Source organism: Paenibacillus sp. J22P51 (genome assembly GCF_059692215.1).
The window spans coordinates 173,015-230,685 of the sequence record NZ_JCAUAZ010000004.1 but is presented as its reverse complement, the minus strand read 5'-3'; the positions used below and the strand labels follow the sequence as shown (position 1 = coordinate 230,685).

Annotated in this window: 53 protein-coding genes, 1 pseudogene and 1 riboswitch (2 of these 55 running past the window's edge); of the genes and pseudogenes, 12 read left to right on the top strand and 42 right to left on the bottom strand. The window is 43.6% G+C overall.

The features are described from left to right. The 5 genes from AC58QC_RS11955 to AC58QC_RS11935 form a co-directional block, all read right to left on the bottom strand. Positions 1–230 carry the 5' end (the start) of an ABC transporter substrate-binding protein gene (locus tag AC58QC_RS11955; protein ID WP_497415365.1) on the bottom strand. Its footprint begins 937 nt before the window's first position, so only the first 230 of its 1,167 coding nucleotides appear in the window; its start codon is at positions 228–230; its stop codon lies beyond the left edge, outside the window. 62 nt (positions 231–292) lie between these two features. Beyond that, positions 293–997 carry an ABC transporter ATP-binding protein gene (locus AC58QC_RS11950; RefSeq protein WP_497415364.1) on the bottom strand — a complete coding sequence of 235 codons (705 nt, stop codon included), beginning with the start codon at positions 995–997 and terminating at the stop codon, positions 293–295. 7 nt (positions 998–1,004) lie between these two features. Beyond that, positions 1,005–1,781 carry an ABC transporter ATP-binding protein gene (locus AC58QC_RS11945; protein ID WP_497415363.1) on the bottom strand — a complete coding sequence of 259 codons (777 nt, stop codon included), beginning with the start codon at positions 1,779–1,781 and terminating at the stop codon, positions 1,005–1,007. After that, positions 1,768–2,721, bottom strand: a complete 954-nt coding sequence (locus AC58QC_RS11940; protein WP_497415362.1) for a branched-chain amino acid ABC transporter permease — start codon at positions 2,719–2,721, stop codon at positions 1,768–1,770. The genes AC58QC_RS11945 and AC58QC_RS11940 overlap by 14 nt, the downstream gene beginning before the upstream one ends. 13 nt (positions 2,722–2,734) lie before the next feature. Beyond that, a complete protein-coding gene (locus AC58QC_RS11935; RefSeq protein WP_497415361.1) occupies positions 2,735–3,634 on the bottom strand; it encodes a branched-chain amino acid ABC transporter permease in 900 nt (299 codons plus the stop codon). A 463-nt stretch (positions 3,635–4,097) separates the two neighbouring features. On the opposite strand from AC58QC_RS11935, the gene AC58QC_RS11930 reads away from it, so the two are divergent. From AC58QC_RS11930 to AC58QC_RS11920, 3 genes are all read left to right on the top strand, one after another. Further along, complete coding sequence (locus AC58QC_RS11930) at positions 4,098–7,115, top strand: hypothetical protein (RefSeq protein ID WP_497415360.1); 3,018 nt, start codon at positions 4,098–4,100, stop codon at positions 7,113–7,115. A gap of 269 nt (positions 7,116–7,384) precedes the next feature. Further along, the gene (gene spoVB / locus AC58QC_RS11925) at positions 7,385–8,935 is read left to right on the top strand and encodes a stage V sporulation protein B (RefSeq protein WP_497415359.1); all 1,551 of its coding nucleotides are present in this window, start codon (positions 7,385–7,387) and stop codon (positions 8,933–8,935) included. 347 nt (positions 8,936–9,282) lie between these two features. After that, positions 9,283–10,380 carry a glycoside hydrolase family 88/105 protein gene (locus AC58QC_RS11920; RefSeq protein ID WP_497415548.1) on the top strand — a complete coding sequence of 366 codons (1,098 nt, stop codon included), beginning with the start codon at positions 9,283–9,285 and terminating at the stop codon, positions 10,378–10,380. Positions 10,381–10,573: 193 nt separating this feature from the next. On the opposite strand, the gene AC58QC_RS11915 is transcribed toward AC58QC_RS11920, so the two are convergent. Beyond that, complete coding sequence (locus AC58QC_RS11915; RefSeq protein ID WP_497415358.1) at positions 10,574–11,098, bottom strand: hypothetical protein; 525 nt, start codon at positions 11,096–11,098, stop codon at positions 10,574–10,576. Between the two features lie 233 nt (positions 11,099–11,331). Between AC58QC_RS11915 and AC58QC_RS11910 the strand changes: the two genes are divergently transcribed. Beyond that, positions 11,332–11,652: a hypothetical protein gene (locus tag AC58QC_RS11910; RefSeq protein ID WP_497415357.1), complete on the top strand. Its 321-nt coding sequence runs from the start codon at positions 11,332–11,334 to the stop codon at positions 11,650–11,652. A gap of 38 nt (positions 11,653–11,690) precedes the next feature. Then, a complete protein-coding gene (locus AC58QC_RS11905; RefSeq protein ID WP_497415356.1) occupies positions 11,691–12,173 on the top strand; it encodes a hypothetical protein in 483 nt (160 codons plus the stop codon). Positions 12,174–12,249: 76 nt separating this feature from the next. On the opposite strand, the gene AC58QC_RS11900 is transcribed toward AC58QC_RS11905, so the two are convergent. From AC58QC_RS11900 to AC58QC_RS11880, 5 genes are all read right to left on the bottom strand, one after another. Beyond that, positions 12,250–13,116: an MBL fold metallo-hydrolase gene (locus AC58QC_RS11900; protein WP_497415355.1), complete on the bottom strand. Its 867-nt coding sequence runs from the start codon at positions 13,114–13,116 to the stop codon at positions 12,250–12,252. Between the two features lie 137 nt (positions 13,117–13,253). Continuing rightward, complete coding sequence (locus AC58QC_RS11895; RefSeq protein WP_497415354.1) at positions 13,254–13,763, bottom strand: DUF421 domain-containing protein; 510 nt, start codon at positions 13,761–13,763, stop codon at positions 13,254–13,256. Positions 13,764–13,925: 162 nt separating this feature from the next. Then, positions 13,926–14,720 (bottom strand): ABC transporter permease subunit, encoded by a 795-nt coding sequence (locus AC58QC_RS11890; protein WP_497415353.1) that lies wholly within the window; start codon positions 14,718–14,720, stop codon positions 13,926–13,928. A gap of 26 nt (positions 14,721–14,746) precedes the next feature. After that, positions 14,747–15,544 (bottom strand): ABC transporter permease subunit, encoded by a 798-nt coding sequence (locus AC58QC_RS11885; RefSeq protein WP_497415352.1) that lies wholly within the window; start codon positions 15,542–15,544, stop codon positions 14,747–14,749. Positions 15,545–15,549: 5 nt separating this feature from the next. Next, entirely contained in the window at positions 15,550–16,434 is an 885-nt protein-coding gene (locus AC58QC_RS11880) for an ABC transporter ATP-binding protein (RefSeq protein ID WP_497415351.1), read from the bottom strand. A gap of 114 nt (positions 16,435–16,548) precedes the next feature. Next, positions 16,549–16,713, bottom strand: a riboswitch (cyclic di-AMP (ydaO/yuaA leader). Positions 16,714–17,000: 287 nt separating this feature from the next. Between AC58QC_RS11880 and AC58QC_RS11875 the strand changes: the two genes are divergently transcribed. After that, positions 17,001–17,330, top strand: coding sequence for an antibiotic biosynthesis monooxygenase family protein (locus AC58QC_RS11875; RefSeq protein ID WP_497415350.1), 330 nt, complete (start codon positions 17,001–17,003; stop codon positions 17,328–17,330). A 331-nt stretch (positions 17,331–17,661) separates the two neighbouring features. Here AC58QC_RS11875 and AC58QC_RS11870 read toward each other — a convergent pair whose 3' ends face one another. Beyond that, positions 17,662–17,844: a hypothetical protein gene (locus AC58QC_RS11870; RefSeq protein ID WP_497415349.1), complete on the bottom strand. Its 183-nt coding sequence runs from the start codon at positions 17,842–17,844 to the stop codon at positions 17,662–17,664. A gap of 202 nt (positions 17,845–18,046) precedes the next feature. Between AC58QC_RS11870 and AC58QC_RS11865 the strand changes: the two genes are divergently transcribed. Then, the gene (locus AC58QC_RS11865; RefSeq protein WP_497415348.1) at positions 18,047–18,217 is read left to right on the top strand and encodes a hypothetical protein; all 171 of its coding nucleotides are present in this window, start codon (positions 18,047–18,049) and stop codon (positions 18,215–18,217) included. A 69-nt stretch (positions 18,218–18,286) separates the two neighbouring features. Here the strand turns inward: AC58QC_RS11865 and AC58QC_RS11860 are convergent. The 5 genes and pseudogenes from AC58QC_RS11860 to AC58QC_RS11840 all read right to left on the bottom strand — a co-directional run. Next, positions 18,287–18,526: pseudogene (locus tag AC58QC_RS11860) on the bottom strand (alpha-L-rhamnosidase-related protein); the annotation flags it as partial. Positions 18,527–18,626: 100 nt separating this feature from the next. After that, a complete protein-coding gene (locus AC58QC_RS11855) occupies positions 18,627–19,805 on the bottom strand; it encodes an N-acetylglucosamine-6-phosphate deacetylase (RefSeq protein ID WP_497415347.1) in 1,179 nt (392 codons plus the stop codon). Beyond that, positions 19,802–20,575 (bottom strand): glucosamine-6-phosphate deaminase, encoded by a 774-nt coding sequence (locus AC58QC_RS11850; RefSeq protein WP_497415346.1) that lies wholly within the window; start codon positions 20,573–20,575, stop codon positions 19,802–19,804. The genes AC58QC_RS11855 and AC58QC_RS11850 overlap by 4 nt, the downstream gene beginning before the upstream one ends. Before the next feature lie 251 nt (positions 20,576–20,826). Beyond that, a complete protein-coding gene (locus AC58QC_RS11845; protein WP_497415345.1) occupies positions 20,827–21,480 on the bottom strand; it encodes a response regulator in 654 nt (217 codons plus the stop codon). Continuing rightward, positions 21,477–23,627, bottom strand: coding sequence for a sensor histidine kinase (locus AC58QC_RS11840; RefSeq protein ID WP_497415344.1), 2,151 nt, complete (start codon positions 23,625–23,627; stop codon positions 21,477–21,479). Before AC58QC_RS11840 ends, AC58QC_RS11845 begins: the two co-directional genes overlap by 4 nt. Positions 23,628–23,827: 200 nt before the next feature. On the opposite strand from AC58QC_RS11840, the gene AC58QC_RS11835 reads away from it, so the two are divergent. Beyond that, a complete protein-coding gene (locus AC58QC_RS11835; RefSeq protein WP_497415343.1) occupies positions 23,828–24,388 on the top strand; it encodes a hypothetical protein in 561 nt (186 codons plus the stop codon). 761 nt (positions 24,389–25,149) lie between these two features. Here the strand turns inward: AC58QC_RS11835 and AC58QC_RS11830 are convergent. The 22 genes from AC58QC_RS11830 to AC58QC_RS11725 all read right to left on the bottom strand — a co-directional run bounded on the left by AC58QC_RS11830 (position 25,150) and on the right by AC58QC_RS11725 (position 52,019). Beyond that, positions 25,150–26,937: a copper amine oxidase N-terminal domain-containing protein gene (locus AC58QC_RS11830; RefSeq protein WP_497415342.1), complete on the bottom strand. Its 1,788-nt coding sequence runs from the start codon at positions 26,935–26,937 to the stop codon at positions 25,150–25,152. A gap of 63 nt (positions 26,938–27,000) precedes the next feature. Beyond that, entirely contained in the window at positions 27,001–27,171 is a 171-nt protein-coding gene (locus AC58QC_RS11825; RefSeq protein WP_497415341.1) for a hypothetical protein, read from the bottom strand. Between the two features lie 729 nt (positions 27,172–27,900). Continuing rightward, a complete protein-coding gene (locus AC58QC_RS11820; protein ID WP_497415340.1) occupies positions 27,901–28,596 on the bottom strand; it encodes a hypothetical protein in 696 nt (231 codons plus the stop codon). Positions 28,597–28,793: 197 nt separating this feature from the next. Next, the gene (locus AC58QC_RS11815) at positions 28,794–29,774 is read right to left on the bottom strand and encodes a DUF4365 domain-containing protein (protein ID WP_497415339.1); all 981 of its coding nucleotides are present in this window, start codon (positions 29,772–29,774) and stop codon (positions 28,794–28,796) included. Between the two features lie 976 nt (positions 29,775–30,750). After that, a complete protein-coding gene (locus AC58QC_RS11810; protein ID WP_497415338.1) occupies positions 30,751–32,526 on the bottom strand; it encodes an aminopeptidase P family protein in 1,776 nt (591 codons plus the stop codon). Continuing rightward, positions 32,510–33,631, bottom strand: coding sequence for an ethanolamine utilization protein EutH (eutH, locus tag AC58QC_RS11805; protein WP_497415337.1), 1,122 nt, complete (start codon positions 33,629–33,631; stop codon positions 32,510–32,512). The genes AC58QC_RS11810 and eutH overlap by 17 nt, the downstream gene beginning before the upstream one ends. Positions 33,632–33,953: 322 nt before the next feature. After that, positions 33,954–35,213 (bottom strand): Gfo/Idh/MocA family protein, encoded by a 1,260-nt coding sequence (locus tag AC58QC_RS11800; RefSeq protein WP_497415336.1) that lies wholly within the window; start codon positions 35,211–35,213, stop codon positions 33,954–33,956. Between the two features lie 36 nt (positions 35,214–35,249). Continuing rightward, positions 35,250–36,086: a carbohydrate ABC transporter permease gene (locus AC58QC_RS11795; protein ID WP_497415335.1), complete on the bottom strand. Its 837-nt coding sequence runs from the start codon at positions 36,084–36,086 to the stop codon at positions 35,250–35,252. A gap of 12 nt (positions 36,087–36,098) precedes the next feature. Next, positions 36,099–37,007 (bottom strand): carbohydrate ABC transporter permease, encoded by a 909-nt coding sequence (locus AC58QC_RS11790; RefSeq protein WP_056613950.1) that lies wholly within the window; start codon positions 37,005–37,007, stop codon positions 36,099–36,101. Between the two features lie 103 nt (positions 37,008–37,110). Next, the gene (locus AC58QC_RS11785) at positions 37,111–38,409 is read right to left on the bottom strand and encodes an ABC transporter substrate-binding protein (RefSeq protein ID WP_497415334.1); all 1,299 of its coding nucleotides are present in this window, start codon (positions 38,407–38,409) and stop codon (positions 37,111–37,113) included. Positions 38,410–38,611: 202 nt separating this feature from the next. Beyond that, a complete protein-coding gene (locus tag AC58QC_RS11780; protein WP_497415333.1) occupies positions 38,612–39,673 on the bottom strand; it encodes a LacI family DNA-binding transcriptional regulator in 1,062 nt (353 codons plus the stop codon). An 862-nt stretch (positions 39,674–40,535) separates the two neighbouring features. Further along, complete coding sequence (locus tag AC58QC_RS11775) at positions 40,536–41,474, bottom strand: glycosylasparaginase (RefSeq protein WP_497415332.1); 939 nt, start codon at positions 41,472–41,474, stop codon at positions 40,536–40,538. A 15-nt stretch (positions 41,475–41,489) separates the two neighbouring features. Next, on the bottom strand, positions 41,490–42,887 hold the full coding sequence (locus tag AC58QC_RS11770) for a hypothetical protein (RefSeq protein WP_497415331.1): 1,398 nt from the start codon (positions 42,885–42,887) through the stop codon (positions 41,490–41,492). 168 nt (positions 42,888–43,055) lie between these two features. After that, positions 43,056–44,447, bottom strand: a complete 1,392-nt coding sequence (locus AC58QC_RS11765; RefSeq protein WP_497415330.1) for a glycoside hydrolase family 28 protein — start codon at positions 44,445–44,447, stop codon at positions 43,056–43,058. Positions 44,448–44,470: 23 nt separating this feature from the next. Further along, entirely contained in the window at positions 44,471–45,556 is a 1,086-nt protein-coding gene (locus AC58QC_RS11760) for a dienelactone hydrolase family protein (RefSeq protein ID WP_497415329.1), read from the bottom strand. Between the two features lie 26 nt (positions 45,557–45,582). Continuing rightward, positions 45,583–45,741, bottom strand: coding sequence for a hypothetical protein (locus AC58QC_RS11755; protein ID WP_497415328.1), 159 nt, complete (start codon positions 45,739–45,741; stop codon positions 45,583–45,585). Between the two features lie 32 nt (positions 45,742–45,773). Beyond that, a complete protein-coding gene (locus AC58QC_RS11750; protein ID WP_497415327.1) occupies positions 45,774–46,607 on the bottom strand; it encodes a carbohydrate ABC transporter permease in 834 nt (277 codons plus the stop codon). Between the two features lies 1 nt (position 46,608). Next, on the bottom strand, positions 46,609–47,475 hold the full coding sequence (locus AC58QC_RS11745; protein WP_497415326.1) for a carbohydrate ABC transporter permease: 867 nt from the start codon (positions 47,473–47,475) through the stop codon (positions 46,609–46,611). Positions 47,476–47,652: 177 nt separating this feature from the next. Continuing rightward, positions 47,653–49,011: an ABC transporter substrate-binding protein gene (locus AC58QC_RS11740; RefSeq protein ID WP_497415325.1), complete on the bottom strand. Its 1,359-nt coding sequence runs from the start codon at positions 49,009–49,011 to the stop codon at positions 47,653–47,655. 227 nt (positions 49,012–49,238) lie between these two features. Further along, positions 49,239–49,994 carry a glucosamine-6-phosphate deaminase gene (locus AC58QC_RS11735; RefSeq protein ID WP_497415324.1) on the bottom strand — a complete coding sequence of 252 codons (756 nt, stop codon included), beginning with the start codon at positions 49,992–49,994 and terminating at the stop codon, positions 49,239–49,241. Positions 49,995–50,037: 43 nt separating this feature from the next. Further along, the gene (locus tag AC58QC_RS11730; protein WP_497415323.1) at positions 50,038–50,412 is read right to left on the bottom strand and encodes an ROK family protein; all 375 of its coding nucleotides are present in this window, start codon (positions 50,410–50,412) and stop codon (positions 50,038–50,040) included. A 386-nt stretch (positions 50,413–50,798) separates the two neighbouring features. Beyond that, positions 50,799–52,019, bottom strand: a complete 1,221-nt coding sequence (locus AC58QC_RS11725; protein WP_497415322.1) for a hypothetical protein — start codon at positions 52,017–52,019, stop codon at positions 50,799–50,801. Between the two features lie 193 nt (positions 52,020–52,212). Between AC58QC_RS11725 and AC58QC_RS11720 the strand changes: the two genes are divergently transcribed. The 4 genes from AC58QC_RS11720 (at position 52,213) to clpP (ending at position 55,232) form a co-directional block, all read left to right on the top strand. Beyond that, complete coding sequence (locus tag AC58QC_RS11720) at positions 52,213–53,013, top strand: AraC family transcriptional regulator (protein ID WP_497415321.1); 801 nt, start codon at positions 52,213–52,215, stop codon at positions 53,011–53,013. A gap of 646 nt (positions 53,014–53,659) precedes the next feature. Continuing rightward, positions 53,660–54,253: an ArsR/SmtB family transcription factor gene (locus tag AC58QC_RS11715; protein WP_497415320.1), complete on the top strand. Its 594-nt coding sequence runs from the start codon at positions 53,660–53,662 to the stop codon at positions 54,251–54,253. 13 nt (positions 54,254–54,266) lie between these two features. Next, positions 54,267–54,584 carry a hypothetical protein gene (locus AC58QC_RS11710; protein WP_497415319.1) on the top strand — a complete coding sequence of 106 codons (318 nt, stop codon included), beginning with the start codon at positions 54,267–54,269 and terminating at the stop codon, positions 54,582–54,584. 66 nt (positions 54,585–54,650) lie between these two features. Continuing rightward, the gene (gene clpP, locus AC58QC_RS11705) at positions 54,651–55,232 is read left to right on the top strand and encodes an ATP-dependent Clp endopeptidase proteolytic subunit ClpP (protein WP_497415318.1); all 582 of its coding nucleotides are present in this window, start codon (positions 54,651–54,653) and stop codon (positions 55,230–55,232) included. A 210-nt stretch (positions 55,233–55,442) separates the two neighbouring features. Here clpP and AC58QC_RS11700 read toward each other — a convergent pair whose 3' ends face one another. From AC58QC_RS11700 to AC58QC_RS11690, 3 genes are all read right to left on the bottom strand, one after another. Further along, complete coding sequence (locus AC58QC_RS11700) at positions 55,443–56,615, bottom strand: M24 family metallopeptidase (protein WP_497415317.1); 1,173 nt, start codon at positions 56,613–56,615, stop codon at positions 55,443–55,445. A gap of 157 nt (positions 56,616–56,772) precedes the next feature. After that, positions 56,773–57,255 (bottom strand): hypothetical protein, encoded by a 483-nt coding sequence (locus AC58QC_RS11695; RefSeq protein WP_497415316.1) that lies wholly within the window; start codon positions 57,253–57,255, stop codon positions 56,773–56,775. A 16-nt stretch (positions 57,256–57,271) separates the two neighbouring features. Beyond that, a protein-coding gene (locus tag AC58QC_RS11690; RefSeq protein ID WP_497415315.1) for a hypothetical protein crosses the window boundary here: on the bottom strand, positions 57,272–57,671 show its 3' portion. It continues 26 nt past the right edge of the window; only the last 400 of its 426 coding nucleotides appear in the window; its start codon lies off the right edge, out of view; its stop codon occupies positions 57,272–57,274.

Genomic DNA, 57,671 nt, shown 5'->3' with positions numbered 1-57,671 from the left:
TGAATGATTTCAATCTTTTTACCCAAAACGCCGCCCGCAGCATTAATCTCTTTCACTGCAAGATTAATCCCCTTCATGGAGGAGTTCCCATAAGAAGCGACACCTCCAGATAACTCAAAATTTGCACCGATTTTGATCGTGTCGCTTGAACTTCCGCTTTTGCTGCAACCTACGATAGAGCTGAAAGCAATTGTCATGATGGCTGCTGTTGTAATCCATTTCTTGTTCATATGAAATTCCCCTTTTCTCAAATTAACTAAAGATTTATATGTGTAAAACTTTAGTTTCGTAATTAATGGCCACCTAAATAGCTCTTTTTCACTTCTTCAGATCCAGCTAGTTCTTTGGCATCTCCAGTAAGGACAATATTTCCTGTTTCCAACACGTATGCCCGATGGGCGATTTTCAATGCTTGATTTGCGTTCTGCTCTACAAGCAGTACGGTTGTGCCTAGTCGGTTGATTTCTTCAATAATTGAGAAAATTTCTTGCACTAACAAAGGAGCAAGTCCCATAGAAGGTTCATCCAGCAGCAGCAGCTTGGGACGCGCCATTAATGCTCGGCCAATGGCAAGCATTTGCTGTTCGCCCCCGGATAACGTACCCGATTGCTGATTCCGTCTTTCAAGAAGTCGCGGAAATCGCTCATACACTTTACCTATATCTGTTTTAATTTCTTTATCTTTTCGTAAATACGCACCGAGTTCCAGGTTCTCTTCGACGGACATATTCGCAAATACTCGTCTGCCTTCAGGACAATGGATAAGACCTTCCGATACGATCGACTGAACGGAACTCCCCGTGATCGTCTTGCCTAAGAACACGATTTCGCCATTTTTTGGTTTTAACAACCCGGACAGCGTCTTCAATAATGTCGACTTCCCTGCACCGTTGCTTCCAATTAACGTAACGATTTCGCCTTGATTTACTGTGATACTCACATTTTTCAGGGCGTGTATAGCTCCATAATAGACATCGATATTTTTTACATTAAGCATTTCGCTTTTACGCCTCCTGACCCAAGTAAGCTTCTATCACTTTGGGGTTTCTCTTAATCTCGCTTGGTGCTCCCTCTGCGATAAGGCGTCCGCGATCCAATACGTAAATACGTTCACATACGCCCATAACTAAAGGCATATCATGCTCAATGAGTACGATCGTAAGATCAAATTCACGATGTATCCAATGGATCAAACTCATTAAATCCTGCGTTTCTTGCGGATTCATACCGGCAGCCGGCTCATCCAGCAAAAGCAACTTTGGCCGTGCGGCAAGCGCCCTAGCGATTTCGAGTCGACGCTGTTCGCCGTATGGCAAATTCTTGGCAAGTTCATCTTTTTTATCTTGCAACTTGAAAATCGAAAGAAACTCCAACGCTTTTTCAGTCATCTCTTTCTCACTTGCAAAATGCTTCGGCAGCCGAAATATGGATGAAAAAATAGAATGCTTGGCGTGCTGATGGTACGCAATTTTCACATTTTCTATGACAGAAAGATCACCAAAGAGTCGAATGTTTTGGAACGTTCTAGCAGCACCTTTTTGCGTAATCTGATAAGGTTTTAATCCGCCAATTGAATTTTCATTTAGAAAAATTTTGCCTTCAGATGGCTCATAAACGCCTGTCAGCAAGTTGAATAACGTTGTTTTCCCTGCACCGTTAGGACCGATCAATCCTATAAGCTCACCTTGCTTAACCTGAATGTTCACATCAGAAACAGCCTTTAACCCCCCGAAGGAACGGCTAACATTATGAACATGAAGCAAAAGATTATTTTGTTCCACGCTGCTCACCCTCCTTCTTCTTATTCAAGAAGTTGAATGAAAACTCTTTCGTTCCCAGGAGTCCTTTTGGACGGAAAACCATCATGCCAATCAAAAGAATCGAATAGATCATCATTCTTAATTCAGGGAAATCTTGTAGGAACGTAAATAATAGTGTTAAAACGATAGCACCTACAATAGCACCTGAAGTACTCCCTAATCCTCCGAGTACAACAATCACTAATATTTCGAATGACTTCATGAAGTTAAAGCTATTCGGGCTAATGACATAGAACTTATGAGCAATCATGCCACCGGCAATACCGGCAAAAAAAGCGCCCATGGCAAATGCAATGACTTTGTACTTCGTCGTATTGATTCCCATGGCTTCCGCCGCAATCTCATTCTCTCGAATTGAAATAACTGCACGCCCATGGGTGGAATTAATAAAGTTATTGATCACTAAAACCGTAAATAGCGTAAAAATAAATGTCCATGTCCAAGTCGTTAACGCAGGAATGCCGCTTAGTCCAGAGGCGCCTCCAACATATTCCGTATTTAACAAGACGATACGAATAATTTCACCAAAACCCAGTGTTGCGATAGCCAGATAATCGCCTTTTAACCGAAGCGTCGGGATACCGATCATAAGCCCGAATACGGCTGCGACTAGTCCTCCGACAAGGAGAGCCAGCGGAAACGGCGTATGGAAATCCAGTGTGAGAACCGCTGAAACATAAGCGCCAACCGCCATAAACCCTGCATGCCCTAACGAAAATTGACCGGCAAAGCCATTAATCAGATTCAATGAGACACCCAGAATAATATTGATACAGATCAGAATTAAAGTGGATTCCGCAACGTCGTTCATAATACCTGTGGTCAGCAGTATCTGAAACAGACCATATATGAGAACGCTTACACTAATCCCATACCAATAATTTTTATTTTGCAACCGCATAGTTTATTGACACCTACACTTTCTCTCTGCTATTTTTGCCAAATAATCCTGAAGGTTTAAAGAGCAGAATGAGAATAAGCACAGCAAAGGCAACACCATCACGCCATAATGAAAAACCAACAGATGTAACCCCAGTTTCAATGACTCCAAGCAGAAGTCCGCCAACAAGCGCACCTGGAATACTTCCAATTCCGCCAAAGACAGCAGCGATGAATGCTTTCAAACCTGGAAGGATCCCCATTAGCGGATCAATGGCACTATATGTCATTCCGTAAATAACTCCGGCTGCGGCAGCTAGAGAGGAACCAATGGCGAACGTAATGGAAATCGTCGTGTTTACATTAATCCCCATAAGACGTGCAGCGTCCATATCATGCGATACGGCACGCATAGCTTTCCCGATCTTTGTACGGTGAACAATATATTGTAGAACGATCATCAGAATAATTGTCACACCTAGAATCATAATTTGATGGGAATCAATTTGAATACCCATTACGTCATACTGTTGTTTAGGAAGGATTTCAGGAAATGCTTTAGCTTGAGGTCCTAGAACGAATATTCCTGCATTTTCAAGCAAGAAGGACACACCCACTGCTGTAATCAACACAGCAATCCGGGAAACATTTCGTAAGGGCTTATACGCTAAACGCTCAATGGCAACGCCAAGAAGTGCGCTGAGCAGCATAGATACGAATAAGGAGAGGAGGAAGACCCAAATCGGAGAAACACCTTGAGCGATCAATACATGGGCCGTACCCAATCCAATGAAGGAGCCGACCATAAATACATCGCCATGCGCAAAGTTAATAAGCTTAATAATTCCGTAAACCATTGTATACCCAAGCGCAATTAGCGCGTAGATACTTCCAACGGAAATTCCATTAATGACTTGTTGGATGATGTAATCCATAAAAAATTCCGCACCCCTTCTCGTTGTTGTGTAACCGCTTTCCATTGTTAAAGTGCAAGCACGAAAATACTAATTTCTTTGATAATTTATTAGACTACAAATCTATTAATCAGATATTATCATACATCGGTCAATTATGTAATATCCTTTTTGTAAAAATGTCGCAAATTTTGTAAGAAAACCTTTCATGGTTTGCTAGTGAATATCCCATACACATTCTGAGTAGCCATCTCGCTGTTGTATTTATAAAGTTTAACCCACCTTCTATTTTAAGGTGGGTTTTTAACTATTGATTCTCGTCGTTAGTAAAACAATTACCGAGTCTATTTATTTCGTCCATGCATTGAAATTCTATAATCATATAATATAGAGCGAAATAGAAAAAGGTTCAATTAAAGAAAGGGGGGTGTATATCAACTGCATGTTGTTAGTAGCATTTAAATCATAAGGAGGTGTAAGGATTTTGAGTAAACTTGATCAGTTAATGGAAGTAATTGAAGACGTGGGTATTGCTAACATCAAAAAAATTGATATCGAGTATTTTAATGGTGACAATCAAACATTAAAATTCGAAAAATGCGATAGCACGTCTGAAAGAGAAGCCGAACTTGAAGATTTTTTAGACGACATTGATTGGATTCAGGTCGAGGAAATTGAAATAGTCTTAAAAAATGGAAAAAAAATAAAAATTAAGTTTTCGGAATGTCAGAAAGGCGCGACAGGCGCGACAGGTGCAACGGGAGCAAGAGGTGCGACTGGTCCGGCAGGACTTACTGGAGCTAAAGGGGCAACGGGAGCTGCAGGCGCTGCAGGAGCTGCAGGAGCTACAGGTGCTACAGGAGCTGCAGGATCTGCAGGAGCTACAGGTGCTACAGGTGCTACTGGCGATGCAGGTGCAACTGGTGCTACAGGTGGCACAGGCGCTACTGGCGATGCAGGTGGCACAGGCGCTACTGGCGATGCAGGTGCAACTGGTGCTACAGGTAGCACAGGCGCTACTGGAACTACAGGTGGCACAGGCGCTCCAGGTCCTTCTCAGTTACTTGTGAATCAGACAGCATTTGTTGATTCTGTGTATGGTAACAACGCAACGGCCATGCTTGATGACATGACCAAGCCTTGGCAAACGGCAGCTACGGCTGTGGCTGCGGCTCCTTCTGGCACAACAATCGTAGTACGACCCGGATCGTATACGGAGACCAATTTGGCTAAAGACGGGATCAGTTGGGTATTTGAAAAGGGTGCCATAGTCACAGCAGTTGCAAATCTTTTTGATGATCTAGGAACCGCGATTGATTTTGATGTGCTTGGAGAGGGTGTGTTTCTGACCAATGGGGCAACAACTGTGGGCAGTTCCATTCTCCAAAGCACAGGTGCCAGCACGATCCACTTTGATTGTGAATCCATGAGTGATACGGTCGGCAATACGATCAATCTCGCCGGAGGCGGCAATTACACCATCAACGTCCAGGAGAGTATCACGAACGGCTTCATCGGAGGTTCCGCACTTGTGATTGCGAGCGGAACGTTGTTTATGAATGCTTTTGAAATTACGAATGATACCAGCGGTACAGATGATCTCATCATGTTTACGGGGACTGATCCGATTAGCGTGAATCTCGAAGCCACGATGATCACTAGTGGGGGCAGGGCTATCTTGGTGAACAACAGTGCTCCGAACCAATTGTCGGTTATCACCATGCGAACCCGAATCATTCAGTCCTTTTCCGGGCTCCTTATAGATGTCGCTCCTGTATTTGCCGGAAGCTTAATCAGCTACTCCATCGCTTTGGTAGGTGTTTCACAAGGGGTATCTATACAAGGCGGTTCGATTACTTTGAATACTTTTATTTTGGTCGTGATTAATCAAGGAGCTCCAACACTTGTTCTTGGCGGGTCTGCTCAATTCACGGGTGAATTTGATAGAATATTTAGTCAAGATGCATGTATTCTAATGCTAAATGGAGAGGCAGTTATCCATACGAAAACTATGAACTCCTTCCAGACAATGAGCCCAGCCATCGATCTTCAAGGCGGTCAAATGAGATTGAATGTGGATCTTATTTCCAGCGGGTCTGGCTGTATTCAAGTAACTGGAGGCAGTCACAAGCTGACAGTTATGCAGATGTCGACCAATGGACAGACGTTTCCGGCAGTCCGAGTGGCCAATAATAGCAACTTATTTCTCAATTTTCAAGAGATTACCGGCTCTGTTAATGGACTTATTACGGTGGAGAGCGGCGGCAATTTGAATATGCTCGGAGATCGCATCACCACCAACGATAACGGCAGCGGCTTAAAGACAGCCTTACTGTTAGTCGATGGTCAAGTCGATGCGAATGTTAATGTGATCTCTGCATTTGGAAGCTGCATCCATCTATCGTCCGGCGGTGGCAACCCCAATCTGCGTTGTTACGTAAACGAGCTATTCAGCACAGTGAACCCAGACCCTATATATGCGGGAACTAGCTTAATTCTTCAAGAAACGGGCAACGCCATCATTCGATTCAATCGGATGGATGCCTTCTTTTCATCGCAAATGATACAAGTCATAAATGGAAATCTTGAAATAGATGGAGAGCTTATGCTCAACACCTTTGCCCCCTCCTCTACGGGAATTGTGGTTTCCGGAGGGACCTTTAACGGTAACATCAACAGAATTCAACTGGGCACCCGTGCATTGGAGGCGAGCTCGGGCTTCGTAACGCTCACATTTATCGAGATTTCGGTGTTACAACCCGATTCAGAACGTATTATCATTGCTCTCAATGGAAATGTTGCAGCCCGAATCGTCGGCGATTTAATTCAGGGTAGTACGGATTATGCAGGTATTGTTGTTTCGGATACGGCATTTCTCGAGGCGCATATCAATGAAATGAGAGTGGGAGGTACTTGTCTTCAATATAATTCTACTACATCTTCAAACTTCTTCTTCGATGTGCTTACTGTTGCTGGCGGTGTAACGCTAATGGATACAGCTGCCATTGCTATGTCCACCGGTACTTTGCAGGTAAAGGGAAGCCGGATTGAAAATGGAACGGGACTTATCACTGGATTCGGTATTCTCCTTGCCAATGATGCCAATTTTATCGGAGATATCGATTACATTCGCTCTTCTAATAACGGGCTGCGAGCCTCCAGCACAGGCAGAGTTCAATTATATGCAGATGAGGTAGAGTCGTTTGAAGCGGAAACTATTCATATAACCAACCTGCCTAATGGCAACTCTGCGGACTATACGTTTAAAGGTTTATATCGCACCTTTGGTCCCACATCAACGGTAATAATTAACAGTCTAGAACCGCCAAACGTACTTCGGTTTATCAATACGACTCTTATTAGCAACGTTTCCCCTTCCATATTTTCGACAGTTAACGTATTAGTCAAGAACTATGGCATTCTTACAGCCACGTTTCCAGAGGATGCTACCGTCACATTCCTATTCCCCTTATCCGTCAATATTAATCCCGCAGTTAATTAAGCGCATATTACGAGCACATCCGTCGTTTGATGAGAGGCGGTTTTTTTTGTTTTTCATTACTAAGAACGATTCTTTGTTCTTTATCTTTTTCCGGAAAGCAGAATGGACAATACATGTTTAGTCCTCAATTCTTTTCTTTTTCATCCCCCTAATTTCTTCTCGAACGATTTCCATTATCCTGCCTTTATTGACATCAACACCGGCTTGTTCGCATGCTTTTCCAATTTTTGAATACATTTAAGTATTCGATAAACAGGAGGACACAAGTCATGTCACAACATGGGCAATCGTTCATGAGAGGTACGCTGGTCTTGTCTGTCGCTGCTTTCATCAATCGTATTCTCGGTTTTATCAGCGGCATGTATATCGCTCGCGTACTGGGCGCAGAGGGAATCGGCATCTTGATGATGGCTCATCCGCTCGTCCCGCTCGTCATTACGATTACGGAGCTTGGATTGCCGGTGGCAATTTCAAAGTTGGTCGCAGAGGCCCACGCTCGCGGCGAACGGATGAAAGTGAGGCGCATCCTGCATGTCTCTCTCGCTGTCACGGGCGTCTTGAGCGTAGCGCTCACGACCATATCGTTACTTGGATCTGAGTGGATCGCATCCATTCTGCTAAGCGACCAACGCGCTTATTACGCGATGCTGGCGATTACGCCGATCGCGCCCATCGTCGCTGTCTCCGCCGTATTAAAGGGATATTTCCGCGGCATGCAGCAGATGAAGACCATTGCCGCTTCCGATGTGCTGGAGCATACAGTGCAAATCGCCTGTGTACTTGCGCTGGTCCACCTATTGCTGCCTTATGGCGTCGCTTATGCGGCTGCCGGAGCAATGGCTGCCTCTGTTGTCAGCGAAGCGATCAGCCTCCTATTCCTGGTGACAAGCTACAAGCTTTACGGTGAATCGAAGATGCCGGGCGAGACTTGGGCAAGCCACCTGAAACAAGGAAGAAGCACACTCGGCGAGCTGCTGCAGATCGGGCTGCCGACGACCGGGCACGGTGTCATTCATTCGTTATACAGCACCTTCCAACCGCTTCTTATTACAACCAGCCTGGCGCTGGCCGGCGTCGGCACGGTGTTAGCCACGAAGCAATTCGGTATGCTGGCCGGCTATGCATTTCCGTTGCTGTTCATGCCAAGCTTTATCACACAGTCCTTGTCCACCGCCCTCATTCCTGCGATTGGCGAGGCAGCGGCTAACAAGAACAGTCTGCTCATACATGAACGGATGAATCAGGCTATGATCTTGGGACTCCTGATCGGCGCGCCGGCGACCGTTATCCTGTACGAGTGGGCAACTCCACTAACGACACTTGTCTATCATGCTCCGGAAGCAGGATTGCTTCTAAAAATACTGGCGCCGATGTTTTTCCTGCACTATTTTGATGCTCCGCTTCATGCGATTCTGCTCGGGCTCGGCCGCGCGAAAGCTACGCTGTGGAATTACGTAATAGCTACCGTATTCAAGGGTGTCTCGATCTTCGTGTTTGGCAGCCAATTTGGTATTATTGGCGTTGCGTACGGCATCGGTATCGGAATTGTTTTGCAAACACTGCTGAACTTCTTTTCCATCTCAAGCTCGATCGGATTTTATTGGAGTATTCGTCCTTATGTCAAGGTTGGGATCTGCATGATGCTGATGTTGATATGCGGACACTGGACCTATAACTATGTTACTAGCCATGGTATGCCGCAGTTATGGTGCGTAATCACTTCAATCGCCTGTTCCTTGCTTCTCTATTTCGCCGCACTCATATTGACGGGTACGTTGAATTGGAAAAGTACGCGCCACCGATTTTCGATTCCATGGTAATTTTAGTTGAAAAAGAAAAAGCAGCCATAATCGGCTGCTTTTTCGCTGCGTGCTTATAGCGTAATGTTCTTTATCTCTCTTCCAAACAACATTATCCAATTCGTAATGTGGAATAACGTGGTTGTATTCCCTTGTTTATTTATCGCAAGAACGAATAATTTCTCTTCATATATATGCTTATTCACCTTAAAACTATTCATATTTTTCACTAAAATCATGTAAATCAAATTGGAATTGACTAGAAGCAAATGTTGTTGCATCATGTTGTAAACAGGTTTCCTGAATGTATTAAGAATTATTAAATTGAATTAGGGGGCAAAAGTTTGAAAAATCTTTGGTCTGCGGCGATGTCCGAATCTTTCATGCAACAATATCCTCTCGTATCCGACATGCCATTTCAAAAGAGTCGATGCTGGAACTACGAGAACGGTTGTATTTTAACTGCTTTTGAGCGGATGTTTCACACAACGGGGGAAGATCGCTACTGGCAGTACATTAAAAATAACATGGATTTGTTTATTCAAGATGACGGTTCCATTGCTACATACAATTTGAACGAATACAACGTCGATATGATCAACCAGGGTAAAACACTTTTCCTTTTGTTGGAGAAAACCGGCGAACCCAAGTACCGTAAGGCCATTGAGTTATTGGTGGCGCAATTGAAGGGGCATCCCCGCACCAAAGAAGGCGGTTTATGGCACAAAAAAATTTATCCGTTCCAAATGTGGTTGGATGGCGTATATATGACATCTCCTTTTTTAGCTCAATTTGCACACGTGTTCAATGAACATGAATGGTTTGATGATATCGCCAATGAAATTTTGCTGATGGAGCGTGTCGTCCGCAATCCACAAACCGGACTGCTGTACCACGGATGGGATGAGAGCCGAGAGGAGCGCTGGGCCAATAAAACAACAGGCTGCTCCGAGCATTTCTGGGGACGTGCCATTGGCTGGTACGTCATGGCGATTGTTGATGTACTTGACTTCCTGCCGCATGATCATCCACAGCGCGGTCAAATTATCGGTATTTTCCACCGTTTGGCAAAGGCGATTGTCAAGGTGCAAGACACTGAGAGCGGTTTGTGGTGGCAAGTAATGGATCGTGGTGGTGAAGAAGGAAACTATTTGGAGGCTTCCAGCACCGCGATGTTTACCTACGCACTGGCCAAGGGCGCAAATAAGGGCTATCTTGAAGAATGGGCCATTGAAGCGGCTCGTAAAGCCTACGAAGGAAGCCTAACAAAATTTGTAGAGCGCGATGCCGACGCTTCTCTGCATCTGAACGGCATTTGCAGCGTAGCAGGGCTAGGCAATACGCCGTACCGTGATGGATCATATGCCTATTACATCAGCGAACCGATCCGACGCGACGATCCGAAGGGCTTTGCGCCGTTTGTCTTGGCCTGCCTGGAGATTGAAGCCTCGTCGAGAAAAGCGTAAAGACAAATGTGGCCGCCCCAGATACGATAAATGGCTTAGACCGAGTGGGCGAACCCTCCTGGGTTCTCCCCCACTACTCCATATCAAAAAATCCGCTAACCAGATTGGTCGCGGATTTTTCCTATGTCCTCTATGGTACGGCTTACCGTACTGTATCTAAGCACAATGTTTCTTGTATAGAACTTCTCTTTATCTAATTCATAGAGGCAATATCATATCGTATTTGGTCTACCTCATTGTTAGCATACCAAAATTCCAAAGTTTCTTTCCCATCAACATACCCAATAATGCTTGAACCTTGTTCCCACCTTGTATAGTAGCTACCCCCATATAATTGCTTCACTTTGTCAATTGATTCTCCAATGCCTATTCCTTTGTTAGTTCTTAGTGGTTCAGCGTTTAAAGTTGTAATACTAATGCGGATAATTTTATCGTTACCCTTTTGAGTAGCAATCAACAGACCATCTTTTAATTTGTAGTAGTCAAAAAGTGCATTTTCTTTTCTTCCATATTCCATACCGTATTTACCGATAAACCAATCATCCTTCATACTTTGGTGTAGCTTTAAGCCATTCATATTTTCATTAGCCAAATTTGTATCGTTTGTAATAAGAGTGTAGTAATATCGTGGGGAAAAATTCAATTTCATTGAACCCCAGAAATAGACAGAACCCATAACGATTAGAAATAAAATTGTAAATCCTATCCTCTTCTTCATTTGTTTATCCCCTCAACGAAATCCATGTATAAATTAATTGTTAGCCATCAATGCCCTTATGATTTAATAGTATGGCTCACGAACCCCGTCGGGCCTTTATGTCTAGTTAAGTTAGTAATCTATCACTGAATGTTATGAAACAGGAGATAAAGGTCCAAGCAGGCAATACATTACAACATAGTATAAAAAGAAAGGAAGAAGCTTGTTTAAATCTATACGAGAGGAGTAATAGAATGCTAAAAACTATCAAGACTCAGGAAGATATGCAAAGTATTTTTAAAGGTTTAAAGGCAGCTGTTGCGGATCACGCTCAAAATATTTCAGAAATCATAGAGCCGATTTTCAACGCAGTTAGCACGTATAAAGACATTAATTCGCACATCGTTTTAACATCGAACGGCGGCCTATTTCGATTGAAGGGTTCCCTCTACCGTCTCTCTTACCATAATGACCAAATCCTTCTCACTGCCAGTGACCAAAAAGATACGATCATTGCATCATTCGATAACAATTCTTCCGTTGCGGATGTAGACAATGTATTTAGACAGCTGTAGTTAAGAGAATCATGATCGATAATTAAGGAGTGAGTGAAATGTCACATGAAATAGTGTTATTGACGAGCAGTATTTTTCATGTTCCTGACCAGAATCCAAACGGAATGGAAAATGATCGATTGGTCATTACGTTAGCCAACCCCAGTGAAAAAACCGGAGAGGCGTATGTAAAGGTATACTATTATGATGTGCTTAATACTGGGTTTACTTCTACTCCTTTCCAGTATCAATCACAAAAAATGTTACTTGTTGATTTTGGCAAAGTCATCGTTGATCCCAATACCTCCATGCATTTGGAAACGCAGCTTTTGGCAAGCAATCGTCAGTATCTTCGTATTAAGGCTAAGGGTGATTTCAAAAAGGAAGATAGCCGCGCTTCTGTTGGGAAACTTGAAATTAGCTCCGTTGCCGGACATGGCAATACGTTATTTGAAACTAACGTTGAGGAATTTTTCCCTGGTTTAGATTCGGCGGACCCAGTTACCTTCTTCCGTTTTAGCGATTATATGACGCATGATTAATTGATCATACACCAACGGTATAAAGAAGGAAGCCGATCTACATGGGTCGGCTTCCTTCTTTATACCACCTTTTCAATTATTTGAAATAGATTAATCGCTCCCCGGCCGACATCATATGAAATTTTTGTGCGGGATACGTGTGAAACAAATAATCGACAAAGTAGGACGGGTTATCCCGATTATTGGAAAACATATCGAAATGTATGGGAACGAGAAGATCCGTACCGATCTCAACGCCGAAATCCGCCGCTTCACGGAAGTTCATGTTACCTACAATCCCCCTAGAGGTTCTCGCATGATCCCCTCCGTTAATCGGCAGCAAAGTTATGTGAGGCTGCAATTTCTTAGCCTGCTCGATTAACTCCGGCGTGACCACGGTATCTCCTGTGTGGAAAAGTCGCACCCCGTTAATTTCAATAAAATAACCCAAATAATACTGATTGCCATCCTGATCAGTCTCATACTTTGTATGCGCTCCCGCTACTGGGGTAATTGTTATTCCCTTTTTGGAAATCACTTGCTGCTGCTTGGCAGGAATGATGCGGCTTGCATCCAGTTCAATGTCTTGTAGCATATACACATGTGATGCTGGAGCGACGAAGTGCGTCTCCGGATGAGCCTGTGAAACACCTTTGATCGTAGTCAAGTCCATATGATCACTATGAAAATGCGTGATCAATACCGTGTTCACGTCCAGCTCCTGTGGAGAAAGCGGAGGCGGAATTTCCCGCTTAAATTCGGTTTCGGGATTTTCCAATTCAATAGAAAAACTTAAATATGGGTCTACACAAATGATTTCGTCGGAGCTGCCGCCTTTTATCAACACTCCGGCCTGACCCAAACTCCATACAGCTACCCCGCCTTCAGGAACATTCGTTCTTTGAATATCTTTAAGCAACGATTCACCAGAGTTGTAAATAGGTCTTAAACGTTCTCTTACCATTCGGCTACACTCCCATTAGCTAAAAAAGTTATTCAAAACATTTGTACAGAAGAATATCATCCATATACTCATTATCATTTAAATTTGCTTACAATACCACCTGAACCTGACGTTACGTTATGTTTTATAGTGGTTATCTATTTGGGAAACCGGGACTCGATGAGCTGTTTCAGCTGTTCAATATCCTGCTTCGTCGCAGGAACTTTATGTGGTTTTAACTGAATGGTCAGCTGACCGCCGGCCTCAACAGTTGCGTATTCAACATCATCGCGATCGTAGACTCCGGCGGTGCGCAGCTGTGCGTTAAGACCTTCATCGGTAAGATTCAGCGATTTCATTGCACTTTGCTCCACTTTTCCGTTCACAATAATGGGGATGGGTCTGCCGGTCCATAAAGCACGAAGAGGCGCATAACGTTTCAACAAAGTTCTAATCAACCGTACGGTCAATATGAGAACGATAGCTGTGCCGAAGGTCATCCAGATGTTCTCATCCTCAACAGGTCTAATGAATAACGGACCAAGAATCAGCATGAGTAACACGTCGATAATCGTTAATTTGCCGATTGACGTTCGACCGGTAAGTCGGAGGAGCAATGAACCAGCGATAATAATGAAGATAGCTTTCCAAATCCAGTCTAAATGCATAAAATGCCCCCTTTTTAAGGGTAAGTATTCCACTATTTCAGCATCTCTTATACCGAAGGGATCCAGAGGTTTAAGCTATCATTTTATTATTAATCTCATAAAATAAAAGAGACCTTTTGTCCGCATCCAGCTATGGATAGGGTGAAAGGTCTTTCTTGATCCCTATACGTGCAAATCTCGTTTATTAAAGGAAACATAAGTGACAACCGTTAGGCCGGCAATTACGACTGCCGAAATAATGACATAAATGGCATCAAATCCACCGCCATACATGATATTTTTCGCTTCATAATATTTAAACGGGGTTACATATTTCAAGAAGTCCAACTTTTCATTGAAGTCAATGGCAATCGATAATATGAACGTGATGAGCATGATGCCTGTTGAAAGCGAGGCAGCCTTTTTGGAATTTTTATAAACGGCTGCAATGGATGTTCCAATGACCAGAAAGATCAGCTGTAAAATAAACATACCCAGCATGACGATTGTGATATCACCATTAACGGCCTCACCTTTGCTGTAAGCCCCAACAATCAACATACTCGAAATCCATGAAACGAGATTAAAAATAAAAATGTTCACTAAAGCGCTTAGCAGCTTATACGTGATGATTTCATGTCTGGACAAAGGCTTCACGAATAAAAACTCTGCCGTCTTATCCCGTTCCTCCTTCGCGATAATATTGGCACCAAGCATTGCAGCATGTATCGTTGCCATTAAAAAGAAGTATAGGACTAGGATCCCAAAATAGCCGCTAGCCTTCGATAAATCTAACGCACCTGCTCCCATAATTACTTGGAGGGATTTCGGCATTTCCGCCATAAGATCATTAATCTGTCCGTTAGCTGCCGTTGCTTGATACTTGTTCATGCCACTTGCTATTAGAAAAATGAGCCCTAGACTCCAAAAAATCATCGATTTCCGAAACGTTTTCATTTCTCTCCAAAAAATATTCAATGGCTGTTCCCTCCTCTCACCCGCGTTTATACGGCATGAACATCCTTTTTCGTATAGATGAAGTAGCAGGCCGCAATCGAAACGACGATAATCGCGATGGCTGCAATTACATAAGGTGCTTCATAGCTGGCATGCTCAAGCATGTATTTCCCATTAAAATATTTAAATGGCGAGAAATAGCGCTTCGCCCCCTCACCATCTACGGCAACGACCATTCCGATAACAAAAAAGGCAAACACCGTACCGAGACTGACGGATAAGACGGCTTTAATTTTAGAAAAAACGACTGAAATGATGAATCCTATGGCTAGAAACATGAACTGGATAAATAGTAACGTGAGTGAAATCAAGAGAAATATGTTCACATCGAAATCAACCGTTTTTACTTGAAGCGCCATCATATAGGCTGCACCTATATAGATAACACACGTGATCACTAAAGAAGCAACTGCCGCTAATAGCTTGGAAGTCAAAATTTTAGTACGCGTTACGGGCTTCGTAAGAAGAAAGTCTGCTGTTTTCTCACGAACTTCCTTGGAGACTATAGACGTTCCCAGAACCATGGCTTGAATGGCTCCGCAAAGCGTAATGTACATAAAGATGTACATATAGAAACCTAACAGGGTTCCAAAGGTCTCGATTTCAATACCAAGTGCTTTCCTGACTCCTTCTGGATACCCTTCTAATATCGAAGAAAATTCAGCGAAATCCTTAGAGACAGACGGAAAAAGGGATAGGAATAAGACGATGACAGCAATTAAGGAACACGTCCACGTGATCGTGGATTTCCGATAAGCTCTCAATTCATGAAGAAAAATATTCATTCCACTTAAGCCTCCTTCTCATAGTAGTGCATAAAGATCTCCTCTAAATCAGGCTCTTCGATCCAAAGATTATCAATTTCAATTTCAGCAATTTTTCTCATCACTTGATTAATGTTGCCTTTAAATAAGAAGCTAGTTGTCAGGCCTTGGACATCAATGTCATTAACCCCGGTCATCTTGAAGAAATTAGGGTCGAGCGCTTGTGCCGTATCAATTTTAAATCTCTTGAAATTGTTTTCTTTTAACGTGCTGATCTTCTCAACCGTCACAATCCTACCTTCCTTTATTATCGCGACTCGATCACATAGTCGCTGAACTTCACTCAATATATGAGAGGAAAAAAGAATCGTAGCTCCCCTTTTATTCTGTTGTTCGAGTAATTCGAAAAACTTCTGCTGCATGAGCGGATCAAGTCCACTTGTCGGTTCATCAAGGATAATGAGCTTAGGATCGTGCAGCAGCCCTTGAACGATGCCCACTTTCTTTTTGTTTCCCAAAGACAGATCATCGATTTTTTTCGTAACGTCAAGATCCATAATTTCAGCTAGCTCTTTCATTCTTTTTGTGCAATCCTTCTTGTAGAAGCTGGCTGAATACTTTAGTAGGTCGATCACCTTCATGTTGTCATAATAAAAAACTTCTGACGGTAAATAGCCGATTTCTTTCTTAATCTCAGGCGCAAACTGAATGCAGTCTTTCCCGAAAATTTTGGCACTACCGCTTGTTGGAAAAATCAGAGACAGCAGCGTTCGAATCGTTGTTGATTTCCCAGCACCATTCGGTCCAATAAAACCAAATATTTCTCCTTCCTCGATCGAAAAACTAACATCTGTAATGCCTCTTGAATTCCCATAGGTCTTGGTCAATTTATTAATTTCAATGGCATGCATGGTATAGCCCCCTTATGGAATTTATGTAAAATTTCAGGTTGAAGGCAAGCAAAAAGAAGCCCTAAGAGTAGAGAATCTCTACTCTCGGACTTCCAGAATAAGAAGGCGAGGGTGCGGTTCTCTCTCAATGCACTTACGAGGTTAGCTGTCGGATTCGGACTTGAGAGCGTCCTACCTAATGCTTGCGAGCATCAGGATTCACCCCGTGAAGCCATATGTTACTTGGATGGCTCCGGTTGGTTCCCCCGTTTCCCATTGGGAATTAAGTGGTTTCTTTTTGCAAAAAATCAACTTGTCGTAATGAATCTTACGCCGTTCTATATAGAATGTAAAACCTAGATTCGCCTTTAATTTTTGCTTATTTGACTTCAGGAGTCAATGAAAGCGTATTCATTTAATGGTGACGTTGATTATCCCATACTTTGCTACCTATTAATGCTCCTTAGGGAATACGGCTTTGTGAAGTCGCCTGCCTAGGACGATCACATCAATTGGAAACGATGGAATCCATCTGATATACTTACTCCAATAAATGGGTTATATTTTCATTTTGACGGAGGATTCTAATGTCTAATTCAAGTATGTTTACTATGGCCATGTACCGCCCCCAACCGGGTAAAGAAGCCGAGCTAGCCGAGATTGTCAAAGGACACGTCCCGATGCTTCGCGAAGAAGGGCTTATCACGGATTTTCCGCCGGTAACGCTTCAATCTGTAGACGGCACTCTTATTGAAATATTCGAGTGGTTATCCGAGGAGGCCAAGGACAAAGCGCATACATCCCCAAAAGTATGGCCGATTTGGGAAAACATGATGAAAGTTGCCGAGATGGTAAGCCTTTCGTCGCTGCCTGAAGCAGACAGGCCTTTTCCGAATTTCAAAAGAGTCACTCTCTAGCCAAGGAAAATGCTGCATAATCGCATCAATCACGTTGGTATCTCCGTGTACGTGAGTATAATACTGCATAATCGCATCATTCTGGTGGAAGCGTCGAGGAATGTAGATTAGTTAGTAGAAAAAGCCCGGGGATGCTTTCCCCCGGGCTTTCGCTTTGTCTCTGAAAGCAACTATTTATTGTCTGCCTTCGCTTTTTTCACTACTGTTTTGGTTTGGTTTTTGGTTTCTTTGTTTGGCTGATTTTACACTCTTTTTTTGGTTTGTCATATCTTAGCCCACCTATCTCAAGTAATTGGAATACAGAGTCAGCCTATTTTTTTGATGGCTTTGATTAGCTGTTATCAAGATTGATTATTTCATCTAGTTCTGTACTATGTTCGTTTGCGGCTGCACTAATTTCTTGATCAACCTTATTAATTCCTTGAATTTGCTCCGCGGCTTCTGCTTGATTGTTCAATTGCTTAACAATTTGTCCAGTGCCATGAGCTCCTTGCTGTCCTCTATTTGATGTCATCGTAATTATCCTCCTTTTCCAAGATCGACTTCCAGCTATATTATGAGGCTATTTTCCAACCTTATTCACGCCATTAACCAAATGATTAAAAAAGGTTGGAAAATGAACACACTGCCAAGTAAAAAGATCTCCAGTTCTAAATCGGAAACTGGGATAAAATGAAAACCATCGTCTCATACTAACGACGATGGAGGTGAACACGTTGCCCAAAAATGAAGCTGATCCAAAGTATGACCGTGAAGATAACCGAGCAGATAAGAAACACAATCAGCAGAATAATGCCAGTTTCCTCGAAGAAGAGCAAACGCTAACGAGCAGCAATGCCGCTGATTCCGTCCCAAGTTTAAATGGTATTCCCAAAAATCAGATTTGAGTTCTGTGGGGCTGCTCTTCTCTTCACTACTGATGGGAAGAGCAGCCTTTTAAGCGAAAATGAAACAAGCTACACTTCAAACCTAATACTTCCCAGAGTGAATTCGAATGACCGTGCAATCACTCTCTTCATCTCCATCACCAGGGTATTCTGCGCAAAAGGTGGATTAGGACCCGCATCTGCCCAATCTCCAAATCCATGGCTCAGAACATGATGATTTGCTTTACTCGCTAAATAATTAACATAGTGAACCATCGTCTCATAATGCTCATCCAGCAGGCATTTATCCACATACCAATGGTACATATGAAATGCAAGAAGCCAGCAAACTCAAGAGTTTGCTGGCTCTTTTCTAATTTTGTGCAAACAAGGAGAATTACTGCCACTACGATATGGCGATGCGATACTATTAGTCCATTATTGGTACGCCTGCCTTGTATACCCGTTCGACCCCAATCTTGGCGCCTAATCTTCGGAACGTAACCAAATCTGCAGGTGCTCCTACCGCAAGTCCCATCGCTGCAGACAGGCCCATTTGCTCAGCTGGCCGAAGCGATGCCATCTCCCACGCCATTTCAAAATTCGCGAGACCTCGTTCCGTAAGATGGCAAATGGCGTCGGTTAGCAGCGTAACAGAACCGGCAAGCAGCTCTTCATTGTTCTCCATGTGCAGTCTACCGTTCGGCGTGAGAACTACGAAGTCACCGATATGGGCAGCATACCGGCCCGGTGCCATACCTGCAAGCGACACCGCATCACTGACCAGGAATGCACGCTCTTCCTTTACCTTCAAAATTACCTTCAGCACCTGATCCGGCAGATGGAAACCGTCTGCGATAAGCCCACAGCTCAACTCATCCAGCGCCAGTTGCTCCCAGAGATAATTGGGGTGCCTCGGAAGCAGTTTGTGCGCCCCATTGCCTAGGTGTGTTGACATTCGCGCTCCGGCGGCTACCGCTGCTCTGATTTGTTCGGGCTTGGCTGAAGTATGTCCGATAGAGACAACAATTCCTGACGAGACACAACATGAGATGAAACTTTCACTACCTTCCCACTCTGGAGACATCGTTAACAGTCTTATTCGCCCTCCAGATGCTTCTTGCCAGCGCTGCAGCAATTCCCAGTCTGGCGCTACCACGTGTGCAAGAGGGTGTGCGCCCCGTGCGCCGTCCTCGGGCGAAATAAAAGGTCCTTCGAGATGAATACCGCCAACAAAAGTCGAACTAGCTGGGTTCTGCTTGCAATCTTGATCAATTGCGGCAAGTAGCTTGCCCAGCTCCTCGTTTCCGTTCGTGATGACAGTTGGATAAAATGTCGTTACGCCCTTCATGGCAAGCCGGCGAGTAATCCTCTCCAACGGGATGTGGTAACCTTCCGCAGGCAGTAGATTAAAGTCATCGCCCGCGTAGCCATTTAACTGCAGATCGACAAGTCCAGGGCCAACGAAAAGGCCGGGCTCCATCTCTGACGAGAATGGCGGGATAGACGTAACAGCGGATATAAGGCCATTCTCCACTGTAATTCGTATCGGCTCGCCAGTCCGGTAATGCAGCGCCGATATTTCCGTTGTGTTCGATTGAATCGTCATAGTCCCTCACCAAATGCATCAAGGTCGGTATAGAGCGTACAATCCGGGTGACGCCTTAGAATCGTGGATGGGCAAGTTATGGAAAGTGGCTGCTCTAGGTCCACGGTACGGCGTACCGCCTCTCTTTTGCGCATGCCTGGCACCATACAGAACAGCTTAACCCCGGACATCAGCGCGGGAATCGTCAGCGTCGCTGCATGGGTTGGTACATCATCGATCGTAGCAAAGCATCCGTCATTCACCTGCTGCTGTCTGCAGACGGCGTCCAGTTCAACTCTTTTGATTGAAACAGGATCATTGAAATCAGCAACTGGAGGATCATTGAACGCCAAATGGCCGTTCTCGCCGATCCCCATACAGACGATATCGATGGACTCCTCGGACAGTAGTGCACCGTAGCGTGTGCATTCGGTGTCCGGATCAGCGCTGGAATCAATTAAATGTACCATCCCCGGATGCACCCGCTGAAATAACCGATCATTTAGATAACGGCTAAACAGCTGCGGCGAGTTCTGAGGCAGGCCGATGTACTCATCCATATGAAACGCAGTGATACGGCTCCAGTCGATTCCCGGAAACTCGGCAAGTGTATCCAGAAATTCGTTCTGCGAAGGCGCAGCCGCAAAGATCATTCGGATGCCGTTGTTCCTTTCCAGCAACGACCTAATGTATGTCGCGGCTTCCAACCCTGCCGCCTTGCCTAAGGTAGACCGATCTTGATACACCTTTATCGCCAACTTCTCGGCACTGGAACTTACGATTGGTGCCATTTCGATCTCTTTCATTGTAATTCCTCCTCTACCGTCGTAATAATTTTTCCATCTGATTAACAGATTGATCAGCTCTACTGGGCTTTCTCTCTAACTTTGAGCGCGTTGCATGCTATGGAAACCCCTGTTATCATGAATGCATACAAAAACCATCCAGGAGGCTTCAAAATGGGCAACGAAAGAGGCAGAGGAGCAACGCTCGCGAAGAAGTTTTGAAGTGCAAGAAACCAAAACACAACTTTGTAGTGACCTTACTTTTCTAGGTCTGCTGCTTCATGAGAATTCCTAAGCACCTTTTTGGCTTCGTGACGGTCTTGAACTTGAAGCTTATTTAATATATTCGTAACATGGTTGGCAATCGTTTTCGCGCTCAAATGCAGACGGGATGCAATTTGTCCATTCGAGTATCCGTCCGCGATCAGCTCAAGCACTTCCGTCTCTCTGCCCGTCAGTTCGGAGAGCGCCGGATTTAACGGCTGTAACTGCTTCGGCATCGTAAAATAATGCATCATGCGTGCTGCGATATCGGAGCTGAATACAGCACCACCGCCACCAACTATTCGAATGGACTGCAGCAGCTCCATTTCCCCGGCATCTTTAAGCACATAACCTCGTGCTCCCATTTGCATGGCCATAAAAACGGACTTGTCGTCTTTTAGCATCGTTACGATGAGTATTTTTTGTTCAGGCTGCTTTTCCCTGATCATTCTCGTCGCTTCGATACCGTTAATGCCCGGCATCCGAATGTCCATGACAATGACATCAGGCCGCAGGGAAAAGGCAAACTGTACCGCTTCTTCCCCGTTTGAGGCTTCTCCTACTACCTGCAAATCTTCTGTAGTTCCAATTAAGTTACGCACGCCTCCCCGAAATAGCGGATGATCGTCTACGAGCAAAATTCTCACTTTATTCCCTCCCCACGCAGTAGCGGCAGCAGCGCCATTATACGCGTACCGCCAGTTTCCAATCTTTCAAATATGCATTGACCGCCAAGCTCTCCCGCTCTCTCGCGGATTGAGGTCAGTCCGATGCCACCATTTCCTGATGGCTTCATCGGAACAGGAATGCCTTTCCCGTTATCGATGACTTCGACTTGCAGCTCCTGCGCCGGCGTTAACCGTATATATACATCACAAGTCGTTGCCTCTGCATGCCTTATGACATTAACTAATGATTCTGTTACGATGCGATACACCGCTACCTCCACCGCTGCTGGCAAAGCTGGAAGCGCCTCCAACACGTGTAATTTCACACATATCGGGTCATTATGCAGTGTAGCTGCCATTTGACCGGACGTCTTCAAGATCTCGTCAATGCGTGCCTCGATAGAGCCTAACAGCCCAAACTCGTCTAGCGTCGGCGGGCGCAAATCGTGTACCATTGTGCGGATTTCGTTTACAGTCGTTCGGATGACCTGCCTCAGTTCTCCCAGTAGCTCAATCGCCGTTTCTGGGCTTTTTCGAATATACTGTTCCGCAGCTGCTACGTTAAACGCGAGCGACATCAGACGCGGCGCAAGATCATCGTGAAGATTTCTTCGGATTTGCCTTCTCTCTTCCTCACGAGCAAGCACCAGACGTTCACGTGATACCTGCAAATCTTTGGCCAGTAGTTCCATACCGGCAGTCATATTTATATTTTTGGCGATCGGCACGGCCTGGCGAAGCAATATATCTAGCAGCTTGCTATCTTCCGTGCTGAATGCCTCTCCTGGCGAACGACTCGACAGCCAGAGCGTTCCGAGCTCTTCACCACCGTGGATAAGAGGAAACACATGCATATCATATTTTTTTTCACCAACGGATACTGCCATCGTTTCCTGACCGTTCATTCCGATCGAGATGGCGACATGCGGAAGCCGAAGTGCGTCTTGAATCGTTCGGGCGACGACACTTAACACCCGTCCTGGCGCCATGGGTTTTATCAGGCTGTCTCCCAACTCGACCAACACGGCAAACGGGTCATCATGCCTGCCTTTCATCAACCGATTCACGATACGCTGAAGCCACTGCTTGAGCGGTGCGAATAAAATTGCGACGATGGAGGTTGCAATCAGCGAGATGATATAGCTTTTCTCGGTCTGGAATACGCTGCTTAAATAAAGTACAGATGCGGAGTAGACGAGTACGATGGCAAGGGACAACACACCATAGACAATCGTCCGGTTGACGAGCGGATCGATATCCCATAGGCGATGACGCAGGATGGCAAATGCAAGCGTCAAAGGAATAATAGAGACAAATACATGCAAAGCGACGGTTAAATAAATGTAAGAGAGAGGGCTGAACGCTGCATCCGAAACAAAAAAGGCACTTACTCCGAAAAAACCGAGAAACGAAATTGTGACGCCGTAGACGACCCATTTTGTCTGCTGCCGCTGCTCGGCATTGGAAACGTTCCTGTATCTATAAATTTGCGAATAAATGATACTGCCGATGGCAGTCAAATAGTAAAGGATTCTCGCTGTTCCGGACCATTGATGCAAATTAATACTGGTATCCGGCAGTAGGAAGCTGGCGAACTGAACCACGCTAAACGGGATCCATACGAAGAATGTCCAGGAAGGTGCTAGCTTACCGCTCGGAAACAATAAGAAAAACAAAAATAACGTCATCCAGCCGACAGTGCTGATTCCATCCGGCCACCTCTGCAGCACCTTACTTCCTTCCGAAGCGAGATAGACGAGCGAGGGAAATGTAGTACCATACGCAACGAGGGCGAGCACGGCAAGCTTCCCCATCCGCTCCAGCCCGCTCTTCCAAAGGATGATGCCCGCGCCCGTATAAAAGATGAAGGCAAGCCCGCAGTCAATTGCGACGAGAACCGCAGCATACGAATCGACCGTTAAGCTGTATTGATTCAGCACTTCTGTCGAGGTCAGCGGTGGAGCCAATGAACCGCATGACTGCAGGATGCAATGATTTCGCAGCTTTTCATAATAGTCTGAAATACCGCTAATGAAAAAAATAACGATTATGGCGCTAATTGCAACCATAAGCGCCTGAAATAGCCATTCCGTTTGACTGCTGAGTTTCTTGCTTAACTGCCTCATATTTCCTCCTAATCGGGCGAGTTTGCTATATGGAAATTATAACCTCTGACCCAGAATCTGTATATGACTTGCGGATTGCTTCCCGGATCTACCCATAAATCTTCCTGTCTCCGCTAGGTAGGGGATACTCTCGTTGACGGGAACGATCATTTGGTACAATTCGTTACAAGGAAGTCAAAAAACAGTTGGAGGTTGGCAAAATGACAGCAGAAAAAGTAGTGAAATTGCTCGGATTTATCTGTTTCTTAGCTGGAATCGTACGAATTGGAATGACACCGTCGTCGCTCATCTGGGGAGACGACAGCACGCCGAAAGTGATTTGCGGGTTTATTGCTTGTATCCTCATGTCCGTCAGTTCCATTGCGCTGTATATGGCACAGTCTAAGGAGACTGGCATATTGGGGTTTATTTCCACAATGCTTATCATGATCGGCAATTTGCTTGTTGCATCTAACTTTTACGGTCTGTTCGCATACGGCGAATATGCCGAAAAGGGGCAGTTGTTCGTTGATCTTACCGGAGCTGTCTCCGGTATGGGGATGCTGCTCGGAACTATCATTCTGATGATCGTTACTTTCAGAGCAAAAGTATTTCCTCGTTGGACGATTATCCTTTTTATACTCATGCTCGTATCGTTCGGAATGCCGGGGCTTGAGAAATGGTTCGCCTTCTTCTGGGGCTTGGTGTATGTAGGAATGGGCTTTATGGTATGGACAGGAAATTTTTTCCCAAAGGTGAATACAAAGGAATTAACCGCTTAATTACAAGCAAGGAACTCCGGCCGTGTGGTCAGAGTTTTTTGACTTTTTTAGCGCAATGTAAGGCTCAATAAAAAAAACGCAATAATATGCGGTTCTTGTCATGTTTTTGAACTCAATATGGATATGTGTAGGGGGATGGACATGGATATTGGTAAGGCGGATACAGGCAGTATATCGGGGATGCATGATCGCCACAGCGATGATCCAACATGCTTTGTCTAGTCTTCATGAACGAGAACCATTGCTCCTTTTGTTCGTAACCCTAAGAAATAAGCAAAAGCGTGTACCAGAATCTCGGGTTCCGGTCCGACTCCAGTAACACAAATGAAATATATCCATTAACCGATGGAACTAACGCTTTTGTTAGCATAACAACGGCTGCCCTAGGGCAGCCGTTTCATGTCATAATCAAAGTTCACCATGCCGCTTCCTCTACACTAGTGGATTCTTGGCCGTTGTTCCAAGTTCTGCACAGCTTCCATGGCCTACGTCTAACTAGGAGAGACTCATCTTTCACTTTTCCTTCTTGCGAAGCCTTTTTAACGATTCGGCTGATTCACTTGATGTTACGGCCTAGTATGATGCTAGCCCTGTCTCAGACAAGTACTATTGTCGAAGTTGCTTTACGCACAGATTTCGCCATACCTAAGCAACCTAGCTACAAGGGTAGCTTGGTCCTCCCTAGATAATGTATGCCTCTGGGCATGTCAGCATGCAAAAGGGCTGCCTTTCGGCAGCCCCTGGCTTGTATGCACCACTTTTTAAGGAATCATAACGACGAGTTCACTCAGATAATTGGTTGTGGATACTCCTTTAGGAGGACCGAATTCGAATTCTACATACTCTGCATATTTGCCGGTGGAGTCACTAATCTGCAAGGAAATTGGCGCATACCCCACCGGCAACCATCTGGCAGTAGCCTTGTAGCGGCCAATCGGTATTTGATCAATGCCCGCTCCACCTGAAATCGGACCTCCGCGCTTCGTTATCGTTTGACCTGCACTGCCATCGAGCAGCGAACCGACGGGTTTCAGCGTTACTTCCAGATCGCTCATATCGAACTCCGGCAGCGAATCGTCCGATGATGTAAAATACGGATAAATATAAATCTGTCCATCAAATTTGCTCCAAGTAAAATCACGGACGGCTCCAGTACTTCCCGAAAGCGGAAGATCCTTGTCAGCGTTTAAATGGAAGGTGTAATTCATACCGTTAAATGATTTAGTTACATCGGCGCCCATATGCCATGAAGTAGCTAAGTGAGGCAGCTCGATCCGATAGTGTCCCGATTCATCGGTAACTCCAAGGATATTGCTGTCATAAAGCAATGTGTTATCGGCAAAAACGACGATATCAGGGATGGGTTGACCTTTTGCATCGTGCACATACCCTTTGACGACATAGGGCTCAGCAACCTCTTTCACAGGATCGGGGATTGGAGCAGGAGAAGGGACTGGTGATGGTGTTGGCGTCACATCTGCTTCATCAATCCGAACTGTCGCCTCGTTGCCACTCCTGGAGTAAGACACCTGGTACCCGCTGTTTTCCGCTACAAAGCGAAGCGGGACTAAGGTGCTGCCATTTAGGATTTGGGCAGGGACATCCAAGCTCACGTTTTTTCCATTCACGATTGCGGTGATGCTATTAATTGTCAATTCAATCGTGAGACCTTCCTTGATTCCAATCGCCTTTTGGGACCATTCAGTCTCCTTCCACTGGACCTCGAAGCCAAGCGTTTCGAATAATTTACGGAACGGGACGAGTGTTGAACCATCTTTCAGTATCGGTCTGACTTGATCAAACCGAAGCTCTTGGCCATTGAAAAGAACATGAATCAGCGGACTTTCTGAAGTTGGAGCTGGGGTTGGTGTCTGAGGTGTTGGCACAGGCTGCGGGATTGGTGTTGGTGTTGGTGTTGGTGTTGGTGTTGGTGTTGGTGTTGGTGTTGACGAGCCAGTAGTTTCTCCTGTTGTCATCGGACTTTTATATTTTATCGGTTTGGAAACAACGGTTCCTTGCGGAGTCAAAATCTCTAAGACATAATATTGCGTTTCCTTGATCGTGCCGTTATCGCTAGCGTACAAGTCTAAGTTAAGCTCACCCTCGAATTCACCGACGGGTTCTTTAATATCCTTACGAAAGCCTGGGTTGATGATGATGCTTTCATGTGTTGTACCGCTTGACGATGTAACAGTTTTATCCTGTACAATGCCGAGCAGCCACCCCGTTGTTACATGGTTGGTTCTCCATACCCCTTGGTAATTATCCTTACCATAAGCATCCGTGGAACGTAGTACGACGGAATTGATAACCGTATGCTGAGCTAAGCTCAGTCGCAGCTTGAAGTGACCATCCTTGTTGCCCTCAGGCGTAAAATCAGCTGCACCTACAATGTCAGATGACGTTTCAAGCAAGCTGAACTCCTTGATTTGCACGCCTGCAGGTGTCGTCTCGCCAAAAGCGCTGGCGGTACTGCCGAACGCCAAACAGCCCGCCAATAAAAGTGTGATTGCTGAAGTTTGTTTTCCTTTGCTGAATTTAAATGTCATAGGTTCAATTCTCTCCTTTTGAAAATACATTGTTATATTCAAATAAGTCCAGTTAACTGCTACTTACGCTTCCGGTTTGGCTTCTGGCTTGGCTGCTAGAATCACTCCCGGTTTTGTGGTTTTCATCGCCTCTGGCTTCGCTTCAGGCTTTGCACTAACCGTTGCGGGAACAGCCATTGACGCAAGCAATGCAACCCCTAAAATCCATTTCAAGCCTTTGTTCACTTTGATCATCGTTATAACCTCCAACTGTTGAGTTTGCTTTCTGGATTTATCATACAACACGTGCAATTCACTTTTCTTGAGACACAGCTGGGAAATGTTTGGGAAAAACTCGGGAAACAACTGGGAAGCTTTTCGGGAATATAGATTCATTCTTCTAGCATGATCTCTTTGTCAACTTCAAAACATATTTATCAGCCAACACGAGGCCGACGGCGGAGACAGCAGTTGCTAAAAAGATCATTTTCTATACTTAAAACTTATTTGTCTACTTCAAAACTTATTTGTCACCCGACATCCCATTGTTGGATGACAAATAAGTTTTGAAATGAATAAAGCCAGCAACCACAAGGGTTTGCTGGCTTTTTCGTAAAAATCATAATGACAAATAAAGATTTGAAATAGATTTTGGGGTAAATTGTATGAATTACAAATTAGTTTTGAAATACATATGACAAATTATTAAAAACAGATGGCTCGCTGTTAGCGCAATGATAGCTGCTTCGCACTTCAACATATGATAAGCTTCACTAAGTCATTTGGGACTATACCTTGTTTGATAAGAGAAATTCGATAATGAATAACAAAAGCCCTCGTAAACCATTCAAGATCAAGGTTTGGTTGCAAGGGTTCATTTATTATACATAGTAGTCGTCCCCTTATTTTTGATATCTCCAATTATAAGGGGTTAATTCCCATTTTAAAACGGCTTCGATGGCGGTCTTGTTATTAAACGAATAATTATCGCTCAATATCCGTATTAAATACGCTCCGATAATAGCCGATAGCCAAATATTCAAGACAAGCTCGCTGATATTCATCTGCTACTTCTACATAAGAATATCCCACATTATCGAGTATCAATCCCAAGGTATCTTCGACATCCGGAAAAATTCTATCGATGCGATCACGCAGCTGTACACTGGTATTGTATTTGCGTCCATTCGACTCTTCATATTTCTTTATAGCTGATGTTCCAAGCGGCAATAACCGATGATGATCAAGCATCAGATGCTGTGAATATCTTTTATAGACGTTTCCAGCTTTGCCGATATATAACGGAATGTGAGCATCACTTAAAACATCAATCCTCAGCTGTTTCCAATAATCAAGCACATCCATCGTAACAAATTCTTTCTTGCTATTCTTAAAGCGAAGTTCAGGATGAAACCCATTCTTCGGAAGCAGTAGAGACTTATTACCTGTCCACCAAAACACATATACTCCAGCTTTATCAGTGGGCTTCTTAATGTGATTCCTGCTCTTAATGATGACAGGATCGCCAATATATTCACGCTTTGTTTTACCATCTTGTCCACGTTCCATCTTATATCTCTGAATGGACTTATCGACACCTGTCGATACAAATTGCGCAAGAATTTGGCATTGAAGAGTTTCCAAATCTTTTAACTTCGTTTGCAACGGATGATTATTCATGTCTCAGCTCACTTTATCTTTTTCCAGTATACAACAAACCCAATTGCAGTGCGGTATTGGGTAGCATTTTATTGAGACTGTATTCGTTTTGAAGTGCTCTCAATTTAGTGGCTCTTAAGCTTTTATATTCTTATAATATATTCTTACTGATAGTCATCAGTTATCTGAAGCAAGGGCTCACTAGCTTTATTTAAATGCTATGTACTAAGATAAGAAGTGACGCTTATGAAGTCTCGACCAAACGAGTTTAATTCCAGATATATTTTATATATAGAGTTTGAGTTACTCGTATCAGTTAAACTAACCTCTGTTCCCCTTACTTCTTTCCAATCCTCGGGAGTTAGTGGCACTTCTTTCTCTCCAATTTCTTGCTCATTCAAGAACAACTGTGCCCAAGGAAGTATAGCTTCCATGTTATTCATTAGATATTTAAATGGAAAAGCTTCTTTCCAGAAAATCCTTTTAATCAAGTTACCTGACCCATCTTCAAGTAACAGATTTGAATTAAGGCCATCAATTTCCAGAGCAATTTTTCCACCACTTGATAAATGCTTCATATATGGCAATTGGAGTTTTAAAGCAGTAAGTCTTAAATCAAAGGCAGACTGCTCTGGTGCGACCATCTCTAATTTTGGGATTAAACTCTCCTCTAATTTTTGATTTTTGGGGATCTTTATCTTCCAAGAGTTATTTAAAGTCTTGATCTTCTCTTTTTTAACTTCAACCCAATAACAATGGTCAACGAAACCTGATGAGATCTTTTCCCTAACTACATATACAATGATCACTGGAAGGGAATAGTTCAGCCAGTATAGTAGGTGTTTGTATTTACCATAGAATACAAAATGATCATGTTTTTCTGTGACATAGCTTTCTCCATATTTAATTTGGGCAGCTATCAACCTTCCCGTTGCTTTATTATCCTTTTTAATCTCAAAATAAGCATCAATTCCATAATCAGTACCACCTTGATCACGGTAAATCCAATTAATAACTTCTGGATCACTTATTTTCCCATTTACAATACCTGCCCCAGCTGACCCTTTATCTTGATTGCTCCCTGATGGGTACAAATCTTCAATTTTTTTATCTATTTCTAAAAACTTTCTGTCGTCATCTTCTGTTTCGTCGTCCCATTCATTTCTGCTTTGTTCGTTAATTTCTTCAGCACTGAGCATATTCCAAATCCCCCCATTAAATATTCCTTCTTGATTTTAATTCTCTTTTATGAATTATACAATATAGCATAGATGAAGGTGTATAGCAGAGTGATTGTGCCACAAGCCAATAGCCCCTGACTTATCAAGGGTTTTTATTAAATTTGAGTATATGTATGTTACAAAGTATTTTGTACATATATCTGTATCAAGTAAGTGACGATTCGGCAGGATACACTTGATGTTACGGCCTGCTATGTTGCTCGCCCTGTCTCTGACAAATACTTTTGTCAATGCGCTTTTACTCACAGATTTCGCCATACCCAAGCAACTTAGCTACAAGGCTGGTTTGGCCCCTCCCTTGGTTGGACATTCATCAACTAGATAATGCATGCCTCTGGGCTCTAAAAACAACAAAAGCCCCGACCATATTGTTAGTCGAGACCCTGATGTACTCGATACTACTTCGAAGAATAGTATCGCTTGTTCTAACGGTTTAAAAATATCCTTCCCTCAGCTATCACCAGCAAAACAACCATTTCAAAACATATTTGTCATCTAACAAGTTCTTGTTGGTGACAAATATGTTTTGAAGTGCAAGAAACCAGCAAACACAAGGGTTTGCTGGTTTTTCTTATAAAAGTGATTTGCAAATTAAGTTTTGAAGTGGTTGTGTTGTACAAATAAACTGAAATACAAATAGGTTTTGAAGTACTTCTTACAAACATCTATCTATAGGCCTTATTCTTAATGCTAGTCCGTTACCATAGATTGCTGCCGTTAACCCCGCTACTCCTCCACCCACAACTGCTACATCATATTTTAGCTTCGGAATCATCCCTTTCCATTTTGTACCTTTATGACGGGAAAGGGCTGCGTAATGTGACACAAACAAAACATTGTGGAGTGCTAAATAATGGCGGAGAAGCGAAAAACAAAAAACACCGGGAATTCTATTTAATCCATATGTCTCTTTTGTGTATTAAGCAATACCTATTTATATTTCCCTAGTTTCTTCCCTTAGCCATCCGCTCTCTTCTTCATTTAAATAAGGAGCCAGCTTCGTATATACCTCTTGATGATAATTGTTTAACCATTGCTTTTCACTCTCTGTTAACATATCTTTATTGATACCAGCTAAATCTATTGGGCAATACGTAATTGTTTCAAACTTCATAAATTGACCAAACTCTGTTTTCTCGTCTTCAACGACTAACATCATATTTTCAATTCTAATTCCATATTTACCTTCAAGGTATATTCCCGGTTCATTCGTAATAATCATGCCTTTTTCTAATGTAACATTATTATTATTCCTTATGCTTTGTGGTCCTTCATGAACATTCAAGAAAAAACCTACCCCATGTCCTGTCCCGCATTTATAGTCTAAACCATACTGCCAAATTGGTTGTCTTGCTAAAACATCTAAGTTAGAGCCTGTTGCTCCGTATAAATATTTTACTGAGCTTAATGCAATAAATCCTTTCAACACCAAAGTAAAATCCCTTTTTTGCTCATCGGTAAGTTTTCCCAAAACAATCGTTCGTGTAATATCTGTTGTTCCATCATAATACTGTCCGCCTGAATCAATTAAAAAAAGACCTTCATTCTTAAGAGTATATTCCGTTTCTTTATTGGCTTTATAATGCATCATCGCAGCATGTTCTTTATAACCTGCTATCGTATCAAAGCTAGGTCCAACATATCCTTCCTGCGCCCTTCTGAAATCTTCTAATCTTTCTTCTGCAGTAATCTCTGTAATTTCTTCTTTGTCTACAACGTTTTTTAGCCATTTTATAAATTTAACCATGGCTAAACCATCTTTTATTTCACACCATTTTACATTTTTTATCTCAACTTCATTTTTAATAGCTTTTAAATTAGTCGTGATGTCAGGACTTTCAATATTCTTTGTAATACTGTTAATGGCATTAAATAATCTGCTATTTGTTTTATTCGTATCTAAAATAATGGTATCTCCGCTTGAAAGATTTCCTAAGAAAGTTTGTATTTCATGATTCGCTTTTAACTCGATTCCTTCAGCCTCCAGTTCTAATTTAACCAAAGAGGGAACCTTGCAAGAATCAATAAATAAATAACATTTATGTTCTGCTACGATTACATTAGCTATTACAACTGGATTGTTAGGTACATCGGCCCCTCTTATATTCAAAAGCCATGCAATGTCATCAAGGGAAGTTAATATATAATAATTTGCTCCTATATTTTTCATTTCTTTTCTTACTTCATTTAATTTTTCTACTCGTGATTTGCCTGCATATTTTACGTCATGAGTAAAAATTGGTCCTTTAGGAATCTCCGGTCTATCTTCCCACAGATCACCAATTAAATCTTGATTCATTTTTAATACGATTCTCTTTGCTTTTAGATCTTTTTCCATCTTTTTAACCATATTAATTGAAAAAACATTTCCATCAAAGCCCACAATGCTTCCTTCATTGAGAACATCTGCTAGCCATTCTGAATAAAATGGTACCCCTGGATCCACCATTCTAAATAATCTGATTCCTGAGCCATCAAGCTGCTTTTCTGCTTGAATATAGTATCTACCATCTGTCCATAACCCAGCATCTTCTAATGTAATAACTACTGTACCAGCAGACCCTGTAAATCCTGATATCCATTGTCTACATTTCCAATGTTCTGCTACATATTCACTCTGATGTGCATCAAAACTGGGAATTATATAAGCATCCATTTGATTTTCTTTCATTAGCTGTCTTAACTTTTCGACCCTATCCCTGATATTCATTACTAATACCTCCATTTTCCTTAAGACTAAATTCTTTATTTTCACGATCATATAGCCATGCAGCTAGTACTATACTAATTATTCCGGCTGTAAGCTTTGATATGATAAACGCTCCTAACATTTCTGGGGCTACTCCTGACACAAATCCAAATTGACCTCCAAATACAAATGCTCCACTTACTCCAAAGGCAGTACATACCACTTTTCCTTTAGGATTCATTTCCTTAAATGTTCCAAATATCAACAGATTACTAGCCAAACTTCCTAGAATGCCTGCTACTGACACTGAATTAATTCCAAATTTCTCTCCTATTTCTTTAAAACTATTTTTAAAAATTCGATTGATAAGTGCTAGCATAGGATATGCTCCACCTAAAACAAATGCGATCTTGCCTACTATTACAGTAGATTCAGATAGTGGTGCTAATCCTGAGACAAGCCTTACACCAAATATCACATCTATACCTTGTAAAAGTAATCCAACAGTACTCAAACTCATTATAAGTTTTCCAAATACATTAAAAACTTTTATAAAAACATGAGGAGCTTTTAATAATCCTGCTCCTAAAATAATGGCAAAAACAAATATAGGTACCAGATTCCATACTAATATATTGATATTTATTTTTTGCCATAAGCCCGCTGCAAGACATCCTATTGGTATAGTAATAATTCCAACCAATACACCCTTAGAAAAATATTTTTCATCCTCTTTAGAAAGCATCCCTAACGCGACAGGTATTGAAAAACTAATTGTGGCTCCTAATGTAGATGCGATGATAATTCCTGAGAATGCCCCCATTTCCTCTGTCAATGCTAGCTCATTAGCCATTTGATAGCCCCCCATATCTACAGCTAAAAATGCTGCAGGAACGATAGAAGGATCTAGATGAAAAACTCTAAAGATTGGAATAATATCAGCGGATAAAAAGTTTGTAAATATAGGGACTAAAGAAAGTATTCCTATCATGCCAAGCCCTAAAGCTCCCATGGCCTTTATGCCTTCCTCAAATTTCCCACCCAGTTTCAAATGATTTCCGGTAATATAATCAATAGCTCCGATTACAAAAAAAGAACCGATTAGATATAATACGAATTTATCCATTGTTATGATCACTTTCTATTTACTTTATATAATGTCTTTACTAATCAGCATCTGTAGTATAAAACCAACTATTGTAGATATAAAGCCTTGCTTACATACGTGATTTAGAAATAGGGATTAATCGTTCAAATAATAACTCACCGCTTCGTCCATCTCCTAGGGTATTAAAAAGATGAATGCTCGTTCGTGAGCTTATGAATCAAGAATAAGGGGCTAACCCAAACGGTCTGAAAAGACCCGAGAGATAGCCCCTTCTCTTTTACTCACAAGTGTTCGTTGTTTATAAAAGGGCAAGAAACGATAGAATGATTGCAAAATCTGATTAAGAAATCACACGTTTATAAAAATCTTCGATCTCAACTGGCTGGCCTTTGTTTAAGCGCGACTCCTCCGCGGCAAACGCCATCAAATGGCTTCTCACGGAAACTGAGGCGGAACTTAAGCTCTCCCCACCGTCATACTCGCGAACTTCCTTCAAAAATTGACGAACGATACCGGAGTCGCCACCGCCATGTCCTTCAATGGTAGAATTCACGCGAATCGTCGTTTCTTCTTTCGATACAAAATCATTGACTGTAAACTGGTTGTCTTCCATATTGCCGCGAATGTCGCCTTTTGTCCCCATGATTTGAACGATTCTCGTGTTGTCATGCGTAAATCCGCACATACTGAACGTAGCTGTTGATCCACTTTCAAACTCCATATTGACCACTTGATGGTCAACAACATTGTTATTGCTGCGGTATACGCATTTCCCATAAGGGGTTGTGCGCAATGCCTCCAGAACGCCTTCGCGGCTCGTATCTTGCGTAAACTTCCGCGCCCATCCTTTACCTTCTCCCAAATAGTAACGAGGAGCAAAGTATTGGCAGCTCGCCTCAGCCGGACACCCGTCCAAGCATCGATCGGGTGCCCCTTCCGGTGCATTGGCAGCGTTAAAATGCATCAACGATCCGAAGGAGCTAACACGCACACATGGCTCATCCATCAGATAAGACAAGATGTCCATGTCGTGGCATGATTTCTGAAGGATCATGGGACTCGACTCATCGGAATTATTCCAATTCCCGCGCACAAAGCTGTGTGCCATATGCAAGTTCCCAACATTTTCATTTAATTGAATAGAAGCGATCTGTCCGATCCGTCCCTCGTCTATTACGCGTTTAACAGCCTTCCAAAACTCCGTATAACGAAGTACATGGCAAATGGTGAGCAGTCGGTTATGTTTCTTCGCCGCCAGCTCCATCTCCACACACTCTTTCGGGTCCGGTGACATGGGCTTCTCCAGCATGACATGATAGCCCACTTCAAGCGCTTTAAGCGTCGGATGATAGTGCATGCGATCCATCGTACAGATGATGGCGATATCCGCCATTACAGGCTGTGACAACAGCTCTTCCCACGATCCAAAACAATTCTCTGACGCTATGCCATGAGCTTCAGCGAACGCATTTCTCCGTCCCTCGCTCGGTTCGGCAACAGCGACGATTTCCAGCTCATGCGGGTAATTGATCGCATAGGGCGCATAAGCGCGCGCTCCTCGGTCTCCTGCACCCAACAAGATAGCTTTTAATTTCTTCATGGTTTCTCCCTCTCTCTGTAGAAATACTTATATCTATTATTTCGAACCCGATAATGCAATCCCCTCAATGAAGGAGCGCTGGAACCCCAGGAATATAGCAATCATTGGCCATATGGCTAACATCGAACCCGCCATCACAATCGTGTAGTTCGTTCTATGTTCGCCTTCAAGCGATGCTAATCCGGCCGAAAGCACCATTTTATCCGGGGAAGTGTTGACGATCAGCGGCCACATTAAGTCGTTCCATGACCAAAGAATCGTGAAAATCGCAAGCGCAACCATCCCAGACTTGGCAAGGGGCACCATGATCTGCCAGTAAATGCGGAACTGGGTGCAGCCGTCAAGCTTGGCCGCTTCCTCCAGTTCTTTGGGCAGCGTCATGAAAAACTGACGCAGCAAGAAGGTCCCGAATGCGCTAAATAAACCGGGAACGATAAGTGCTTGGATTGAATTAAGCCACCCGAGCTCCTTCATAATCATGTACTGCGGAATAAGGAACACCTGTCCTGGAACCATGAGCACGGACAGTGTCAGCAGGAAGCAAAAGTTGCGTCCCGGAAAGTCAATGCGCGCGAATGCGTAAGCAGCTAACGAACAAATGATAAGTTGACCTACTGTCTTCCCCACAGTCGTAATTATGGTATTCCAATAAAATGTTAAAAACGGCAAGCTTTCAAATACCTTTGTATAGTTGCTCCACTGGAAATCCTTCGGCACCATAACCGGCGGTATGGCTGTCGATTCGCCCAACGTTTTGACCGAGGTCATAAACATCCAGATGAAAGGGATCACCATGGCAGCAGCCCCAAGGATAAGAATGGTATGGATTACCGCCGCTTGGCCCGGTCTCTTCTTATGAACATTCGCACTCATCGGGTAGCCTCCTTATTCATAATGAACCCACTTCTTCTGCAGCTTCATCTGGATATAAGTCACAATTAAAATAATGACAAACAACAAGACCGCGATGGACGCCGCATACCCTTTCATATTTTGCATAAACCCGTATTTGTAGAATAAGTAGACGACCGACTCCGTAGATTCAATGACGATATCGCGAACCATCATGAAGATCAAGTCGAACGCCTGAAAGGCACTGATCAATGACATCACAGAAACGAAGAAAATCGTTGGTGTCAGGAGCGGCATCGTTATGCGGAAAAACACGTAAAACGTTCCAGCCCCGTCAATCGATGCAGCTTCATAATACGAAGGCGAAATGCCTTGAAGGCCAGATAAGAAAATAATCATATTATTTCCAATCGAGCTCCAGATCGCCACAAGAATGACAGAGTAAAGCGCAAGGTGCGGATCTGTCAGCCAGTGCGGGCCGTTGATGCCAAATATGCTCAGTACGTAGTTCAGCAAACCGTAGTCTGCGTTATATAGCCACTTCCAGACCATCGCTACCGCCGCAGGCATCGTAATAACAGGCAGAAAATATAACAGTCGGTAAATACTAAGCCCGCGAATTTTTTGATTGAGAAGAACAGCTACGAAAATAGAGATAAAAATAGTTGCTGGGACCGTTAAAACAATATAAATTGCCGTATTACGGAACGCTCGATGCAGCTCCGTGTCCGTCAACATCTTTTTGTAGTTATCAAATCCTGCCCAGGTATAATTGCCAAAAGCTCCCCAGTTCATAAACGAGTAATAAATGGTTTGAAATACCGGAAACACGTAGAATATAATCAACCCCACCATCAGGGGGGCAATCATTAAGTAAGCCCACATGAGATCAGAACGACGACTTAAACTTACTTTAGATTTCTTCTTTACGAAAGAACTCATGTCTATTCCTCTCCCAAGAAATGAAATGTGATGCGATTGTAGACACGGCCCTGCTTCGTATTTTCAGGGCCTTGTCTACACCTGTTTTGCTTGGATAATATACTTATTTCTCTGCAGCTAATTTTTCATTCATTAAGGCTGCCATTTGCTTGCCTGCCTCTTCGGCACTGATCGCACCAGCCCAAGCCTTCGTAAATATTTTCGCTTCTTCGCTTGCCCAAGCAGACGTATTCTTGGAAACTGGATACGGTACGGCAATTTTTAACTGATCAATAAACACTTGTAAATTTACGCCTGGAATCGATTTAACCCATGTGTCTTGCGTTCCTTCATAGGCAGGAATAACAGTTCCTTGACTTGCATACACTTCAGCAGCTTCCTTAGAACCAAGGAATTTCAAAAATTCCGCCGCTTCTTTCGGGTGCTTGGTTTTAGCGGATATCACATTGCCCAGACCATGAATAATAACGGCGCTCTTCTTATTTTTTGGAAGCGGAGCAACATCAAACTTACCTTTCAGATAGTCCGTTGCTGCAAAATCTGCTGCATTCCAATCCCCTTCTGCGATCATAGCGACTTTACCAGCTTTGAACATATCAAGTCCTTCTGTATCCGTCATTTGCGCCATGGTTGGAGAAACTTTCTGAACGTTAATCAAATCCGTCCAAAATTTCAGACCTGCAATCGCTTCGGGCTTATCATAGCCAGAGCTCTTCTTATCTTCAGAGATAATATAACCGCCTGCTTGCAGGATGGTATCGTAATAACCGCTCTGGTTATCCAGTGTTGCCGCAATTCCCCATACGCCTTTTGCAGGATCTGTCAATTTTTTAGCCGCCTCAGCTACGGAATTCCAATCCCAAGTAGCGTCTGGATACTTAACGCCTGCTGCATCAAACAAAGCCTTGTTGTACCAGAGACCAGGTGTATCAAAATCTTTTGGAACTCCGTAGTTTTTACCGTTTACTGTGTATAGGTCAACAAGCGCTTTTGGATATTTGCTCATATCCAGAGCATTCGATTTGATGAGATCTGTAATCGGCATCAAAATGCCGTTGGAACCGTATTTCACAATATTCGGTCCATTCATCCAGAACAGGTCCGGCAACGTTTCTCCGATCGCTGCAGTTTCAAGCTTTTGCCAATACTGCTTATTAGGAGTCGTCTCCAACTTAACCTCAATATTCGGGTGTGCGCTATTAAACATTTCGATCACTTTCGTCGTACTCTTGTCGGCTGCCGCACCCCATGTACCGTAAGTCAGGGTTACTTTCTCCTTCGTGCCGGCATCCGGTTTCGCCGTGCCTTTGTCAGTAGTTTGAACCGCCGTACCGCCGCCTCCGCATGCGGACACAACGACCATCATTCCTAGCACCATAGATAAACCCATTTTCTTAACCATTTTCTTTCCCCCTCATAAGATGTTTTGAAATAAAAACTATAACTCCAATTTCAAAGTAAACATGAATGAAGCCTTACAGTCACATCCAAAAAGAAAGGGCTTTCACCTCCTTCGAATAGTAAACCAAATATTTGGGCCCAATCAGGATAACGTTTTCCTGAAAAGTAAAAAAAATTAGTTTTTTTGTTTTTTTATTATACTCTTACGGCCTAGGAGAACCCGCCCTGGAAAAAATCGAGGATTGACGCAGTATCATTTCGTGAGGCAATAGTATTTTGGTAGTCAATAAAGACTCGCCTTGTAATTGATCAAGCAGCGCTTTGGCCGCAACCATGCCAATTTCTGCTTTGGGTACATGAACAGAGGATAATGGTGGTGACGTATACTGTGCAAGCTCGATATTATCCATGGCAATAAATGCGATATCCTCAGGAATCCGTAAATTCCTCTCGATGACTGCTCGCATGGCTGGAATCGCCAATAAATCACTTGCAGCAAACATAGCAGTAGGAGCTTCACCTTGATGTTTCTCTAGTAAATCCGTCATACATTCATAGCTTTTGTCCACTTGCCATCTCGTATTAATGATCCATGTTGGATCCAGTGGAATACCTGCTTCATACAAGGCAAATTCATACCCTTGATATCTCTCTTCGCTTTTCAATTCCCCTGTATGACCCTGACCGCCCACAAAACCAATGTTGCGGTGCCCTTGGGCAATCAGATGATGAACAGCAGCTTTCGCCGCGGATATTCGATCATAATCAACCTGAGGGATGCCGGATCCAGAGGCACTGATGCCAACGACAGCCAGACTCGTTGCTTTAATGTAATCAAGAAGGGTTGGATCCATCTCATCACCAATGATAACAATGCCATCGATGTAATGATTATGAATCATTCGGTGCAGCACCATCTCTGTATTTACTTCCTCAGGCGTATGAATAAAAGCAAGAGAATAGCCCGACTCCACTAACTTCCTATTGAGACCTGTAAGGATAGGAGAGAAATAAGGATGGTCATCCCGCAACTGCGTACTTGCCACGATACATCCAATTTTTTTGGACATAATGGGCCCTTCTTTTTGATTTCTGACCAAGCGCCTTGCCGATTCGTTCGGCTCATATCCTAATTCCCTAGCCGCATTCCAAACTTTAATCTTGGTGTCTGGATTCACATGCCTACTCGTATCATTATTAATAACTCGGGAAACGGTAGAAACGGATACACCAACCAGTTCCGCGATATCCTTTAAGGTAGACAATCCGTTGACAACCCCTTTCCCCAACCACTTACTCGAAAAGCATCATGTTATCCAAACGTTTTCCTGAAGTCATTTTACTACCCTTCGCATAGAAATGTCAACGCTTTCATCTGAACATGATAAAGGTTACCATAAAAGGCTCTCACCTTGTAATTAAAATGAAACATGATTTTCATCTGGCTTTAATGAATTGAGCCTATAATAAAAGTCGACCCCCTTTAAAATATAAATACCTCATGACCCGCAGCCCGTTGCTGTGGGTCTCTTTTTTATAACGGAGTAGCGCCATATAGAAAATAATAAGAGGCTGTCCCATGGTCATAAAGACGAGAACTACTCTTTTTACGGAGCTACAAGAGATTGGACTGCTGTATTTGGTCGTTTTAGCCAATTCTGGACGATTCATCACTTCATCGACGAGAAGCCGGAGCATCTGATGATTGATAGCTCAAGCGGGCTTTGTTGGCAGTTTATGTTTCCTGAAGAGTCGGTCATTTACCGCTGTTTATCGCATCTTGCGAACAATGGTTTTACAATTATCATTCCTGAAGGGCATTGAAAAAAAGAAAAATGGAGAACTATGCAACTTCAAAAATATTACTACTTAGGCGTTGCCGGCATTACAGGTGCGCTTGCAAGATTTACTTTTTCTCTTGTCGGGAATTGCCGCAATCTTAGGCACTAGTATTATGCCATAAAAACGCCTTGGCTCACTAACGGAGCAAGTGCTTTATGGTGCTTATCACGTTCATTCGGAGAAAAACTATAAAGAGATTATCCCAGTCAACCCCCTGAAATAACCTCTTTAGTATTATCACATTTATCCCAACAGCGTAAATCCAGAGACGTACAAACCATTTCGCTAAGCGTCTACATAATCCTCCAGTTCCTGCTTGGTCGCTGGAGCCACGGTGATCTTGCCCTCTTCATTTCGAGCAATGTAGATCGTCGCGTCGAGTTCCTCGGTGGCTACAACAAACCCGAACGTGTTCAATCTACTTGCCGCACCAAATTGTCCATGCTTATCAAGTGCGATAATCCCGATGTTATCTAGATCATAGCCCAAAGACTCCAATCTTTCCAAGTGGCTTAGAAGCGTTTTTTCGCAGGCTTCTTGTGGCGAAAGGCCTTCCTTCATACAGCGAACCGTTTCAAAAGAAAGGCAACCGCGCATAATGTCCTCTCCGATACCTGTAGCGGCAGCGCCACCGACTTGGCTGTCGCAATAAAACCCGGAGCCGATAATTGGGCTGTCGCCAACGCGTCCGGGATGCTTCATAAACAACCCAGAAGTAGAAACGCCAACCCCCATATCGCCCTTCAGATCCAATCCTACGATACACACCGTATCGTGACCGTCGTAGGAGTCTTGCCCTCCCGAGTTCAAATCGGCCGCAATCATATTTTCCCATCTTTTTTTCGACGGTCCCGTCAACATGTTTTGGAACTCAAAGCCATTCGCTTGCGCATACATTTCCGCACCTTTGCCCGAAAGAAGACAGCTCTTGCGATTGGCGCTGAGCGAAACGGCCACTTTGATCGGGTTTTTAATGTTCTGAACGCCCATAATTCCCCCAAAGCGCAACGTCGTCCCATCCATGTACGCGGCGTCCAATTCCACTTCACCTTGACGATTTGGGAGCCCGCCATAGCCTACCGAAATAAACGTCGGGTTGTTTTCCACTTCGCAAACAGCCTTTTCAATCGCTTCTGAAACGCGGGAACCTTTTTCGAGCAGAGGCTTTGCTATACGAATGCCGTCATAGGCCATTTTCCAAGTTCCAATCATTGCATATTTCATCGCCAATCCCCTTTCCTATTGTTCTAGTGCAAAAATTTGATCTAAATTCAGCATAAATGGGAAATATACCCCTGTTAAATTGCTCATCGGCAAACAATCGTCATGAATTTGGATATTAAGCTCACTGCGAATCATGTTTTGACGAGCCACGATACGATCATATACTTCCGGATATTGGGCTTTCAGCTGCTCTCTTAATTCTTTTCCAGCAATAATGACACAATCTTCGCAAATTGCTGTACGCAGCGGGTCAGGATTCGAAGCAATGACATCGACTTGGATGTGGGCGCCATCGTTTATTGAAAAAGGGGAACCTTCGTATACGGGCGAGTTCGTCCATTCGTCAGCCCCAGTATAATGAGTCACGTTCAGGGAAACGCCATACTTCGGGTCGCCGATTTTGGCCATGGCGCGATCATGGATTTCGGAACATCTCGCTCCGATCGTCAACGTTTCCAAAAGTTCCGCCACGACTAACCATAAATCCTCATAGAAGCCAAGGTGCTCCTGTAATTTAGGGGCCACCGAATGTTTGTCGTACGATGCGACGCCGACCCTTGCTGTTAAATTTCCGCGGAGGCTGTAAGCCAGTCCCAATACTTCGCCAAGAACAAGGCGACTCGGCCCTGGAGATTTCACACCGATTCTAGAACTATTTTCTCCGAAATTGATCATAGGAAAAACGTTGATCGGATCGAAATCAGAAATGCCATAGCCTGCCTCTTGCTCGCTCAATCCCGGCTTCAATCGTTTGAACAAACGCAAGATGACAGATGCCACTTTATTGCCAGCCGCCTCGGCCCAAGCGATCTCTTTGGCCGTTCGGATCGTATGGCGTATACCGTTCGGAAAGCCTGTAATTTCTTTCGTAAAATTAATAACGTTTTCGTTCACACATACATTTTGTAAAGTAGACAATACATAAGCCGGAATATCGAAAGTGTAATTGGGATTCGTTTCGATATGCTCCTGATCGAAATATTTGTAGCCTACGACGCCGACCCGGCTGTTTTTGTCGATGCCAAGCTCGGAAAAAATTGTACTCAAACTTTTTTGCTCATTCCTTGACTGGCCCTGCAAGCTGAAGTTTTGATAGAGGCAGACGTTGATTTCATAAGGAATTTGATACGTTTGGGAAATCCCCTCATTCCCAACTAAAATCGCCGCTTCGCCTGTCGAATCAAAAATGAGTAAAGCTTCCTCAAAGCGGCAGTCATAGCCGCTGAAATAATGTGTATTGGCAAAGTGCTCACGGTCGCCATAAATAACTACATGAGAAATATTTTGCTCGCGCATGCGCTCTTTCAATACGCGAATACGAATTTCGTAATCTTCCTTTTCGAATTGTATACAAGATGATTCGATTTCTTGCAGGAAAAAAGGGTTAGGTTTTTTATGCACAATTTTTTTCAACAAAAGTGTCTCCTTTTTTGTTTTGATGTTCACCAAATTATTTTTCAAGAAGAAAGCTTTTTACTTCATAAGGGAAAAATTTGGTCTTTTTTGTTTCTTCATGTTACATACTTATACTTTGTATAGCCCTCAAAACATATTTGTAGCTTTTGAATGTTATTTAGGCACTTATGATTGTTCGATTATGATTTGTTTGCGAGTTTCATCACTGCGTTTACTGGTTTGAAAATTATGCAGTTCAAGACCCACCACATGCCTTGCCCAAAGTGCATACGCCGGCAAATCTAAAAATTCCCAACTTTCTGGGTATTTAATTTCATATTCTGGAATTGGCAAAATAACATTAACGTTAGCAGCAATGTCTTTATAAGTAATGTTTATATTGTTTAAAGTAATATTTTCTGCACAATGAATGGTGCCATCATTTGTTTTTACGCCTGCAATAATGATAGGAAGCTCCGCATTTGTTGCCACAATATTCTCTACTAGAACATTACAAATTTTTGGTGGTTTTTCTGGCGTTCCATATCGGTTGCGTGCACAAACCCTAACGAACACTGGACAAGTTACTTTATTCATAACAATATTTCTTGCAATCACATTGTTAATAACTGACCCGTCTGCACTTTCAACGGCTATGCCAGAAATTGTACCAGGGTAAATGTCTGGAAGTTCAAAAGTGCAGTTCTCAACTAATATATTGTTTATGTCATGATAAGTTTCTGTGCCAATTTTAAAAGCGTTACATGTTGAAATAATATGGCAATTTCTAACGGTTACATTTTCTACTGCACCAGTTCCTTTTAAGCATTTTAGTACAATGCCGTCGTCAGCAGTAGAAATAAATGTATCTGAAATTTCAACGTTTCTTGTACCCACAATGTCAATGCCGTCTGCATTAGCAATTTGTCGGTTATTATTAATGACTACGTTTTTTATAACTACGCCGTCACTGGTGTTCACATGCAAGCACCAATTCATAGAGTTTTCAATAATAAGGTTTTCAAATCTAAGCATGGACGAGTGACGAAACAAAAACATTGCATCCGGACGGTCTTTTATTCCATGACGTACACGCAGTCTAAATTCCCGCTCCATGGCTACCACGTCAGAAACTTGAGGTTCTTCGAGCATTGGCGTCATTGGCGGTGCAACGTGAAAGAACTCGCCTTCGCCGCAAATTTTGCCGGGACCCATGATCGCCACATTGCTCACGCCGTCTGCACGAATAAACGCCTTATCAAACTTTGAAGCATCATGTACCGCCACAAGTGACGCTCCGTCTTGAATGTACAATGTCACATTGTCCTGCAAATATAGGGTTCCACAGAAATACTTGCCACTACTGACCAAAACGACACCGCCACCGCTTTGACTACAAGCGGTAATAGCGCTGTTTATACATTCAGCATTGTTTTCTTTTTCAGATGATGCACCAAACTTTGTTATATCAAATACTTCTCCTAAAGGCATAGGAAGTGAAGTGCAAATATATTTTTTATATGGAATATTTTCATAAAAATTCCCCTTGTGGATGGGGGTATACACTTTTTCGCTCATCACACAAGCTCCAATCCATTTGGTTATTTGGAATCTTCTCCACAAAGATTCTGCTTTAATATTTCTACTGATGCTGTGCCGTTCCACCTGTGTTCGCCTTCAAAAATATCGTGATAGATTGCGTCTTCCTTGTTAAAAAGGGCATATGCCTTTCGAGCGTGGTTAACATAGGGCAGAACGTTACCTAAACCGCTTCTACCATTTAGTGAGTCAAATCGCCCAGTTTCAATTACAAGAGGTCGTGGCGCTATTAGTGCTGCCAAATCGCCCACATCAATTAAGTCAAACACCGCTGGGGCATAGTTGCATGAGCACTGGACTGATTCTATTAGCGATTCTTTAAATCCGTAAAAATATCCGCTTACAACAGCAGCTTTTATACGCTCGTCTAGCGCCGTCAGCCAGAGGGTCTGCATGCCTCCACCCGACAGCCCTGCGCAACCAATGGCATTTACATCACACTCTGGGCAAGTTTCCGCAAAATCTACAAGGCGCATTAAATCCCACACCCACATTGCAATCAATGATTGACCAAGAGCGATTGCTAGCCGATTTATTTCGGTACAAGTTTTGCACCCCGCATCCATATAAACCAGAGGGTCGTCGCTCCAAAAATTGCGCTCACGTCGCTCTCCGAACCCTCTTGCATCAGGGCACAACACCACAAATCCCTGCTTTACAAGCTGAACTCCATAATCTCCATTGTAAGTTTTGATAGCTTCAGCAATTCCCTCTACCTCCACGACCCCTGCTGTTTCGTATTTTCCGCAAGAGTTATGACCGTGTGGCGCTATAATAGTTGGAAATTTTTTTGCTGTTTGATGTTCTGGTACAAGTATATAAAACGTCATAAAAACATGTGGCTCAGTTTCAATAATCATTTTACGCCTTGTGTAGCCATCCATTTTTGTTTCTTCAAGCTGTTTCGGATTTAGCGCACATGTTTGCATTTTATGCAATCCAATTCGCTCACTCAATTGCGCCCGTAGTTCATTTTTCCATGCAAGATGTTCTTCTTTATCTATCGCTTTATGTGACATTCGCCCGCCAAAGCGCTCAAAGCGTTTTAATAAATATTTTTCTACCGTATAGTAATTACTAGTATTCATATTTTTCACCACTTTTCTTAAATAACTTATTTCGGAAGTTTCATGTGACTTGCAATCGGGCGTACATTTTGTGGCAAAAATTGATGGCAATACCCCAATGCGTCCAAAATATCACCGACCACTGGTGTATAAAGTTTTTCTTTCATTAAATTAAACATTTCATCTTCGTTATTCCAAGAAATCATATTCAATCACCCTTACATATAATGTATATTCACTATTCTTTAATAGCACCTTGTGTCATTCCCGATACAATAATTTTTTGCACAAGAAAAAACATAATGGCAGCAGGCAACAAGGTCATAACTCCAGCTGCCGTCATTTGTCCCCAGTCGATATCATATTTACCAATAAAGTTTACCATTCCTACTGGTATCGTTCTGTATTTTTCGTTTGTAATAAACATTACACTATAGAAAAGTTCATTCCAACATCCAGTAAACGCAAATACAAATGTTGCGCCAATTCCAGGAAGCATAATGGGCAAAATTACTCTTCTTACAGCGCTAAATTTGTTGCAACCATCAATAAGTGCTGCTTCTTCAAGCGCAGTTGGAATACGTTGAAAAAATGCTGCAACCGTAATTAAGCAAAACGGAATATTTCCCACTGTATAAGCAATGATTAAACAGCCAAGCCTATCTATAACGCCCAATGCCGTAAAAATGTGAAACAGCGGAACAATTGTTGTTAATGACGAAACGAGTTGTGATCCTAAAAGAATTGCGAATACAATTGACTTACCTTTAAATTTATAGCGAGCAAGCGCATACCCACCACAGATTGCAAATACAAGTACTAATAATGAAGCCGAAATAGTAACAATTGTACTGTTTAGAATAAACAAATCAAACCTGGAATCAAACAAGGCATTTTTAAAATTGTCTAAAACTAGATTCTGGGGGAAAAACGTTGGGTTTTTAAGATTTATTTCCTTTGGACTCTTAAGAGATGTAATAATCATCCAATAAATTGGAAACAAAGTGAAAATCGTGAAGATAATAATCGTATTCCAAAAGCCAAACTTTCGTATAAATCGCTTAGTGACCATGCTAAAAATCCCCTGCTTCCTGATATTTTGTAACTTTTAGGAAAAAGAGAGCGTAAATCACCAACACGATTGTGATGATGTTACTAATTGCTGCGGCATATCCGAAATCAAGAGTCGCAAATGCTTGTCGGAAAGCATACAGCGGCAAGGTGCTAGTTGAGTTGCCTGGTCCTCCACCAGTCATAATAAAAGTTACATCAGAAGAATTAAACACCCAAATTACCCGTAGCAACAAAGTGGTAATGATCGTTGGTTTAATAAACGGAATATCAATGAAAATAAATCGTTTAATAGGACCAGCACCATCCATCATAACCGACTCATGAATTTCTTGAGGAATAGACTTAAGTGCGGCTAAAAACATAATTGCAAAAAAAGGTATGCCGAACCATATCATACCCATAATTGGTCCAATCATTGCTATTGATTTATCTGCAAGCCAAGAAATCGGCTCATTTATTGCACCAATCTGTATAAGTACATAATTCAGAATTCCAGATTGTTCGCTAAAAATCCATTTAAAAATAAGTCCAGTCATAAAACCAGCAATTACCCATGGAAGAAAAAGTATTGATTGAAACACACCTTTACCGAAGAACTTTCGGTTAAGAAGTTGTGCAAGCGCCATTCCTAAAATTGCTTGCAGCGGAACAATAGAAATCACCCATATAAAGGTATTTAGTGCAACTAGCCCTAAATCTGGGCTTTTAAATAATTTTACATAATTATCAAAACCATTAAAATGTATGTCTTTTGGATGAATTAAGCTATAATTCAAAAACGATATCCTTATATTGTCAAAAATAGGGTACGCCATAAACGCTAAAATGGCAATTAGCGCGGGTGCCAACAAAAACCATGGTTCCATTCTCCTTAAGAGTATCTTTTTGTTTCTTGAGTTCATCAATCTCACTTCACTTTCTACTGTGCATAAAATTATAAGGCAAAACTAAACTTATTAGTAACGGTGCAGTCATTTCATTTTGGTTATGCAGAAACGGGCTTGTATATGCATAAGCCCGTTTTTAGCATACTGAATTTATAATTATTTTTTTTCCTTTTTGTATTGCTCAGCAAACCAATCTTGCATTACTTTAACTGAAGCTTGTGTAGTACTTTTTCCAGAAAGATAGTTTTGCATTTGAACCTTCATAGTTTCACTAGAGAATCCACCCCACTCTGTAAGAGCAAACTGTCCAAATGTGTATTTGATTTTGGGGTCTAAAAGTGTATCAGAATATCCTTTAAGTGCACCTTCTTGAAAAGATTTGTTAGAAAGTGCAGACTTGTAATTTGGAAATACATTAAAAGCTTTGCTGTATTCAAGATTATTTTCTGGAGAAGAAATAAATTCAATTAGCGACCAAGCAAGGTCAGGATTTTTTGCATTTGCAGAAATACTATAACTTGCAGTCGGACCCCAGTTAAATGCATGAATTTTTGCGTCTTTTTTAACAGGGAAAGGCAGAACTGTCCAAGTATTTTTATCCATTGTCTCGTTTAAAGTTTTAATAACTTCTGGAGTTTGGATTAATGTACCGGCTTGACCGCTAGAAAAGCCATTTACCATTTCTTTAAAGCCCCAGTTAATAGAGTCTTTTGGTGAATATCCCTTGGTATAGATACTCATCCAGTTTTCCCAAAGTTGAGGTGCACGTGGGTCGTCCATTATAGATTTTGAATCGCCCTTAGCTTGGTTTGGATACATGCTTAATGCCTCTAGCTCAGAGTAGGCATATTCGGTAAAGCCATCTACACCACCCGGACCACCACGGAACGCCGCTCCGTAACGACCTTTTTCTTTGTTAGTAAGTTTTTGAACTACCATGAAATAGTCATCCCATGTCCAATTGCGTAGGCTTTCTATGTCGATACCAGCTTCTTTAAGCCAGTCTGTACGAACATAAACACCACGATAGATGTTCCCATCTGGAATACGGAATACAGAGCCGTTGTAAGACATGTTTTCTTTAGAAGAAAGAAATGCCTCTGAAAGGTCATCCTTGTAAGGGAATTTATTCCAGTACTTGTCTAGAGGAATAACTGCGCCAGAAGCCGCAAGTTCCGTGTAGCTACCTGTATTAATATCTGGAAGTGATTTTGACGCAGCCATTGCCATTACCTTTGAGTAAGCTTGATCCCATGGAACAGTTGAGTAATTTACTTTAACACCAGGATTAGCTTTTTCGTATTTAGCAATGATACTTTTTAAAGATGCAGTGTGTTCATCTGTGGACATAACATCCAGAAATGAAATTTCACCTTTGAGACCAGTTGGTTTAGCAGAAGCTTCTGATGATGTTGATGGAGAAGGCTCCGTCGAAGATTTTGACCCACAAGCAGTTACTGAAACTGCCAAAGTAACAGCTAGAGCCATGGTGCTTAAGATACGATTTTTTTTCATAGTTCTCTTCTCTCCCTTTTCTCATAAATAATATAAAGTTGATGAAAATTGAACACGGTCAGCACCTTGTACGAAACTGACTGAAATACAATTATCAATACTTTCATACCATGATCGTTTGATCGTCAATTCAATATTTTGATAAATCCCTAATACCTGTAATCAAATCCCTAATACCTATAATCAATATGTGGCATCCCCCCTTTCAAATTCAATGCACAAATGTGCTAGTTTAACCTTGTATACAGACTACTTGGCAAATTTCGAGCTGCTCCCTCATCAAGAATGAGCGTTGTATTCTGGTGTAACTGAAGGAATGTCGCCGGTAAATGTGTACTTATTGGATCTAGAACCGTTTTGGAAACGATATCTGCTTTCTGCTCCCCTACCGCTACGAGTATAATTTGGCGAGCCGACATCACCATCCTCAACCCCGTTGTAAGCGCTTTCTTTGGGACCGCATCTGTCGAACCAAAATCAGCAGCATATAACCTACGATTCTCCTCCGCAATGTCAACAATATATGATGTCGCAGGAATGGCTTGATTCGGTTCAATAAAACAAATATGTCCATTGCGTCCTAGACCCATCAATTGCCAATCTATGCCTCCCCAGTTTTGAACAGTATGATCAAATTGCTCGCATTGAGTCTTTAAATCTTGTTCATTTCCGTCATGGCACAACGTATGCTTGAGCGGGATGTTCGCATCGCGAAAAAGATGTTTCATCATATATGTGTGATAACTTTCTGGGTGATCAAGAGAAATGCCAACAAATTCATCTGGATTCACAAATCGGCATTGAGAAAGATCCAGTTCATGTCGCTGAACTCGGTCCACCCATTCCCGGTAAATGCCCGTAGTAATGGGTGTTGTTCCTGTCGTCATCCCTAAAATTGAGTTTGGCTTTTCTTTCACCTGATTCGATAAAGAGTCCGCAACATAAGGTGCGATTTTGTGGAATGGAAGAGTAATAATGTTCATATAAGCTCCTTTTTCATTCGTTTACTGTGATTCCATAAATTTACTAAAGGCTAGGGCAGCAGCCTCTCTTACAATAGCGCTTTCTTTTTGTTCTGATCGGTATATTTTGAAAGTTCCTCTGTAGGGCTCCCATACGAACTGGTTGCACTGTTCTTCCGATGATCCCTACCAACTGTGGAAATCGATCAATCATTGATCCACCTAAAATGATCATATCCGGATTGTACATACATACGGCATTACTAATCATCATCCCGCAGTACATGGCGGCTCGATTCAAAATGTTGATCGCCCAACTTTCTGTCTCACTCGCTTTCATTAATTCTTCCATGTCTTGAATAGGTCGTATTTTATTGGCCTCTTGAATAAGAGCCCATTCGGCAATATAGGTTTGCAAACAACCTCTCCGACCACACACACAATGATGAGTAGCGTAAATTTAAATTAATTAGTGACATTAATAACCCCTCGGAGAAATTATTAACTAGAAAAAATAAGAAACGAAGTCGTGTCCGACGACACAAACATGAGTACTTTTAGATCCCCGTCGATAGGGGATTTTCTAAGATAAAGTGCTTGCTGGCAAAGGGCAATTTGTCGATTAACGTAATCGGATCACCGATTTCCTCCGGTGTAATCATGAGTTCCTACCAATTCGTCGGCGTAAACGTCAAGACCCGTCGTTTCCGTATCGAACGCAACGATTTCTTCACGTTTGAAGCACCCAAATGAGTCTAAAACTTTATTTTCTTGGTCTTGACAAATTAACTAAAAGTTGATCGATCCTAGCGAGACTTTGCCACCCTAGTAATTCCCAGCAAAATTGCTTTGTGGCGTCTGGGAGCCTTGCTTATGCTGTTCCATGTACACTTTCCGTTTGGCTACAGTCTCATCCGCGGCTGCCATCGCCTTAGCCTGGTCTCCACCGTACAATTCTTCAATAATCCAGCGCTGGCCAAAACCGGCGTGCACCACTTCATCGGCCCAATCGAAATCCTGGAAGGTGGTCATGAGTGGGTCCTTCACCACATCCCTGCAAAATTCCCACTCCTCGCGCTTGCCGGGAGGATACTTCATCGCGGCTTTCTCGATAGCTATTGTCAGGTGGGTATACGCTTCATCCTTATCAAACAGCTGGCTCGTCATATCATACCAGCCGGTCCAGTTACGAAACTCGTGTACATCGTAACCCTTGATCCTCAGTGCAGCCTCGCCGAACCAGCTATGCCGTACTTCATCCCACATGTGTCTAGCAGTGTCACGATAGAAAGCCCATGGCTTCCCCTCAGTTGCGAAATGCACCATTGCCACTCCCTCTGCCGGCGACATCTCGAAATACCGGCTGAGCATCATTTGTAGAAAACGTCCTTCATCATTGTCTTCAATCATTACTCCAGCCATCTTGATAATCGATGTTTCAAATCGAATGTCACGTGTACTGACCCTGGGGAGCATAAAAGGTTTGGAAGCCACGACCACTTCAGAATCCACGGATTGCCGGTTGCCGTCGCCACATGCTCCTCCAGCAGCTTTCAGCAGAGCTGCGATATAAGTCTTCCAGCATTGCGCGTGCTTACGACCTTCTTCACCGGCAGTCTCAGACAGCTGTGTGATCGCCTCGCGTCCCCATTCTATCTGCTCTTCCCGATCAAGCAATTGATGCCGCAGCAGTTGAACTGTTGGCTCATCTACAATCGGCTGTGTGTTGCCGAGGTATGCTCGTATAGCCTGGATCTGTGCAGGCTTGACTACCTCGAACAAGGCGACTAATAGATCGAGTGTGCTGCCGGATTGCAACACCTTCTCCATGAGATTCTCCAAAGAAGGATCAGGACATTTCTCGAAAGCGACCGAGCTCATCCGAAGCTGCTTGGAGCGGTTCCGCAGCTGATCGTAAAATTCTGCATCCTGCGAGGAAAAGCGTGCTAAAGCTCCTTTCACCTCATACTCCGGCCTTGCAGTCACATGGCCCGCTTCCAGCCGCATCAGCTGCCGATCGACGTACCCGATGCGTTGCAGTCTCATTGCGGATTCCTTTACCGACATACCAACGCGATCCCAGTCCGCCATTCCCATAAACGGATGAAGCATGTTAAACCTCCAATTTGAACTGTAGTATGAATACATATATTTATTTTAAAATGAAAATGCTATAAAATTAATACACTCAGACAATGAAAGTTGGCACTGTAATACATATTAAAGAGGGGGCTAACGTGTGCGGAATTTACCTTCCGACCTATACTTGAGCTATAATTTCGGTAAAGTCAACTGTGAGCGTACCTGGAAATGGGACACCAGGCAGCAACCATTGGAGGATTACGATCTGTGGTACGCATGGAGCGGAGAAGGGAAGATGGACTTGAATCAGCAGACTTATGCAATCGAAAAAGGGACTTGCTTTCTGTTTCGTGCCGGCGACCGCACTCTCGCGAGCCATACTCCGCAGGCGCCGCTTACGGTGACGTATATCCATTTTTCTATGCCGCAGGATGAACAACAACTTATATCGTCACCGTACCGAATCGTAAGTGACACATTTCTGTTCGAGTCTTACTTGAACCGTTATGTGGAGACGATGATTTTACAGCCTGCCCATTTCGAAGACGAGGCTGAGCTGCTTCTGACACTGATGTTAATGCAATTACGCCGAGAAGAGGTGGAGCTCACAGCAACTCCGGCCAACCATCTTTCCTCCATCATTCGAATGATCGCGTACAGGGTCAAGCAAAATCCGAGCTCGCCCCACAGCATGGAGGCAATGGCTGAACAAGCCCAACTTTCGACGAGGTATTTTGCTCAGAAATTCAAGCAGGTGATGGGTTGCTCTGTCGAGCAGTACTTGATACGCACCCGCATCGAACGAGCCGTGCATCTGCTTCGGTACAACGGCATGAACGCCACAGAAGTAGCGGAAGCACTCGGCTATAAGGATTTGTCCTTTTTCAGCCGTCAATTCAAACAGGTGAGTGGGAAAACCCCGTCGCAGATCATGAAACAGGCAACAAAGGGCTTGTAGAGTGGTTTGTTCATTTTTGCACCACCCCTCCCGTCAACGGAAGCGGTAGTGCGTTGACGTAAACCTTTGCATCTGTAACAAGTACGGATATCTGTCGCGCCGTTTTAAGCTAACGTACTTCCTGCAGCGGTATTATTAAAATGAACCATCGAAAAATCAAGTCTTCTCCGTTTGATCTATAGCTCCACTATAGAAGTTTGAAGATCAGAAAGACATGTTATTTTTTGTCCTGCGTTGTCAATTTTTAACCAAACTGAAAGCGCAACCATTAACCCTGATGCTATACATGCACCATCGTAAACGAAGACTCCTCGCTGCTTAATATGATTGGCGACTATCCTGAATTGGAGCCCCACTATCGGTTTAGAACACTACTAAAGAAATCGCAAGACATTAGGTACGGCTTCTACTCTGCTTTTCAACGAAAAGGAAAGTATCGATTTGAACCTGGATTCGGAGATATGTCTGGGGATTATTTGTTACTTCAGAACTTTATTTGTCACTTCAAAACTTTATTGTCTACTTCAAAACTTATTTGTCATCCGATAAGGAGGGCTTCCCATCCACCGCCCATTGACTTTCCCTTCTCCACGTAATAAAATATTTGTACGTAACATATACTTTGTACACGGAGGCTATCCACTCCATGCCACAAGACAAAGAGATCCAAGACAGCTACTTTATCGAGTCTCCCGAGCAGGCAACTGTACTGCTAAATCCGCTTCGCGGAGAAATCATTGCACAGTTAGTAGAGCCGGGATCTGCCGCGGAAGTCGCGCGAACGTTGGGTGAAACTGCTCAACGCATCAACTATCATCTGAAAGCGTTGGAGAAGGCCGGCTTAGTACAACGCATAGGTACACGCCAAGTGCGCAATCTGGTCGAGGTGCTGTATCGATCTATCGCCAAGACCTTTGTGCTCGCTGAATCCCTAAGCATGAAGCCTGAAACCTTGCAAAAGCTGAAAGATCAGAGCTCCCTCGCCCATCTTGTGACGACCTCCGAGCGAATTCGCCGAGATGCCATGTTGCTTATGGAGCAGTCTGACGTCGGCGAAGTGATTCCAAGTGCGACGTTACAGCTTCAGGTGCAGCTATGCACGGAACAGCAGCGGCAAGCATTCATTGAGGAATATGCAGCGATGGTCCAGCAATTAGTGGAGCGTTACTCAGGCGTTCCGGATAAGGTTCAGGATGCTTACCATGTTTTGCTAGCCGTTTACCCCAAGCCGAAGGAATGAGGAGGCATTTGCCATGAGTCGTGAGCAAGAGCATGAGAAACAACCCAGTCTGCCAAAGCAGGATACAGCTCCTGCAGCATCACCTGTCATTGTTTGGGAACAGCCGATTGAACGTTCAACAGATTCCTTCAGCACTAACAAGGTCATTGCCATTGATACGTATCGCCGACAAATTTCCACTCCCACTACCATAGATTCCGAAGCAACAGTTACTGTTCGCGAGTTTCCCTCTTTTCAAAATGAAGAGCCTATTCGACTCATCATGGTTTCCTCTGGTTTTGGCCAGAAGGTGACGGTTCATACAAATAAGATTCAATGCAAAGCCGCTTAAATTGGCTAAACAACTTAATGGTATAAACAAAATTAACCGATTTTCATAATAGAAAGGATGATTTCAATGAGCTTCATACCTATGGTTGTCGAACAAACCGCACGCGGAGAGCGCTCGTATGATATTTATTCCCGTTTGCTGAAAGACCGCATCGTGTTCCTTGGTACAGAGGTTAATGATCAAGTAGCTAATGCAATTATTGCCCAGCTTTTGTTCCTTTCTGCAGAGGATCCTGAAAAGGATATTTCACTCTACATCAACTCACCTGGCGGCTCAACCTCAGCAGGCCTCGCGATTTATGACACGATGAACTTCATTAAGCCTGATGTATCGACGATTTGCGTAGGAATGGCAGCATCTATGGGGGCAGTTCTCCTTGCAGCCGGTGCTCCAGGCAAACGTTTTGCTCTCCCGAATGCTGAAGTCATGATTCACCAACCTTGGGGAGGAGCGCAAGGGCAAGCGAGTGATATTCACATCCGCGCTCAGCATATTCTCAAAACGCGCAGAGTTCTCAACGGTATCCTTTCCCAAACCACCAAACAACCCATCGAAAAGATCGAGTTAGACACAGACCGCGATTACTTCTTGGATGCAGAGGATGCACGCGTGTATGGGTTGATTGATAAGGTGATTGAGCGGATCTAGCTTAGATAACACGATTGCAAAAGTAAAAAGAGCCTTCATTTAAAATAGGCAGCCCCTAAAGTCATTCATCTGACTTAAGGGGCTGCCCTTTGTTTTTATGAAGGAACATAACTTTCCATATCTAGAATTGGGTACTATATCCTACGAGAAGTTAACAACTAGGAAGTTACAGCGTGACTCGTATCGCCTTTTGGGATAGCCCCTTCACATTCATATCCGACGGATCCCATCACGGGATACCGTCAATTTCTCGTATCCATCTTCGGTAATCAGATACGTATCTTCAATACCGACAACACCTCGCCCCGGAAAGGTGAACTTGGGCTCAATCGCGATGACCATGCCAGGCGCCAGTGGGTATTTGAAGCCCTTGGCGAGAACAGGCAGCTCGTCGATTTCGAGCCCGATGCCGTGACCAAGGAATTTCACTTGGTCAGCGCCGTACCCCATGAAGTGGGCGCCGAGCCCAGCTTCCTGCACTTGATCCAGCGCGAGCAGATACAGATGCTCGGCAATCGTGCCCGGCTGCAGCCTGGCTTCCGTAGCGCGGAGAACCGCTTCTGCCACGTCATAGGCTCGCTGCAGCTCAGGATCTAGATCGCCGATCACAAGCGTGCGCGTCTGATCGATCAAGTACCCGTCGATGGTGCAACCGATATCGACGAGGATCGGGTCGCCGCGCCGAATAAGCGCGTGGCCTGAGCTTTGCGGGCTGGACGGGTGAAGCCCCGTGCCCCCGGCCGGCCCGTCAAAATAGGTGGGCACCGCTGCCGATGCGCCTGACGCGACCATTCCGGTGATTAACTCGGAATTGTACGCGCGCATGCGCATCAGCCCTTGGTGCCCGCGCAGCCTCAGCTGATGCTCAATGAGTGCCATCAGCTCAAACTCCGCCATCCCCTCACGAATGTGGGGGATGACCGCCTCCAGCGCGTCGTCGACGACGCGCGCTGCCGCCCGAATCGCCGTGACTTCGTCCGGCGATTTGATCATGCGCTGCTCTCGCACGAGCAGCGAGCCGTCCTCCCAGACCGCGCCGGGCAGCGCGGTCTGTAACCGCAGGTACAGCTGGACGGGTAACACGTCCAGCTCCGTCGCTATTCGCAGCGGCTCACCCGCCGCGCAGCGCGCGCGAAGCCGCTCGCCGAGCGTCTTCCAAGAGCCAAGCGCTTCGACGGCCGCTGCCGCTTCCTCCTCTGCGCGTACCAAACTGCGACGAACGAGATAGATCGCTTCGCCCTCCGTCGGAATGAACAAATACCCCGTCTGCATCGAGCCGCAGTAATAATATATATCGACATTGTGCGTGACCAAGAAGCCTGACCACCCACGCTTACGCATCTCATCTTGCAGCCACTGCTGCCTTTGCCCAAAAATTGTCATAGCAATCGACTCCTATACGCCGTAGATTCACACCTCACCTCCATTATACATTGAAATAACCTTAATCGCTCAATCGGTGCTCTATCTGTAATCTATCGGTACTCCATCAGTACTCTACCAGCACTCCATCATTACTCTTCAATGCTCTATCCCCTAGTCAAAACACCATCTCCGCAGAAGACTTAATCGTCCACGTGATCGGCTGCAAAACCGTATAGGTTCTCGGGAATTCCAACCGAATAAACATAATCACCCCAGGTCGTTCTAGCGTGACCGTGTAATTCCGACTGTCATCCCGATACGTATAGGGAAATATTTCCCCTTCATTAACAACCTTAAATAAGTCAACCACCACCGTGCTCTGCAAAAACGTATCCGGCAGCGGCTCATTATCCGCATTTAATCGTAAATTCACCTGCAAATACGTAAGCGCAGCCTCTCTGGCCTTCGTCTCATCAATCGAATGAATCCCTTGTGCCAGCTTCGCCACATCACTTTGCTGAGCAGCCGCATGTACGGCATTGTTCAACGCGTGCTTCCCTTGAAACACCGTATGCATCGCCAACTCCTCATCCGTTTGCAGGGCATACAATGACATAAACACCACGCTCATTAACATCATTAAAAGCAGCTTATACACGCCAATCCCTCAACTCTCATGGCACATATTCACTCATTTTCATCCCCGTTGCGCCCATACGGTCAGAAGCAGCGGGGACCGTAATACCCACAAGCTGATCTATTACAAAAAGCCGGTGATAAGGATACGTCATCGTTAACCGCAAGCCCGTTCCCCGCCAGACAGGTGCGCTAGCATCCATTCCCCCAACACCCGTGTTGGTGGCGACCACGTACTCTAGCTCTCCGACAACGAAGCCTCTTTCCGCCATTCGATCTCTGGATTCCTGAATCATCGCTTCATTAATATACCCATGGCTGCCATTCGCGCCAACCTCGAGCAAATAATCGACTTCCTTTTGCAGCACAGCCTGGCGAACAATGATGATATGCTTATACACGGGCGAGAACATAAACCAACAGAGCATCGTTGCAAAA

What these genes read in the sequence shown, in the direction of transcription:
- AC58QC_RS11950 (WP_497415364.1), bottom strand. Translation starts at nt 997, where the DNA reads ATGCTTAATGTAAAAAATATCGATGTCTATTATGGAGCTATACACGCC.
- AC58QC_RS11940 (WP_497415362.1), bottom strand. Translation starts at nt 2,721, where the DNA reads ATGCGGTTGCAAAATAAAAATTATTGGTATGGGATTAGTGTAAGCGTT.
- AC58QC_RS11935 (WP_497415361.1), bottom strand. Translation starts at nt 3,634, where the DNA reads ATGGATTACATCATCCAACAAGTCATTAATGGAATTTCCGTTGGAAGT.
- spoVB (WP_497415359.1), top strand. Translation starts at nt 7,385, where the DNA reads ATGTCACAACATGGGCAATCGTTCATGAGAGGTACGCTGGTCTTGTCT.
- AC58QC_RS11920 (WP_497415548.1), top strand. Translation starts at nt 9,283, where the DNA reads ATGTCCGAATCTTTCATGCAACAATATCCTCTCGTATCCGACATGCCA.
- AC58QC_RS11915 (WP_497415358.1), bottom strand. Translation starts at nt 11,098, where the DNA reads ATGAAGAAGAGGATAGGATTTACAATTTTATTTCTAATCGTTATGGGT.
- AC58QC_RS11910 (WP_497415357.1), top strand. Translation starts at nt 11,332, where the DNA reads ATGCTAAAAACTATCAAGACTCAGGAAGATATGCAAAGTATTTTTAAA.
- AC58QC_RS11905 (WP_497415356.1), top strand. Translation starts at nt 11,691, where the DNA reads ATGTCACATGAAATAGTGTTATTGACGAGCAGTATTTTTCATGTTCCT.
- AC58QC_RS11900 (WP_497415355.1), bottom strand. Translation starts at nt 13,116, where the DNA reads ATGGTAAGAGAACGTTTAAGACCTATTTACAACTCTGGTGAATCGTTG.
- AC58QC_RS11895 (WP_497415354.1), bottom strand. Translation starts at nt 13,763, where the DNA reads ATGCATTTAGACTGGATTTGGAAAGCTATCTTCATTATTATCGCTGGT.
- AC58QC_RS11885 (WP_497415352.1), bottom strand. Translation starts at nt 15,544, where the DNA reads ATGAATATTTTTCTTCATGAATTGAGAGCTTATCGGAAATCCACGATC.
- AC58QC_RS11880 (WP_497415351.1), bottom strand. Translation starts at nt 16,434, where the DNA reads ATGCATGCCATTGAAATTAATAAATTGACCAAGACCTATGGGAATTCA.
- AC58QC_RS11875 (WP_497415350.1), top strand. Translation starts at nt 17,001, where the DNA reads ATGTCTAATTCAAGTATGTTTACTATGGCCATGTACCGCCCCCAACCG.
- AC58QC_RS11870 (WP_497415349.1), bottom strand. Translation starts at nt 17,844, where the DNA reads ATGACATCAAATAGAGGACAGCAAGGAGCTCATGGCACTGGACAAATT.
- AC58QC_RS11855 (WP_497415347.1), bottom strand. Translation starts at nt 19,805, where the DNA reads ATGACGATTCAATCGAACACAACGGAAATATCGGCGCTGCATTACCGG.
- AC58QC_RS11850 (WP_497415346.1), bottom strand. Translation starts at nt 20,575, where the DNA reads ATGGCACCAATCGTAAGTTCCAGTGCCGAGAAGTTGGCGATAAAGGTG.
- AC58QC_RS11840 (WP_497415344.1), bottom strand. Translation starts at nt 23,627, where the DNA reads ATGAGGCAGTTAAGCAAGAAACTCAGCAGTCAAACGGAATGGCTATTT.
- AC58QC_RS11835 (WP_497415343.1), top strand. Translation starts at nt 23,828, where the DNA reads ATGACAGCAGAAAAAGTAGTGAAATTGCTCGGATTTATCTGTTTCTTA.
- AC58QC_RS11830 (WP_497415342.1), bottom strand. Translation starts at nt 26,937, where the DNA reads ATGACATTTAAATTCAGCAAAGGAAAACAAACTTCAGCAATCACACTT.
- AC58QC_RS11825 (WP_497415341.1), bottom strand. Translation starts at nt 27,171, where the DNA reads ATGATCAAAGTGAACAAAGGCTTGAAATGGATTTTAGGGGTTGCATTG.
- AC58QC_RS11820 (WP_497415340.1), bottom strand. Translation starts at nt 28,596, where the DNA reads ATGAATAATCATCCGTTGCAAACGAAGTTAAAAGATTTGGAAACTCTT.
- AC58QC_RS11815 (WP_497415339.1), bottom strand. Translation starts at nt 29,774, where the DNA reads ATGCTCAGTGCTGAAGAAATTAACGAACAAAGCAGAAATGAATGGGAC.
- AC58QC_RS11810 (WP_497415338.1), bottom strand. Translation starts at nt 32,526, where the DNA reads ATGAATATCAGGGATAGGGTCGAAAAGTTAAGACAGCTAATGAAAGAA.
- eutH (WP_497415337.1), bottom strand. Translation starts at nt 33,631, where the DNA reads ATGGATAAATTCGTATTATATCTAATCGGTTCTTTTTTTGTAATCGGA.
- AC58QC_RS11800 (WP_497415336.1), bottom strand. Translation starts at nt 35,213, where the DNA reads ATGAAGAAATTAAAAGCTATCTTGTTGGGTGCAGGAGACCGAGGAGCG.
- AC58QC_RS11795 (WP_497415335.1), bottom strand. Translation starts at nt 36,086, where the DNA reads ATGAGTGCGAATGTTCATAAGAAGAGACCGGGCCAAGCGGCGGTAATC.
- AC58QC_RS11790 (WP_056613950.1), bottom strand. Translation starts at nt 37,007, where the DNA reads ATGAGTTCTTTCGTAAAGAAGAAATCTAAAGTAAGTTTAAGTCGTCGT.
- AC58QC_RS11785 (WP_497415334.1), bottom strand. Translation starts at nt 38,409, where the DNA reads ATGGTTAAGAAAATGGGTTTATCTATGGTGCTAGGAATGATGGTCGTT.
- AC58QC_RS11775 (WP_497415332.1), bottom strand. Translation starts at nt 41,474, where the DNA reads ATGAAATATGCAATGATTGGAACTTGGAAAATGGCCTATGACGGCATT.
- AC58QC_RS11765 (WP_497415330.1), bottom strand. Translation starts at nt 44,447, where the DNA reads ATGAGCGAAAAAGTGTATACCCCCATCCACAAGGGGAATTTTTATGAA.
- AC58QC_RS11760 (WP_497415329.1), bottom strand. Translation starts at nt 45,556, where the DNA reads ATGAATACTAGTAATTACTATACGGTAGAAAAATATTTATTAAAACGC.
- AC58QC_RS11755 (WP_497415328.1), bottom strand. Translation starts at nt 45,741, where the DNA reads ATGATTTCTTGGAATAACGAAGATGAAATGTTTAATTTAATGAAAGAA.
- AC58QC_RS11750 (WP_497415327.1), bottom strand. Translation starts at nt 46,607, where the DNA reads ATGGTCACTAAGCGATTTATACGAAAGTTTGGCTTTTGGAATACGATT.
- AC58QC_RS11745 (WP_497415326.1), bottom strand. Translation starts at nt 47,475, where the DNA reads ATGGAACCATGGTTTTTGTTGGCACCCGCGCTAATTGCCATTTTAGCG.
- AC58QC_RS11740 (WP_497415325.1), bottom strand. Translation starts at nt 49,011, where the DNA reads ATGAAAAAAAATCGTATCTTAAGCACCATGGCTCTAGCTGTTACTTTG.
- AC58QC_RS11735 (WP_497415324.1), bottom strand. Translation starts at nt 49,994, where the DNA reads ATGAACATTATTACTCTTCCATTCCACAAAATCGCACCTTATGTTGCG.
- AC58QC_RS11725 (WP_497415322.1), bottom strand. Translation starts at nt 52,019, where the DNA reads ATGAGACTGCAACGCATCGGGTACGTCGATCGGCAGCTGATGCGGCTG.
- AC58QC_RS11715 (WP_497415320.1), top strand. Translation starts at nt 53,660, where the DNA reads ATGCCACAAGACAAAGAGATCCAAGACAGCTACTTTATCGAGTCTCCC.
- AC58QC_RS11710 (WP_497415319.1), top strand. Translation starts at nt 54,267, where the DNA reads ATGAGTCGTGAGCAAGAGCATGAGAAACAACCCAGTCTGCCAAAGCAG.
- clpP (WP_497415318.1), top strand. Translation starts at nt 54,651, where the DNA reads ATGAGCTTCATACCTATGGTTGTCGAACAAACCGCACGCGGAGAGCGC.
- AC58QC_RS11700 (WP_497415317.1), bottom strand. Translation starts at nt 56,615, where the DNA reads ATGACAATTTTTGGGCAAAGGCAGCAGTGGCTGCAAGATGAGATGCGT.